This window comes from Arthrobacter rhizophilus, from assembly GCF_026241105.1.
In the GTDB taxonomy this organism is placed as follows: domain Bacteria; phylum Actinomycetota; class Actinomycetes; order Actinomycetales; family Micrococcaceae; genus Arthrobacter.
In genome coordinates this window covers 1-43,544 of sequence record NZ_JAPFFT010000029.1, presented here as the reverse complement: position 1 = coordinate 43,544, position 43,544 = coordinate 1, and the positions used below count along the sequence as shown (strand labels likewise).

Below are 43,544 nucleotides of genomic sequence, written 5' to 3'. Positions count from 1 at the left end.
GAGGAAGGCGAGGCTTTCGGCGATGCCCTCGAAGATGTCTCCCGCGTAGTCGTCGAACTCCACGACACCCACTTCCAAACCAGGGACCGCATTGATAGCTCCCCAGATGTCCATTTGCCCCTGGCCCGCGGGCAACTGGGCAAGAAGGTCCATATTCACTGGACCGTCTTTGATGTGAAGTGCCACAACTCTGGCGCCCAGCCGCTTCAGGAGTTCCACGGGATCCTGGCCTCCAACGGCAGCCCAGTAGGTGTCGACTTCCAGGACCAGTTCCGGATCCAGCAGGCCTTCGAAGTACTCCAGGGCGGTCTGGCCCTCGATGCTGGACTCCAGCTCCCAGGCGTGGTTGTGGTAGCCGACGCGGATGCCGTATTCGGCGCCCTTCTTCGCGGCGGCGTTGAGCTTTGCGGCGGTGGCCTGGATGTCCTCGGCGTTCTGCCAGTGCTCGGCAGGCAGGTACGGATCGATGACCGTACTGATTCCCAGTTCCTTCGCTGCGGCGAAGATCTCATCCTGGTCCTGGCTCAGCAGCGGCGCATGGCCGGACGGAGCAGAAACGCCGTAGTCGACAAAAGCACGGGCGAACTCATCAGCGCGGGCAACAAAGTCATAGGGCTCAATCCGGTTATAACCGATCTCTGCAAGGCGCCGGATCGTGCCGGGGAGATCGTCTTCGACAGCGCTGCGTACGGTGTAGAGCTGGACAGAATAGTTCATTGCGGCGAATTCCTTTGATTTGGAGGGCATGTGGATGCAGCTTGCGCGCTGGTGCTTGAGAGGAAGTCGGAGAGGAGATCGACATGACACAAGGGTTACTTATGAACGATGAGTAAAGCCTAAGGGAACCTTTTGGTTATTGGCAAGCAAAAGATGGCCGATCCTCGATGCATCTTAGATTTACGTGTACGAGCGTACGCATCGGTGTGGGAGTGAGGGCGACCCGTCTGGTATCGAGGCGAGGAGAATATGATCACTGCCAGCTTTCATTTGAAATCTGATCTAGCTATTCTATGAGGGAACATAAGTGATCGCTGAGCAAAGTCCGCATAGTGTGCTGCTCAACCGAACTATCTATTCCTAATTGAGAGGCAGGCTAAGACCATGGCCGTGCAGTCAAACGATGTGCTGATCTTCGATCTCTTCGGAGTGATCGCCAAAGATCAAAATCAAGAAGGTAGGGAGGCGCTATTGGCTACCGGAGCCGTCTCGGAGGAGGAGTTTTGGGCGGCGTACTGGAACCAGCGTCCGCCATATGATCGCGGAGAGGTCACCGGCACCCAGTACTGGACCGACGTTTCTGGCCAATTGGCTACGAGCTTCGATCCGGACCGGATTAGGCAACTCATAGAGCACGACATCGCCAGCTGGTCGCTCGTCGATGATCAGATGATCGCTCTGCTTGAGGACCTGTCCAGGACCCGACGTCTCGCGTTGCTCTCCGACATTCCCCAGGAGCTGGGAGAACACTTTCAGCGAAGGCACCGGTGGCTCAACCTGTTTGAAGTCCGAGGACTCTCTTATCAGATCGGATTTGCGAAACCTGAACGGGAAACGTTCGAGTGGTGTATCCGTGAGCTCGGGATTGAACCCCACCGAGCCCTCTTTATCGACGACAGAGAGGAAAACATCCGATCTGCCCAGGAAGCAGGACTCCGCGGCCACTTGTTTACATCGTGCGAAGCGCTCAGCCAGACATTGGAAGCGAATGGAACCCGATGGCGGCGATCTCTCCGATGACGGCTGGTCCCGTGGCGTCAGACGAGCTGAGGGGTCGGGCGGGTCATTCTTTAGTACAGTTGTACACATGGCGGCCGAGTATTTCCGAGACGACCCCCGGAGCAACCACGAACGGATGCTCGCGGGCGATCTCTACATCTCCGATGATCCGCAGATCGTCGCTAGACAGCAGCGCGCTATTCGCCTGGCCGGGGCATATGCCTCTGCCTACGCTCAGGACATAGATGCGGCCCAGTCGTTCATACATGAGCTCATCGGATTCCTGGCCGAAGGTGCCCATATAAGGCCACCAATATTCGTCGACTACGGATCTAACATCAGCATCGGTGAGGGCACCTTTATTAACTACAATCTCACTGCTCTTGACGTGGCCACGATTTCAATTGGAAGCCATTGCCAGATTGGCCCGAACGTCCAACTGCTGACGCCGACCCACCCCGTGGCGGCTCAACCCCGAAGAGACAAGTTGGAATCGGCCAAGCCGATAGTCATCGGAGACAACGTGTGGTTGGGCGGGGGAGTCATCGTGCTTCCCGGCGTAACGATTGGCGAAAACACCGTCGTCGGTGCTGGGGCAGTCGTCAGCCGCGACCTGCCTTCCAATGTCGTGGCCATGGGGATTCCGGCTAAAGTCATCAGGACCATTGAAAGCTGAGGAAAATGGCCAAACGGCGGGTTGATCCGGATCGGCGTGACCGAATCATTGAAGCGACATTGGATCTGATCGCCGCCGAAGGTGTGGCCGGCACTTCACATCGGAAAGTGGCCGCCCTTGCAGATGTCCCCTTGGGGTCCATGACCTATCACTTCGCAGGAATGGACGAACTTCTTCACGAAGCCTTCACGCGTTTTGCCACCCGTATTAGCGACCGGTTCGAGCGGCGCATGAACGAGGCCTCGACCATCGAAGCGGCCAAAGAGGCTGTCGTCGAGATGATCATGGAAGATACCTATGGCGATCGGGACGCTCTCGTTCTGACGTTGGAGCTCTACACGCTGGCGGCCCGTCAAGCGAAGTTCCGGCACCTCACTCACGATTGGATGATGCGCAGCCGCCGTGCCTTCGAAAAATACTTCGACCCGGATGTGGCCCGACAACTGGACGCGCTCGTCGAAGGACTTTCAATTCATCGGGCCTTTGAACCGCGCGACGACGACCGCGAGTTGGTTTCGAACGCTGTCGACAAGCTGCTAAGGGAAGCTCCGTCGCAGCCGGGAGCGCTATCGCCGGTGGAAGCTTCGATCACCTTTTCCGACGAAGTTCATGGGACGGCGTCCTTGCCTGCCCGTCCTTTGCGCAGATCTGGCGGTTAGTCGGCGCCGCCGCGTTGCAAGGCGAGGGCGAGCAGATCGTGGGACACACCTTCCAATGCCTTCTTCGCTTCAGCCGCTGGTAGTGAGTTGAGCTGCTTCCGCGCTCTCCGGCTGTCATGGAGGGCAACGGTTGAACAGCCACGCCGCGGGTCAGGCTGGCCCCCGGCTGGCGGGCAAAGGGGTCGTGGAACACCATCTCGTGAGGTCTGGCCGGAGGAACCGGTCCAGCCTCGTATCCACGATACGAAGTCTTCACGCCTGCTTCTTTCTTCCTCGTTATGGGAATCGATTTGGTTGAGGGTCAGGCTTGTTGCCTGCAGCCGCGGCGGGTAATTTCTAAGCTGCCGTTTGTAGATGGCTCCCACCTAGGGACTTGGTGATGGATCCCAGGGCCACGAGCCAGTGATAATTCTCGCCACCATGTCGGCCGCAAGCGGTTCTCCGTCCTTTGAGGCAACGCCTCTACGAAGAGCCAGGCCGTCCATGAGAATCTCCAGAATCTCTGCCGTTGCTGGATCGAAGTACCGTTCCAGGATTCTGGCGCTACCTTCCATCCAATTGTTCGCGATGTTGCGCAAAGCAGGTTCACGGATGACCAGGGCCTGAAGTTCGCGAGAAAGCGCCAGGTGTCGAGGGGGATCAGCGGTGGCGTCTTCGTGAATCATCGCCAAGATGACCTTGCCTGCGTCACGGTGATCTCGTGCCGATTGAAGCCGATCCTCCAGCCGGGAGAGGGACTGGCTCACAAAACGCTCGAACCCTGTTTCCAAGAGCTCATGCATGCCGCTGAAATGGTAGGTGATTGACCCGAGGGGAACATCGGCCTGGGCAGCGATCTTCCGGAAACTAGTGCCGGCCACACCGTTGTCAGAAATGACCGCGAGTACTGCGTCAATAATCCGATTCCGACGATCCGGATCAAAACGTCGGATTCGGAAGGTGCTGGCGACATCCGAACGGGCGGACCACTCCGGATCAGGGGGGAATCGGTCCGGCGGATCTTGCGCAACCATCAACTCTCCACCTTCCAAATGTGTACGCACGTACATTGTTTCCGATGCGTACGATCGTGCACTAGATTTCTTATGCGTACGATCGTACACTAAAGGAACAGAATGTGAGCAGGGCCACTTGAGGAGCCGTCCCTACTTGTGGAAAACGTCTATCGAGAGACTCTAACCAAACTTCATGCTTGAGTAAACTCGTAATCCGTGTACTCTTGCTTATAGGTGATGTGACTCTCACTCGTGACGTACTGCAAAAGTTCGTAGTCCAATGGCAGGTTCAGACTCACGCACCCGGCCCCAACAATGGCCAGAACCGAGAGGTAAATTCCAAAATGACTGTTGAGACTTCTTTGCAGATCGATGGTCCTGCAAAGTCCAGCTACGACGTCGTAATCGTCGGAAGCGGCATGGGCGGCGGTACGCTGGCCTACGCATTGAAGGACGCAGGCGTCAGCGTATTGCTCATCGAGCGCGGAGGGTTCGTTCCCCAGGAGAAACAGAACTGGGACCCGGACGCCGTGTTTGAACACGGCCGATACAAAAATGCTGAAAAGTGGTACTCCGACACGGGCGAAGCTTTCAGCCCCGGTACTTATTACTACGTCGGTGGCAATACCAAGTTCTATGGGTCCTCCTTGGTGAGGTTTCGACGCGAAGATTTTGTCGCGACCGAACACGAGGACGGTACTTCACCAGCCTGGCCGTTCACGTATGACGACATAGCCCCTTATTACTCGCGGGCCGAAAGGGTCTACAAGGTTCATGGTGACCAACACGATGATCCCACGTTGCCCCGCGACGAGCCCTTTCCTTACCCTGCGATCGGTCATGAACCTGAGGTGCAGGCTGTTGCGGATGGGCTGGCCAAACAGGGACTGACTCCGTCCAGCATTCCCTTGGGAATCGACTGGCGTCAGGGCGGTGCCTGTATCCGCTGCCGCACTTGCGACGGTTTTCCATGTCGCGTCCTGGCCAAAATGGATGCCGACGTAGCCTGTGTACGGCCTGCTCTTCAAACGGGCAATGTGGAACTGTTGACCGAGGCGTACGCCGAGAAGGTGCTCACCGACGAATCCGGCCAGACTGCCACTGGCGTACAGCTCGCCCACAACGGGAAGACCATCGTCGTCGAGGCCGGAAAAGTGGTCGTTTCTTGCGGCGCCGTCAACTCTGCGGCGCTATTGCTCCGGTCCGCCACAGACAAACACTCCAACGGCCTCGCCAACTCCTCCGGAATGGTTGGCAGGAACTACATGGTGCACAACAACAGCATCATGATCGCCTTGCACCCCAAGAGGAACAAAGTTGAGTTCCAAAAGACGCTCTACTTCAATGACTATTACCTCAAGGGCAACGCGGATTTTCCGTACCCGCTCGGTCACGTCCAGTTGATCGGCAAGCTCCAGGGCGCCATGCTCGTCGGGCAGAAGCCGCTCATCCCCAAATGGGCCTTGGAAATTGCTGCCGGCCACAGCATGGATTGGTGGCTCTTCACCGAAGATCTTCCCGATCCGGAAAACAGGGTCACCCTAAGGAACGACGAAGCTATCCGGATCAGTTGGAAGCCCAACAATGTTCGGGCACACCAGCACCTGGTCAAGGAGATGAAACGCATTCTCCACAAGATGGGCTATCCACTGATCTTCAGTGAAACCACCGAAATTGCTGTCAACTCCCACCAGGCCGGAACGATCCGGGCCGGAGATGACCCTCAGACGTCCGTCCTCGGCCCCAGCTGCCAGACCCATGATGTCAAGAACCTCTTCGTCGTCGACTCGTCATTCTTCCCCTCACTCCCAGTGATGAACCCGGCACTAACCATTGCCGCAAATGCCTTCCGTGTCGCTGAACATATCGTGCCCGGCGCAGCCCAGCGCCAGTCCGAGACACGCGCCCCAGAATTCCTACCGCTAACCCCCGTATTTACAGGAAGTAAGAACAAATGACTGATCAGCAACTGACCGGTGGACAGATGATTGTCGACTGCCTCATCCGAGAAGGTGTCGAACGCGTCTTCGCCGTCCCCGGACACGGCAACACCGCACTCTTGGACGCTTTCGTCGACCGCGCCGACGAGATCGAAGTAATCCCAGCCATGCACGAACAGGGCGCCGCCCACATGGCTGACGGGTACTACCGCGCTTCTGGCAAGATAGCCGCAGTCTGCACCTCGATCGGACCCGGGGCAACGAACACCTTGACCGGTTTGGTCACCGCCTTCGCGGACTCGCAGCCCTTCATCCTGATTACGGGCGCCGTCCACACCTACATGGAAAACCGCGGAGTACTCCAGGAAATTGACCGGCCGCACGGGAACAACTTCCCCCGCATGGCCGAACCAGTAGTCAAGCGTTGGTGGCAGCCCAGCCGCCTTGAGCAGATCCCGATGGTTATGGACCAAGCCTTCAACACGATGTACGAAGGGCGGCGCGGGCCGGTGCTGGTGGACGTGCCCCAGGACCTGCAGGCAGAATACGGCGACTACAAACGCGTACAAGGTTCCCGCCGCGCCCAGGCCCGCGCAACCGGTGACGTCAGGGCAATCGCCGCAGCCGTGGAACTCCTCAAGACTGCCAAGCGGCCGGTCATCCTTGCAGGCGGCGGCGTCATTGCCGCTGAAGCCAGCGAAGAACTCCGTGCCATCGCCGAGCGCCTCGGCGCGCCGGTGACCCACTCTTTCATGGGAAAGGGAGCCTTCCCGGCCGACCACGAACTGTACGCCTGGCCATGCGGCGACATGGGTTCCATATCCGGGAATGGCGTCACCCGGACAGCCGATGTCATCCTTGCCGTTGGCTGCCGATTCAGTGACCGCATCACGTCGTCCTACAAGGAAGGCGTCACCTTCAATATCCCGTCCATCACCAAACTCGTCCATATCGACATCGACGGATTTGAGATCGGCCGTAACTACCCTGTCGAGGTCGGAATCGTCGGCGACGCGAAGTCCTCGCTGGCCGCCATTCGAGACGCTCTGGGCGACGGACCTGACTACCACGGCACCGAGTACTTCGCCGAGCTTCAGGAACTCAAGGCACGCTGGGAAGAGCACCTGCGGCCCATGCGCGAAACCGACTACCTCCCCATGACAAATTCACGGGCAATGGTGGAAATCCGTAAGGCACTGCCCCGCGAAGGCATTCTGGTTACTGACTCGAGTAACCCCGCAAACCAGGCTTTCAACGAGTTTCCCATCTACGGACCGAAGACAAACATCGTGGCCGGTGGTATGTCGGGAATCGGCTTCGGCCTCCCCGCTGCCATCGGTGCGCAAATCGCAGTTCCAGGGACGCCCGTCTTGGCCATGGTCGGAGACGGCAGCTTCCTCCAGACAGGCACTGAGCTGTCCACCGCAGTCATGCTCGGCACACCTTTGGTCGTTGTCGTTCTGAACAACGGCGGGTGGGAAGCCATCAAGGATCTCCAGATCAGCCTGTTCGGCGCAGAACGCCGTCTCGTCACCAATTGGAGCACTCCTGACGGAAAGCCGTACTTCGCCAACATTGCCGAGTTCGCACGTTCCCTGGGCTGCACCGCAGAGCGCATTGAAGACCCCGCAAAGCTGACGGAGGCAATCGAACGTGCCTTCGCCACCGAGGGACCCGTCGTCATCGAGGCCATGAGCGCGACTGAGCTGCCGTGGACCGAGATGCACCCCACCGGTTGGTGGGACATCACCGTTCCGGCGTACCACGGCGACACCCGTGATGAATACGTCGCTCAGCGCGGGTTCTAACCAGGAGAAACATCATGGGTGACATCAAACTCGGACTCAACCTCGAATTTGCACGATACGAAAACGGCTCATTCGACTGGGCGATGGACCGCGCCGCAGAAATCGGTTACCGCTACGTCGAACCGATGGTCCACTGGGGCCGTGAGCTGCTCAGCGAAGCCGGCTATTTCCACAGCCGGTCAATGCTGGACGACCCGCTCAAGCTCAAGCAAGCAGCCGAGAGCCGGGGACTTCATCTTTCCTCCCTCTCAAGCCATGCCCCACTTGCCAAACCCGACATCGCCGTTGACTACCTCAAACAGTCCATCCGATACGCGGCCGAATGCGGGGCACCAATGATCATGGTCGACGACGGCCCCATGCCGCCGTGGACCACCGAAAAGGAGAACTTCACCCTGATGAAGTACACACTCCAGGAGGCAGCCCTCGTGGCCGAACCGCGCGGGATCGCCATTGCGATCGAAACCCACGGACCCTACACGGCCACGCCGGCCGGGTTGGACCGCCTCATGAAACTGATCGACTCGCCGGCCCTGACAATCAATCTAGACACGGGAAACAGCTACCTGAGCGGAAACGATCCCCATGCGTGGCTAGAAGACATCGTCTCCAACGTCACCCACATGCACGCCAAAGATATCTCAGTCGAAGACGCCAAGAAATACCGAGGCAAAGTCCGCGGGATGCTCGGCTGCGCCTGCGGAGAAGGGGTCATCGACTGGGAACGGATCGTGCGGACCCTCGCGGACGCTGACCACGATGTGGTCCTCTCGGTCGAATGCGGCTCACTGGATGCGGCGGTAAAAAGCCACAGCTACCTCAGCGAGCTGATCTCAAAAGTGCGCACCTAGCAGAAATCAGTTGCGCATCCGGGGCCGTCCGAATCCGGCGATGGTCGGCCCCGGAACCAGATGTCAACGCGAGGGCGGGAAACCACGGACAACGATGACCACTCCCGCCCCTGTCCACACCAGCAAATAAGGAGAAGCCATGAAGAATATACTCCCCCCCACCGCCATGTCTCGTCGCGGTTTCCTTGCCCTCACGGGGGCGGTTACCCTTACCGCTTCCGTTAGCGCCTGCGCCGTCGGCGGCGTAAACGCTTCGGCGAGCGGCGGTAGTACGGTCAAGTTCTGGGACATGCCGTGGGGCGACAAAAACTACGCCGATGCGGCCCAAAGCTTGGCGCAGGCGTACAAGCCCGGTGATGGCATGCCGGGCGTGTCGTACCAGCAGGTCAACTGGGACGGGTTTAACCAGACGTTCTCCTCTGCCATCGCCTCCAACACGGGACCGGCTGTTTCCACCGGTGGCGGCTTCCAGGCGTTCCAGTTCGCGAAGCAGGGTGCCATCGCCTATGCCGACAACCTCATCGATTCCTTCAAGAAGGACGGCACCTACGACGACTTTCTCCCGCACACACTGGATGCGATGAAGACCTCCGATGGTTACGTGGGCATCCCGTGGAACCTCGACGTCCAAGTGTTCTGGTACCGCAAGTCGATCCTGGACCAGATCGGAGCAACGCCGCCGCAGTCCTGGGATGATGTGTTGGACGTGGCAAAGAAGGCTTCTGCCAAGGGTTATCTCGGTTTCGGTATCAGCGGTGGCAGCGGCAACTACGGACCCATGGCCGTGCTGAGCCTGATGATCAACAATGGCGGTGGCCTCTTCAACTCCAATGGCGACCTCGACGTCGTCAATGACCGCAACGCGGAGGCAGTTGATTTCCTCACCGAGCTAGTCAAGCAGGGTGCCGTCGATCCGGGCTCCGTGAGCATGAAGGACGACGATCTCACCACTCTCTGGACGAACAAGAAGGTAGCCCTTGGATTCCAAAGCCCGGCATTCAACAACGTCGTCGGCGACGAGAAGGACGTCCTCGTGACGGACCCCCTCAAATCCCGCCGCGGCGAAGTCGGGGGGCTCTACTACGTGAACAACATCATGATGTACAAGAACACGCCGTCCCAGGCCGGGTCTGAAGCGTTCACCTCGTACTACATCAAGAACATGAAGACGCTCTGGCAGAAAGGCGTCATGCAGGGCCTGCCCGCCCTGAAGTCCATCACGGAGCTCCCGGAATTCAAAGCAAACGCACAGAACACGGCGGTCGTCGAGAAATGGCAGCCCATTTGCAAGACCACCGCGGCCCAATCGAGCGCCCTCACCGCCAAGCTCGCGACCATCGACGGTGGTCAGGCGATGACGGACTTCTGCCAGACCGTCCTCGCCGGAAAGACCCCGTCCAAGACCATCCTGACCAAGCTTGAGAGCGACATCAAGGCCGCCATCTCCTAGCGAAGCAATAGCGAAAGCCGTCATACATCATGAGCACCTCCGTTCGCCGCACTGAACTACCCTTGACGGTGAGGACGCCGACCCACGAACCGCGAAACCGCCGCCGAAGGAGCAGTCCCGGCCGCGCGCCTGCAACCAAGCTCTTTCTGATCTTGCCGTCAGTCGTCATACTCATCCTCACGAACGCGTACCCGATCGCCTACGCCGCCTTTCAGGCCCTGCATAACGGGAGCCTGATCTCACCAGGGGAATTTGTCGGCGTCGACAACTTCGCGAAAGTCCTGGCCGATCCTGCCTTCTGGCGGGCAGCGGGATTTACCGCTGTCTTCGCGGTCGCGGGCGTCTTTGGAAGCTGGATCATCGGGATCGCAATCGCTCTCCTGCTCCGCACCCGGATTCCAGCCAAAGGGCTACTGAAGACAATTCTCCTGCTTCCGTGGGTTGTGCCGATTGTCGTCTCGGCCATGTCCTGGAATTGGCTCATAGGAACGAGTTCCAGCCCTGTCCCGACGATCATCCACGCGTTGGGATTCGGGGACGCCATTTTCCTCTCCGATCCGCTTGGCGCCCAGATCACGGTCTGCCTCTTCGAGATCTGGGTCAATTTCCCGTTCATGATGCTCATGATGAGCGCGGCTCTGAGCTCCGTAGATGAAAGTATCTACGAAGCCGCCAAGATAGACGGCGCCAGCGCCCGGCAACAGTTCCGTTACATGACACTTCCTATCATCGCGAAACCCACGTACATCTCCTGGGTCTTGATGGCGATCTTCTGCGTCAACGACTTCCCGACCGTGTATCTCCTCACCCACGGCGGCCCGGTCGGCGCGACGAACACCCTGGTTGTTCTGGCCTACAAGACCGTATTCCAGAACTTCCAGACAGGCCCGGGCGTTGCCATCGCCTTCCTCATGACCCTTGCGTTGGCCATCGTGGCCGTGCTGCTCTTCCGACAGATCCGAAAGTCGACCTCACAATGACCACTTCTACACTCAGAACCAAGATCGCAACCCCCCGGCGGTCCGTCGAAGCAGGAAGCCGCGGGCAATGGCTGCGCTTTGCGATCCTTGTCGCACTAGCGGCATTCGCCCTCATCCCCATTGCGGGAACCGTTGGCCTCTCCCTCCGGGCGAACAATGGGACCGGCTCCCTAACCCTGGACAACTTCGCCAGAGTGCTGAGTAGCAGCGGCACGGTCGCCTGGCTCGTCAACAGTCTCCAGGTCGCATTGGCGACAGTCGTGGTGTCAGTAGCAGTCGCGGCACCGGCCGGCTATGTCCTATCGCGAGGGAGGGGCCGGCTTGTCGGAGGCTATTCCCTCCTGCTCTTCGTCGTACAGGCCTTGCCTGTGATCACGTCCGTGATTCCGTTGTTCATCCTCTTCTCCCACATCGGCCTGGCCGACAACCTTGTCGGGATCACGATTTTGTATGTCGCGAGTTCCATGTCTGTGGCAACCTGGATGATGGCCTCCTACATGGACGGGATCCCTGGGAGCCTCGAAGAGGCGGCATGGATTGATGGAGCATCGGTGTTCAAAGGGTTCCTTCACATCGTGCTCCGGAACTCACTGCCAGGTGTACTCTCGACCGCCATCTTTACCTTCCTGATGGCTTGGAACGACTATCTTGTCGCATCGATCTTCCTCCGCTCGGCAGGAACCTTCACGCTCCCGATCGGCGTCCAGACCTTCTTTCAACAGCATTCGACCGACTGGGGATCAGTTATGGCGGTTGCCGTCATCATGCTGCTGCCACCCACGATCATCTTCGCGACGCTGAACAAGTTCTTCAGCGTCGGAGGTGTCGCGGGATCATTGGCAGGTCAGTAGAAGTTCGCGGCACTATTTCGCGGACGCGGGACAGGTGACACACGGCCCGCGCCACGTTCCTACAAAGTTTGCCTATGTCCGACGGCGAAGTGGCCGGCATCCGGGAGATGCCGGCCACTTCTAATTCTGAAACCGATATCGGCGGGGGAGAAGTACGGACCTCGGCTCGACGGACTCTGTGGTCAGTGATTTTCGGTCAGAAACGCTTCGATGTCGTGCGCGCCGTCGAGTATTTCGGCGGTGCCATGGTCCGACGTCTGGTGGTCAATAAGGGCTGAATGTGCCAAACGGGCCATCTCTTTGGTCGGGGGGGAGAGAAGCTGGCCGTGTCTCTTGATGAGTGCCAGAGTGTCGAACATTGGCTCAGCCAAGGCGACGGCTTGCAGCCCGCGCGGGAAGACCTCGGACTCAAGGGAAGCCCTGCAGGCGATGGTGTCACCGAATCCGTCGGCAGCCAGTGACAGTGCGGCTGACAGATATTCGACTTCGATGCCTGCATTAAGCGATAAACCACGCAGCCGAGCCCGGGCAGAGAGCTGCTTTCGGGCCGGATCTGTCTGGGCGTAGTGAGCGTCGTAGAGGATCAGTGGAGCGCTGCAGATTGCGGCGATATCCGGGGGTGTCTGGACACGCTCCGGAACGGCACTGACGTAGACCACCTCATCCCGGGCCAGGGGGAGTACGTCCAGCCGGTCGTCATCAATCGGCAAAGTGACCAGGCCCGCTTCAAGATGTCCCGAAACGACGTCACTGACTGTTTCGGCACTATTCTGCCCCACGAGACGGATACGTACATTCGGGTGTTTCTCGCGAAAGCGCTTGGCCAGATCCTGACGGATGTAGAACTCTGCATTTCGCAGGAGCCCGAACGTTGCGGTACCACCGCCCAGGGACAGTAGCGCGTTCACTGCTTCGGTGCCTTGCTTGGCGGAGAAAATGGTCTGCTCCGCGTAAGGCAGCAGTTCCTCCCCGGCCGCCGTGAGCACGAGCGCCCGGCCACTGCGGTTGAACAGTGGCACGCCAAACTCTGATTCCAACCGGCGGATGAGGTCCGACACTGCCGGCTGGCTCATGCCCAATTCGACGGCGGCAGCCGTGAAAGTCAGTCCGCTGGCTGCTGCCACAAATGCTTCAAGTTGGGCCAAGGTCATAAGTCAATCCTATAGCTCATGGGTAGATGATGCTCTATCGCTCCTTGGCGGAGATGCCACCGCCGGCGATTGCCTGTGGATGAAGTAGCCGGCCCAGGAGTTCCGGGTCGAGGAGTTCCTTGTCCAACACGAGATCAACAACGGCTCTGCCAGTGCGCAGCGCTTCAGCGGCAATCTCGCCGGACATGTGATAGCCCAGATAGGGGCTTAGAGCCGTGACGATGCCAATGCTTCGAGCGACATGGTCTTGAAGTGTTTGTTCGTTGGCTGTGATTCCGTCGATGCAAGCGTCCGCGAGCGTGTTTGCCGCTATCCGGAGGTGGTTGATGCTTCGAAACAGGCTCGAGGCTATGATCGGCTCGAAGGCGTTCAGTTGCAGCTGTCCGGCTTCCGCTGCGAGGGATATCGTTACGTCGGCGCCGATGATCTCAAATGCCACTTGATTGACCAGTTCAGGGATGACCGGGTTCACTTTCCCGGGCATGATGCTGGAACCGGCTTGTCGAGCGGGAAGATTGATCTCGCCGAACCCGGCGCGAGGTCCGGAAGACAGGAGGCGAAGGTCGTTGCTGATCTTGGACAACTTCACGGCTGACCTCTTCACAGCGGCGGAAATCAGAACGAAGACGCCGCAGTCCTGAGTAGCTTCTACAAGGTCGGGGCTGGTTGTCAGGGGCAATCCTGTGACCGCCTCAAGGTGTTCTCGAACTATCGACGCGTAGCGGGGATGTGTGTTCAATCCGGTACCGATCGCCGTCGCCCCGAGGTTGATTTCGTGCAAATGCACTGCCGCCTCTGTCAGCCGTGCAACATCCTCGCTGATGGTGACGGCATAGCTTCTGAACTCCTGGCCCAATGTCATGGGTACCGCGTCCTGCAGTTGCGTTCGCCCCATCTTCACAATGTGGTCGAACTCCTGCGCCTTTCGTTCACATGCTGCCTGAAACTTCTCGAGTGCACCGACGAGGCCATGGCAGCCGTGGATAGTGGCAAGTTTCAGGGCGGTTGGGTAGACGTCGTTTGTAGACTGGCCCATGTTGACGTGTTCGTTGGGGCTGATGAGACCATATGAGCCTCTTGGTTCGTTAAGGTGCTCCAACGCGCGATTGGCGATGACCTCGTTGGCGTTCATGTTTGTTGAGGTTCCGGCGCCTCCCTGGATCAGGGGAACGGGAAACTGGTCGTGGAACTCGCCCGATCGCAAGTCCCGGCAAGCGGCAACGATGGCGGTGCCCACGTTCCGATCCAGCAATCCGAGTTCCATATTGGCTTTTGCTGCCGATTCCTTGACTGCCGCGATGGCACTGACGAGGCCGGGAGCGCTGCCTACCGTTTCCCCGCCCAGTTGGAAGTTCTCCACCGCCCTGAGCGTGTGGATTCCCCAATACGCCTCAGCGGGAACCTCGCGGACACCCAGCAAGTCTCGCTCCGCGCGCGTTCGCTGTTCCTGATCCATGATCCGTCACCTAACTCCGGGGGTGGCTGTTACTGGCCGCCACGAGTCCAGGGCCGAACATGCCAAGCCTGAAGCGGTCGCGCGTCCATATATAAGTTAACCTTTTGAAAAATAAACTAAGACTAGCATTTACTTTTACTCAATGCTAACATTTGGTACACAGAGGATAAGGAAAAGCTTGTCACTCTGTCCCAAACCAAAGTGTAATGCTATGGTTTTGTGGTTTCCAAGTAACGAGGAGCACACGCACTACCTGCGCTCTGGCTCCAGCAACGAAAGAGAAAACCATTGCGCACTTCCCTCAAGAATGCTGACGTCACCATCTCGGACCCCACCTCGTCTTCAGGCGTGAGGGAAACGGTCGAAACGGTCATCGCGGACGTTCGCGAACGCGGCGACGAAGCCGTTCGGTCCTACTCCGAGAAGTTTGACAAGTGGTCCCCCAAATCATTCCTCCTCTCCCAGGATGAGATTGATGCCGCCATCGCCCGACTCCCGGAGCAGACGGTTGAAGACATCAAGACTGTCCAGCGCAACGTCGAAAGGTTCGCCCGGCTGCAGCTTGATTCATTGACAGAGTTCGAAGCGGAAGTCGAGCCAGGCGTCATCCTCGGCCAGAAGAACATTCCGATCGACGCCGTAGGTGCCTACGTTCCGGGCGGTCGTTACCCGCTTCTGGCCTCAGCCCATATGACGATCGTGACCGCAAAGGTTGCCGGCGTCCGCAGGGTTGCCGCCGCCACTCCGGCGGCTGGGGGAGTAGTCCCCGACGCCTCGATTGCAGCCATGCACTTCGCAGGAGCAGACGAAATCTACTTGCTCGGCGGGGTGCAGGCTGTCGCCGCCCTGGCCGTCGGCACCGAGACCATCGCGCCTGTGGATTTTCTTGCCGGCCCCGGGAACGCCTACGTCGCGGAGGCCAAGCGGCAGCTGTTCGGTGAAGTTGGCATCGATCTCTTCGCGGGCCCCACCGAAGTTCTCATCGTCGCAGACGAGACGGCCGATCCGTTCTTGATCGCTGTTGACTTGCTCAGCCAGGCCGAACACGGTCCTGACTCTCCTGCGATCCTTGTCACGACTTCGCAAGCGGTCGGACAACAGGTGCTCGAAGAAATCGACCGTCAACTGCTTGGCTTGTCGACCCGTGCAGTCGCAGAAGTGGCTTGGCGCGACCACGGCCAGGTGATTCTGGTCGATGGCCTCACCGAGGCGTACGCCGTCGCCGACGAATTTGCCAGCGAGCATGTGCAGATCCTGACGGCCAACCCCCGCGAAGCACTGGACAGCATGATCAACTATGGAGCGCTGTTCCTGGGCGAAAATACGTGTGTCTCTTTCGGTGACAAGGTCATCGGCACCAACCATGTTCTACCGACGCGCCATGCCGCCCGGTACACCGGTGGACTGTGGGTTGGGAAATACATCAAGACCGTGACCTACCAGGAAATAACTTCGGTCGCCGCCAGTGCCGAACTTGGCGAACTACTGGGTAGAGCGGCCCGGGCGGAGAACTTCGAAGGCCATGCACGCTCCGGTGACATCAGGGCCGCGCGCCTTGCGGGAGAACGGCCGGCCTGGGCTTCCTAGCCCTATGGCGGTGGAGCGCGAACCGCACGCGCTCCACCGCCCGATTCGGGGAAGAGATGGTCTAGTGCGGACACTTTCGCCTAGGCTAACGGCCGCATCAAAGTCTGGAAGGGACGAGGACACCTGCAAATGAACACTCCGGAATCCATGAACCGTGAATCAGCCGAAGAACCGAGCGAGGACCAGGCCGCGACTGCAGCCTTGTCTGAGATTACCTACGATGAGCAGTTCTATCCTGCCCGCCCCCGTCAGCTTCGTCCCAAGGCCCGCCGTCGCCAAACACTGGATGAAGGCCGACCGCCGTTTGACCCGGACGCGCGGAACGCCGTCTATGTTGAGTGGCTGAGAAACCAATCCATGCTCGGCGACGCAGACGCCATGTCAAGGCAGCTGTCCGGCCAGGCGAGCATGTGGCAAAAGCCGTTCGCGCATCCAAGCCCCCGCTCAGCCCTGGACAGGGCGTCGGTATGGTTCACCGCGTATCCCCTGTCCTTCATTACAGCTCCCGGGCAATCGTTCCTAGGTGCACTGGCGCAACCCAGTCTTTGGGATGCGTTCCAGGAAATCGGCATACATGCCCTGCACACGGGTCCCGTGAAGCGCGCCGGGGGAATCACCGGCTGGGACTACACGGCCAGTGTGGACGGACACTTCGACCGAATCAGCATGGCCATCGATCCGTCCTTCGGGACCGAAGAAGAATTCCGAGCAATGTGTCAGGCCGCCACTGATCACGGCGCAACGATCGTTGACGATATCGTTCCCGGGCATACGGGCATGGGCTCGGACTTTCGCCTGGCAGAAATGAACTACAAAGACTATCCCGGGATTTACCACATGATCCATATCCCGGAGTCAGACTGGCATCTGCTCCCGGACGTCCCCGAAGGCAAAGACTCGGTCAACATCAGCATCGACGCCGAAAGGGCACTCCAAGAGGCCGGCTACATCATCGGCCAACTGCAGCGCGTGATCTTTTACGAACCCGACATCAAAGAAACGAACTGGAGCGCCACGCGGGCGGTTTCCGGCACGGACGGCACGATGCGCCGGTGGGTCTACTTGCACTATTTCAAAGCCGGACAGCCGTCCATCAACTGGTTGGACCCGACTTTTGCAGGCATGCGCCTTGTGATCGGCGACGCGCTCCACTCACTGGTGGATCTTGGAACGGGAGCCTTAAGGCTGGACGCGAACGGATTCCTCGGCGTAGAGAAGAGCGCGGAGGAACTTCCGGGCTGGTCAGAGGGGCACCCCTTGTCCCAGGCCGCGAACCAGCTCATCGCGAGCATGGTGCGAAAGGTCGGGGGCTTCACATTCCAGGAGCTCAACCTCACCATCGACGATATAAAGGAAACGTCCGTAAACGGACCCGATCTCTCCTACGACTTCGTGACCAGGCCTGCCTACCACCACGCACTTGTCACTGGAAATACAGAGTTCCTTCGCCTAACCCTCCGGCTGGCAATGGAGGCCGGCGTCGATCAGGCCTCCCTGGTCCACGGGCTGCAGAACCACGACGAACTGACCTATGAACTCGTCCATTTCACCACCCGGCATAAGGGCGAGACCTTCAACCTCTTCGGCCAGAACCTCACCGGCGCCGGCGTCGCTGAACGGATCCAGAATGATCTCCGGGACGGCCTGACGGGAGAATCCGCGCCGTACAACCTGCCGTTCACCACCAACGGCATCGCATGCACCACCGCAAGTGTCATCACGGCCGCACTGGGCATACGGGACCTCGAATCCATGACTGCCGAGCAGGTGTTTGAGGTCCGCGACGTGCACCTGCTCTTATCGATGTACAACGCGCTACAGCCCGGGGTTTTTGCGCTCTCAGGCTGGGACCTCTGCGGGGTTGTTTCCGTGGACGTCGACAAAGTGGCTCAACTAGTGTCCACGGGCGACACCAGATGGATCAACCGCGGTGCGCACGACTTGATGGGGGTCAACCCCGGCGCTGCCGAGTCGTCCTCCGGCCTGCCCAAGGGGAGGAGTTTGTATGGGACGCTTTCGGAGCAGATGAAGGACGAAGCGTCTTTTGCACGAAAGTTGTCCGCCGTTCTAACTAAACGGGAAGAGCTCCAGCTTGCAAAAGGCGAACTCATCGATGTCCCTGACGTTTCGCACCCAGGGATGCTCGTCATGGTTCAGCGGCTTCCCTCGGACGCCATGGCGGTCACTGTCCTGAACTTCAGCGGCGAAGACATTTCCGGAACGGTCAACTCGACACTTCTGACCCCCGGCGCCGAGATAACCGATGCCTTCACTGGAGAGACTCTCAATTCAGTGGACGACCTCCACAGTTTCTACTTCGATGTCCCCGCCTACGCGGGAAGCCTCCTTGTACTTCGAGAACCCGCACCAAAAGGCGGCGAAGAAGTTGAGTGAGAAAACCGGGCACTTCGGTAGCCGGTGCAAGGTGTGAAGGCGGGGTACAAGAAGGAAGAGGGCCACATGGGCACAAGCATTCTACGGCACCGCCGTCGTGATGCAGCGTCACCTCCGCACTGGCTTGAGACTGCCAGACTCTGGTGGTCACGCAGGGGCAACGGGAATCAGATCGGAGAGCCAGCCCATTGCCCTCCGTCAACGATGCTTCCCAGCGGCAGCCTGTTCAGCACCATCTATGCGGGACGCCGCACCCAATTTTCAGGCACCAAATCGGAATGAGCGGCAGGGGCTTGCCTGCGCAAGACCTCCACTCCGTCCCCCGACGCGCTGGGGGATGATACGGCGTGCAAAAGAAACATCCAGGGCACCTACCTTGGCCCCTAACGTTAGAAACCCTATGAATGATTACTGCGTCGCCGGCGTCGTACGCCCCGCGGCCAGCGGAAGCGATCTCCGACTCCGAGATGATTGGAGTCTGGCCAAGGGCCAAGTCGTGGAAGTGCGCCACTACAACATTCCAACCCGCACTGGATTGGTGGAAGACGTTACGGTGGACGGCTCCATTCTTTGGCTTGCTGCCGATGGTCCCGCCACCCGAACCCTGTTCGACAGGTCGGAAGGATATGAAATCTGGGGCGACTTGAGGCGGCTCTCAGGACGCGGCCCTCACCTGATCAAGCCTTTCACGGTACGAGCCGACCAATATCATCGGCCAGTTCGGAACGACGCCGTATCCCTGGACCGAGACAAGCCGTTCCTGCTGCTAGCAGGAACAAACCAACAATGGCTACGACTCCGATAGCGAACATGGTGGCAACGTCGGTGTAGGACGGACTGAACGTCGCCCAAAAAAGAACGGCCCCGAGAAGGCACGCCGCGGAACCCAACCAGAATGCTAAGGCGACTGCCACGCGTGAGGCCACGGACCACATCCGGACTTGGAAAGTGATTGTGCGCACCGGTCCACCCTTCATTGACTGGCCGAGCACAAGGACGGCCACTAGTCCAACCTATGATGTCTTTGTATCGTGTATCGATCCACAGGATTGCTGGCGTGTTACAGAGCGCGGAGACCGGACCGGCCGTTAAGGCAAATCGTTCCTTTGATGCAAGGGCTGCATTGATCTGCCTAACCTATTGGCTCCAGGTAGGGGTGGGAGGCCGCGAGGTCAAAGAGCGCGTTATGGACGGCTTTTGTTCGCGCCAGACGCTGAAGTTCGCGAGGAACCGCGAGCCAGTACTTCCTGCGGAGGTGAACCGTGTCGGCAAGAATCCGCACGAGGCGTCGATCGGATTCGCCGATGAACAACGGAAGAACTGCCACTCCAAGACCGGCAACCGTGGCCATCCACTGCCCCGTGATGTTGTTTGTCTGTATTGCGGGTCGGACTCCAGGCAGAGCCGTGTCCAGGAAGCGCAAGTCAGGGATGTCCAGAAGTGAATCCACGTAGCCGATGACCGAATGGTCTTGCAAGTCATCCACGGCTGCGATGGTCGCGCTGCTTTCCAGATACTGTGGGGCGGCATAGAGGCCCAGCGGATAGGTTGCCAGCGCCGTGGCCTCGACACCGCGAATGGTGGGTTCGGCCAATGAAATGCCAACGTCGAATTCCTTCGTGGCAAGGAGGTTCAAACGCGTCGCCGTGACGATCTCGATGGCAAGATCGGGATGTTTTCTTCTCAGGCCTCCAAGCCCGGGACTCAGGACGAAGGCTCCGAATCCATCCGGGGTCGCGATACGGACGGTTCCCGACAACCGGCCTGGCTCGGATCCCAGCTCTTCCGCGGCCGCCAAGAGCGACGATTCGACAGCCTCAGCATGAATAGCTAGCCGCTGACCTGCCTCGGTGAGCGTCCAGCCACCAGTCGATCGTACGAAAAGCCGGGAAGCCGTGGCTCGCTCAAGGTGGGAAATTCGCCGTCCCACGGTGGTGTGATCCACCCCGAGGCCTCGAGCAGCGGCTACCAGCTTCCCGGTCCGTGCAACCTCAAGAAAGAAACGTAGATCATCCGCAGAAATCACCCCCTTAGCCTATCGTGCAAATATGCACATCGGAGGGCATGTTTGGTCATTGATTCGGACTCGGAACGCATTGAGACTTGAACCGGATATTTACACGGAACCGCCTCGGATGCGTAGATGCACAGGCGGTCAGAAACAAAGGTGTTCCATGGTTGCAAACATCGCTCTTCCCCGAGTCATGAAGGTCGGAAGGGGTGCCGTAAATCAGGTGGGCACCCTGCTTGAGGAACTGGGCGCAACCCGGCCCCTCATCGTCACGGATTCGTTCATGCTGACTACAGGCAGCGTTGATTCCATCATGAACTCGATCCAGCGGAGCGGTTTTGAGGCTGCGGTCTTCTCAGGCGTCGTCCCCGATCCTACGACTGCTTCCCTGAGTGAGGGCGTCGCAGCCGTGCAGGACCATGAGGCTGACATCATCATTGGTCTTGGTGGTGGAAGCGCGATTGACACCGCAAAGGCCCTGGGACTGCTCAGTCGCCAAGGCGGCCAAATGCGGGATTTCAAGGCGCCCCGGAACAACAACGGACCTTCCGTTCGAGTCGTTGCAATTCCCACAACCGCGGGCAGTGGCTCGGAAGCTACTCAGTTCTCAATCATCAGCGACTCTGAGACCCACGAGAAGATGCTTTGCGCAGGGATCTCGTTCCTTCCAGTGGCGGCAGTCATTGACTATGAGCTCACGCTCTCAATGCCGCCGAGGCTGACCGCAGATACCGGGATCGACGCCTTGACCCACGCGATCGAGGCCTACGTCAGTCGGAAAGGCAACTCATTTTCGGATGCCTTTGCTTTGTCTGCCATTCGGGCTATCGGCCCAAACCTTAGGCTCGTCTACGCTGACGGATCAAACGCGAAAGCCAGGGAAGCGATGATGCTGGCTTCCACACAGGCAGGAATCGCCTTTTCCAACTCCAGCGTGGCCCTTGTTCATGGAATGAGTCGGCCGATTGGTGCCCACTTCCATGTTGCCCACGGTCTGGCCAACGCAATGTTGTTTCCGACTGTCACGGAATTCTCGGTCTCTGCTGCCGCGCCAAGATACGCAGACTGCGCCAGGGCGCTTGGAATTGTGAGTTCAAGCAGCTCGGACCAATATGCCACCGAATCTCTGGTGGCTGAATTGCACGCCCTCAACCGCGACCTCAAGGTCCCAACACCCGAAGCCTTCGGCATCGACCGCGCAGCCTGGGAGGAAAAGATACCGCTCATGGCCGAGCAGGCGCTCGCTTCCGGTTCCCCGGGCAACAATCCTCTCGTTCCGGACGCTGAGCAGATCCAAGCCATCTACAAGGAAATCTACGCGTAACTTCCTCCAAAACGACCGGACGAACGACTGTCTGCCGGGGCGAACACCCGGTACGGCCTCTCCTCATCTGAAGACTCTGAAAAGGATCCACCATGACCACCATCAAGCATTTCATCAACGGTGTTGAAACCGCCGGCTCCGGCGACCGCAGCCAGCCGGTCTACAACCCGGCCACCGGTGCCGTCTCGGCAACGCTGCGCCTGGCGAACCGCGCCGACCTGGACGCCACTGTTGCCGCGGCGAAGGCCGCGGCCGAAAAGTGGGGCGATTTCTCCCTGGCCAAGCGCACCGCGGTCCTGTTCAAGTTCCGCGAACTGGTCGCCTCCCACGTGGACGAACTCGCGGCCCTGATCACGGCCGAGCACGGCAAGGTCATCTCCGACGCGAAGGGCGAGATCGGCCGGGGCCTGGAAGTCATCGAATTCGCTTGCGGCATCCCGCAGCTGCTCAAGGGCGACTACTCGGACCAGGTCTCAACCGGCATCGACGTGTTCTCCTTCCGCGAGCCCCTCGGCGTCGTCGCCGGCATCACCCCGTTCAACTTCCCGGTCATGGTGCCCCTGTGGATGGCGCCGATGGCGATCGCCACGGGCAACGCGTTCATCCTCAAGCCCTCCGAACGGGACCCCTCCGCCTCCATGCTCCTCGCGAAGCTCTGGAAACAGGCCGGCCTGCCCGACGGCGTGTTCCAGGTCCTGCACGGTGACAAGGAAACCGTCGACGGCCTCCTCACCCACCCGGACGTGGACGGCATCTCCTTCGTCGGCTCCACCCCGATCGCGAAGTACGTCCACGAAACCGCGACGGCCCACGGCAAGCGGGTCCAGGCCCTCGGCGGGGCGAAGAACCACGCGATCATCATGCCCGACGCCGACCTCGACAACGCCGCCGACCACCTGGCCGCCGCCGCCTTCGGTTCCGCCGGCGAGCGGTGCATGGCCATCTCGGTCGCGGTCGCCGTCGGCGATGCCGCCGACCTGCTGGTCAAGAAAGTCGAAGAACGCGCCCTCGCCGTGAAGGTCAAGAACGGCACCGAGCCCGACGCCGAAATGGGCCCGGTCATCACCCCGGCCTCCAAGGAACGCATCGTACGGATCGTCACCGAAGCCCAAGCCGCCGGCGCGGCGATGGTCGTGGACGGCCGCGACCTCGTGGTTCCCGGCCACGAAGAAGGCTTCTGGGTCGGCCCCACCGTGATCGACCACGTCAAGACCGAAATGACCGCCTACACCGAGGAAATCTTCGGACCCGTCCTCGTCGTCGTCCGGGTGGAAGACTTGGACGAAGGCATCAAGCTCATCAACTCCAACCCCTACGGCAACGGCACCGCCATCTTCACCTCCTCCGGAGCGAACGCCCGCAAGTTCCAGCGCTCCGTCACCGTGGGCATGGTTGGCATCAACGTCCCCTTGCCGGTACCGGTGGCTTACCACTCCTTCGGCGGATGGAAGGCCTCGCTCTTCGGGGACAAGCACATCTACGGACCCGAAGGCGTCTCCTTCTACACCCGCGGCAAGGTCATCACCTCCCGCTGGCCCGAACCCACCCATGCCTCCGGCGCCTCCTACAACTTCCCCTCCAACTAGTCCCCACTACCTGTCGATGGTTGTCGCTTGGGACGGCCATCGGCAGGCTTCGGCATCTGACCGATCCGGATCCGTCTTGTCAGAGTTCCTGAGGAGCAAGCCTGTGTTTCGCTATTTTTCTTGTCTTATGTTGGCCACTGCTGTCGTCGGGGCCGTTCTGAGCATCATCGCCTCAGGGACACTCTTGCTAGCCCTCGGCCTGATGATGCTCATGATCGGTGCCGGGGGACTATCGGCAGCCTGGATGTCCTACGCGGCAGAAGTTCGACCGGCAATCCCGGCCCTTGGGCACGAAAAGCAGGCAGGATAATGACCAAACGACTGATTTGGGGGCTTGTGGGTGCCAGTGACATAGCTGCCACTCGAATGATCCCCGCAATTCGCCGTGTCGGCGATGTGGTGGCCAGCGTCGTCAGCGGGGACACCAATCATGCCAAGACATACGCGGAACGCAACCGCATCGGAATGAATCATGAGAGCCTTGACGCGCTCCTGGCGGATGCTTCCATCGATGCCGTCTACATTTCCAGCCGAAACCAGCATCACAGCCGACAAACAATCGCCGCGGCCAGCGCGGGCAAGCATGTCCTTTGTGAGAAACCCGTCGCAACGACGCTCGAAGAGGCACAGGCCATGGTGGAGGCCTGTCGTGCCCACAACGTGGTGCTGGCGGTCAACCACCATCTCCCGGCTGCAGGAACCCATCAGACTATTCGTGCGCTCGTCGTTTCAGGCGGCATTGGGCGACCGTTGAGCGTTAATGTCCGGCATTCGACTCTCCTCCCCGAACGCCTTCGCGGGTGGCGGCTTGAAAAGTCCCCGGGCGCCGGCGTCGTCATGGATTTGTCCTGTCACAACGCGTCAGTCGTCAATCCGCTACTGGGCACTCGCCCGCTCGACGTGGCTGCCCTCACCTTGTCGCAAAGTGATTGGTCTTCGGGTGTGGACGACGCTTCCAGCGCGTCCATCCGATACGACCCTGACATTTTGGTCGACTTCCAAGACTCATTCACGTTGCCTTTCACACCGTCTTTCATCCAGATCAACGGTGACCAAGGCAGCATCCTTGGGCATGACGTCATGACTCCCGAGCCGAAAGGCTCGATCGTACTCACGGATCACGCCGGCACGAGAGAGATTCCAGTTACCGACCGTCGCCACACGTACGACATCACGCTCGAACGCTTCCGATCAGCAGTGCGCGAGGGGGCTCAGCCAGTTGTCGACGGCGTGGACGCCGCAAACGCGTTGTCTGTCAGCCTCTCGATCCTGGAAGCCGGCAGAACGGGCGAGAAGCAACTGATTGAATTCACCGCCCGATAGTTAGAGACCGTGCCCGCTGAGACTGGACATCCACGCCAGTCCGACGGCAGCGATGACGGCAAACACAGCCGGCACGATGAACACGAGAGGGAGTCCGATAGTGGCTACTCCGAGCCCACCGGCGAGCCCGCCCATCGCCGAGCTTAGGGCGGTGGAGCTCATGAAGATCGCCGAACCTGTGGCCACCGCTGCCGTGTTCGATCAGGGCCTGGCCGCCGGCGAGGAGGAAGCCATCAGCTGCCAGGACGGCAAGCGCGATCTTGGCTGCTACGCGCTGAGTGTCGTCCATGATGGGTGCTCCTTCGCTTCGCAGGTCGCGGGGAGCTGGGGGAAGGCGGCTTCCCAGAGCTGCCGGCACCGTGCCGGAAGGATCATGGTCGGCCACAGGGCCGTCAGCCGTGCCGGTGGACGATGCGGCAGATTTCCTCGATGGATCCGGAATTCTGCAGGGTGAGTTGGTACAGCACCGAGCAGCTGCCGTCGTCATCCACGGTGTAGCTTCTTTCCGGTCCCCAGTCCAAGTGCAGGGGGAGCTCCACGGTTCCGGCGGCTGGGCCGTGCAGGTCGTTAAACGCGTGCGGGACCAGGTACACGAGGGAATCGGCGATGGTGTGCGGGTGAGCGACCGGGGCTGTGACGTACTCGTGGAGCCGGGTACGGATGAGTTCGGACACGGACGTTCCTTCCCGCACGGCTTTGCGGTGGGCTTCGTTCCACAGTTCGTTGCTGACCCGGATCGTGTGCCGTGGCGTGCCTGCCGACATGGTGCGCTCCTGCCTCTAAGCGTGTTCTGGATTCACGATCAAGTCTACGCGGTGTCATGACACCTTGGAATGGATGACGCCACTAACGCGGAACTTGGGTTCTGCAGGTCCGTATCCCTGCCCGGGCCTTCGCCCACTACGACGCCGGCTGGAAATTTGAGCCGGGAACGTACCAGATCCTGGAGGGCCGGCACTCCGCCGACGACTTCCAGGTCCTGGAGGTCGCGGTCCGCTAGTAACCCACCCGCGGTGTGGCATGATCACATCGCAGACTGGCCGGCCGCGTACACGTGCCGGCCAGGACCGGGTGCCCCGAGGTGTGGTCGGCCAGGCCTGGGTTGTGCCTTCCGGGGGGCGAGGTCCAGCCAGTCACCCAGTAGAAGGCGAGCTCGAGTTCGTCGGAGGGCAGGACGTCCTTGTGTGACTTGTACTCGATGGGCCAGAACACGCCGTTCCGCGGATCGATGCCAACGGTCATGCCGTAGATCTTGAGTTCCTCGTTGAAGAAGAGGGGCGGATGCAGGAGGACCGTGCCTTGGGCGAGCAGCTCGTCGAGCTGTTCGACGGATGTCCGGCTGGACGCGTTGGTCGCTGATGGAAGGTCGGGTTCGCTGTAAACGCAGCATGAGGCGGTCTTCCCGATAGGATCGAGAAGACCGCCTCAATACCAGTGTAAGGAGAAGCGCGTGTCTGCGCCCGCTGAGCATCATTGGCCAGCCTCTCGTAGGTTTGGTGTAGACGTGGCCCCAGCTGGGTTGGCCTTCGTTCAGGACCTCTTAAATACGACGTCGAAGGCTCGCGACTATGCCGTCGATCTCCTGGGCGAGATCAGCACCAGTCAGCGGTGGCTGGATGACTCGCTCAACCAGCTGCGGTCGGTTGACTCCCTCGCGCCGCCAAAGAACGTGATCGTGAGAGACGCCGAACGAGAACAGCTTAGGGTTCTGCGCTCCGAATTCAGGATGGCGTTGTCGGCCGCCTCGGATCCTGGCTCGGTTCACCACGCCATCATGAGTTCAGCGACAGCAGTAAGTGTCGAGTCCGGGCAAGTCCGGCTGCACGCCACTGGGGGCGGTCTGGACCTCCTTCGGTCATATCTGCTGGTGCAATTGGTCAAGGCGTCGTACGAGGGAACTCTTCGGCGCCTTAAGCTTTGCGCCAACCCGGAATGCGACATCGCATTCTTCGACCGTTCGAAAAACTGCAGCCGGCTTTGGCACGAGGTGGCTAGCTGCGGAAACGCTGCGAACACGCGGGCATACCGTCAGCGACTCAAGGAACGGGACGCCAAAACGGCCCGGAGCGCCTGATCAGCAGCTACATCCAACTGCCCTAAGGCATTTCCGCGTCAGGGAAGCAACGGGAGGTAAACCGGTGTCATCACGTCTCCCGACTCACCTACTGAGCGCATTCAGAATTGACTCTACTCATTATGCTCAAGAATGGAATCTGTCGCGACTTCGGCAAGAACCGGAATCGGGATCAGCGATACCCAAATGGCAGCCCTGCCCATCACCCGCCATGAATTCCACGGGGACTGGAACTACACTCGCCACTCCAACCCGCCAAACACCATAACCGCGTGTTATTTACTGGCAGGCCCTGAGAAATCCAGGACGAACCATTGAGGCTGGCGTCAGAGCGCCCACCCCCGAAGTGATCATCGGGTCACCGAGGGCCGGACGGTGATGACCAGTCCGCGAAGCGCGCGAATAGCACTCCGCGATTCGGGCGTGCTCGTGCCGCACACAGAGACATAGAGAGTCATCGCCTGCGTTGCGGCCGGACTGGGGTCGTCTGTGTCCCGCGGTTGCCGAGGACGGGCGAGGCGGTCGCCGCGCCGCCGCCGGCCAGGCACTGAGCAGGAGGTCTCCTTGGGGTTTCATCGCTCCCTCCTCCAGGTGGTGACGCTAGGCGAGGGGTGGACCAGCGGCCGGCATGGTGTTTCCAATTCATCCTCGGCCAGACCCGGGACCTCCCGTATGTGGTCCATTCGTGCCATCGCCGCTGACGACAGCAAGGACGGCCAGGCCGCCGCCGCAACTTGGCGGTCGGCAATTCCCTGAGTCGCATGGCGTAATCCCGAGCGCCGCCTCCACGCAAAAATACGCCCGGCTGGGATACCCCAGCCGGGCGTTTCGCGGTCAACTAATGCCTAGCCGGCCACCAGCGATGTCGCAACGGTACCCACCGAGGAGAACTCGTCTTCACCGTGCAGGTGCTCCAAGAACCAGGAGGTTGCGGCTTGACTGGTTTGCTCGAAGTGGTCTGAGTATGTGTCGAAGTGACCACCATTATGGACGAGAACCTGCTTCGGGTGATGCGCGGACTCGAATGCTGCCAGTTGAACCTCCGGGAAGGTGCAGGTATCTGTGCGGCCCACGATCATCAGCAAGGGTTTCGGTGACAGGTGGGGAATCCACCCGGCTGGTTCGAACTCCAACAAGTGGGCTACGGATCGTAGTGTCACCTCGTTTCTCCATGACGGCGTGTCCTGGAGAACGAAGTCGATGAATTCCTGGTCAACGACAGGGGGAAGGGCGCAGAGCGTGTTCGGGTCGGTGGAGAAGACCGGGATCATTTCGGGTTCTTCTCCAGCGACACGGCCGCGGCGGTCAGCCGCGAGGCGCCGTTCGAGTTCGGCTCTCTGCTCAACGCTGAACATCTGCCGGCTGTTGAGGTGCCCACTTACCTGAGGAATCTGGGCAACGACACATCGTACCCGGGGGTCATTCGCGCCGATGACCATAGCAAGTCCCCCTGCAAAACTAGATCCCCAGAGGCCAAATCCAGTATGACCATCGACCTCGGGCAGTTCTGCGGCGTGCGTAATCACGTCTCGCCAGTCCGCCATTTGAACATACGGGTCAACCTCAAGGCGAGGCTGGCCCTCTGATGTGCCGAAGCCTCGGTGGTCGTACACGATGACGGTGAAGCCGGATGCCGCGAAGGCGGCCGCATAATGGTCGATATGCTCTTTTACCCCGCCGAATCCATGAGCCATGACGATGCAGGGGGCGGCCAAGTTCGGTTTGGCATGTAGGTAACCGCGAAGAACAGTTCCGTCCTCCGTCTTGAATTCAATATCTCTTCTCACAGATGTTCACTCTTTCTCACAAGTGTTTCCTGATCTAACTCGTCGGCAAATGGTGGGTCAGTTTGCAGTCCGTTGGTCCAGAAATCCAAGGGTCGCCAGGAGGTGACGATTAGCCTGCTCTCGCAATGAGACGCTGGTCGCGTCAGCTGACACCTTGGACAACGGGCTGGTCAGAGTAGGGGACGGGACGGTTCTCCTTGCGCCAGAGCTCTTCAAACTCCGACCATCCAGGCGGGGGGACGAGGCCCTGGACACGCCAAAGGTCCTCCGGAGTTTCGTCGACGTGGATTTCCCAGTCGTACCCGCGCTCTTTCACGAATGGCACCAGGATCTCTTCAACCTGGTTGTGAAAGTATGTCCGGATCTGTTCGGTCGTGAAGGTTCCAGCGGGAAAGTTCTTCACGATCGTGTTCTCGTTCATCTGGCGAGCGATGTGGTCAACGCGGATGCGTATGAAATTGTTCGCAGCCTCGCCTCCAACGTAGATGCTGTTCGCAGGCATGTTGTGGAAGACGACCACGGCATAGAACTTGGGTAGGTTGACGTTGTCGTAAATCGAGGTAATTCCCTTAGTCAACGCCTCCTTGTCCTCATTCGTAAAAGCGTCCTCGGGTGTGAAAATCTCCCAGAATGGCATTCCAGGCCCCTCCTTCTCCGTTGTAGGTGTTGCATGGTCGACCAAGTTCCCGCCGCGGGCTTTGCCGCACTGCGAGAGTGATCTTCATCACCATATCGCCGGCCGTGACCGCGGCACTGGGACAGGTGCGTCAATGTGATGTACAACTGCGCCTCGTTAACTGGCCCGACTCCTGGTCCTGCTCCTACCATGCCTCGGGAAGAAGAAGAGCCCCCTCTACTTTGACTGCAGCCAGCCGTGGAAATCGAGACGAACCATGGCGCAGATATGCGACTAGGGGGCGTTTTTTTCCTATAGGGACTCGTTATTCATCCGTAGCGTGGCAACGGTGGCGCCTCGTCCGGAGCCGCCAACCAACCCACGCTGGAGGTTACGACATGAGCAACGAAACCCCTTCCCCGAAGTTAAGCCGGCCGATCAATGCGACGGTCTACGTCGGTCGTTGGCCCGATATCCCGGCACGCGAATTTCCCGGCATCCCAACGGGTAAGTTCTCGCCGTGCACGGCCACTCTTCTCACCGGCCCCACGGAGGCAGTCCTGATTGATGCGCTATACCTTAAAGACGACGTCCGGGAACTTGGTGACCTGATCGAGCGAACGGGCAAGAAGCTCACGACGATCTACCTCACCCATGCGCACGCCGACCACTATTTGGGCTTTGGGCCGCTCTTGGAGCGCTTCCCCGAAGCCAGGGCTGTAGCGCTCCCGCACGTGGTCGAGGGCATCAAAGACACCATGGAGGAGCAGCGGGAGCAGTGGGGTCTGCTTTTCGGTGATGCTTGCGTGTCAGCGGGGCCCGTTCCCGATCCCCTTGACGGTCACACACTGCACGTCGACGGTTACCCCGTAGAGATCATTGAGGTGAAGCAGGCCGATATCCACCCAACCTCCATTGTCCACGTGCCGGCCATCGGCGTAGTTGTGGCAGGGGACTCAATTTACAATGAAATCCATCCAATGCTCGGGCTCTCCACCCCGGCAGAGTGGCAGGACTGGCTGGAAACCGTGGACCTTGTGGAAAGCCTCAACCCCCGGATGGTCGTCAGTGGTCACAGGAGGCCGGACGGTGATGACTATGCCGTCGACGACATGATCTCCACTACCCGGGCCTACATCAAGGATTTCGCTGCCGCATATCAGGACGCCAAGGATGCCGAAGAACTCGTCCGCGTTATGGTGGCCAAGTATCCACGCCACGGAAACCTCTGGACACTTCAGTTCTCCGCCCAGAGCGCGATAACACTCCGCGATTCCGGCGAGCTCCTGGCAAATGCAGGGACGTAGATGACGTCGAGCCATCGTTGCGGCCAGACGTCGAGACAGGACGCACGCATGCCTGGCCGGCATCCGCTCATCACTTCGCGATTTCCGTAGTGATGTCATCGCGGCTCTCGACGACACCTGCTTTCCGGATGCAGCGCAACAACGGTGTGGCTGGGCGGTAAAGCGTCCGGCTCCCCGGCCTGCCCAAAACAGACCCTTTCTTAACATACCCGTTCGGGCTATGGTTATGTCTAACCGGGTGGCGGTCGGAGGGCTGAACCCTTGGGTCCGAGATTATGCTGCATGCGGTGGAAACGTCCGGACCTGCACGTCACGGACAGAGTGTGGGGTCGAAGAGGATCGTGGAGAGAGCCATTTTGCCAGACCAGCGAGACACCTTCAGTGTCAACTCGAATAGCGGCAGGGGCGTTAGTGCATATAGTCACCGCGTCCCGATCGCCGACCGGCGCGCGATCCAGGAGCTTGATGCTCAATGGAGAATCGAAGCTAATGAGCGCATCGCGCGCATGGAGCTAAAGCGGATCGGAGCAAGCGACCGTACGGGGAACTTCCTGAAGCGGGACCTCGGGGACATCTTGATCACCGACTGGGATTCTCCTCCGGTCGAGGGGATGCGCAGCGCCAAGAACGGGCGGGGGGGTGAGGAAGCATTGATGCTCTTCACGGCCTCCGCCGGAAAACAAGTCCTGGAGACGGCATATGGAAGCGCGGTCCTCCAGCCCGGGACCGTGCTTCTGGCCAGTACCAGCGGGCCGTGCAAGTTTGTCATCCCACACTTCGTGCGGAAGAAGAGCGTCAGAATGCCTTTATCCGCCCTCGTCCCGTTCCTGGCCATAACAAGTTTGCCCGACTCCTTGATACTCCGCACGGGAGACAGCCCCCTGGTCCAGCTCCTACAAGATCTATTGCGCGGGATCGACCGTGAATACACCCGGATGTCACCGTCGGCGCTGGAAGGTGCCCGCAACGCGATGCTTGCTCTTATTGCCGGGCTGGTCCTCGGTAACAAGGCCGACATCGGCGGCAGCGACTTCCTGCCAATGCTTCGGCCGCGTCTGGAGCAATGGATTAGTGAGCATCTTCAATCCAGTGCCCTCCGGGTAGAGGACATTGCCGCCGCACATAACGTCTCCCCGCGCACTGTACAGCGCGCCTTCGCTTCAACCGGAGACACCGTCCGGTCGGTTGTTCGAACCCACCGGCTTGCGGCGGTCAGGCGCGACTTGATCACATCCCAACAACCGGTCGCCGCAATCGCACACCGGTGGGGTTTCTTCGACGCCAGTCACCTAAGCCGCACCTTCAAGCAAGAGTTCACAATGACTCCGGGAGAGTTTCGTGAGAGTTATAAGACAACAGCCCCGGCAACGCCGGACCGTGCGCCCATTGGCGGCGGCGTTCGGGCACCAGGCGCGGGAGTCAACGAAGCGGCACGGTCAACAGGCTTGATGTCCCAAGCCTCAGATGCCGCTTAGGCACCGTTCTTCAGAGCCACTGCAGCGACGAGCCGCATATAGCAGAAGGTTTTTCTTCTTCGAGAACCAGTGTCCAGTCCTCGACCCTTCTTGGGACATGTCGTCGGTCGTCCCGTTGCTCACGAGTACGCCATGACTGACACCTCTGGTCGCTTGACAGCCTCTACCAGGTCTATTCAGAAGGCCGTTGTCCGGAGCACGTCCACACGCGGACCCTGGGTTCGAGTGAGTCACATGTGCTGCCGCTGGAAGGGCTGGACAAAGGAACGAAGCTGCCTGCCTTCGCGGGAGGATTGTCGCGTACGGATAGCCCGGTTGGTAAGGCACTAACGAAAGTCTTATAGAAGGAAGAAGACACTAATGACGGAGTCGAACAGCAAATCCGACCAGAGCGCCTTCGCGGAGGGTATGGGTATACGGCGTAGGGTGATGGGCGACAATTTCGTCGATAATTCCCTGGGTCTCACTGCCGGTACCGACTCAGAGGCTTTGCAGACGTTTGTCACTGAGCATGTTTGGGGGGCTGTATGGGCTCGCCCAAACTTGGATCCTCGGAGCCGAAGCCTGCTCACGCTTGGAATGCTGGTGGCAATGCGCGCACATGATGAGCTGTCGGGGCACGTTCGTGGAGCACTGAGCAACGGCCTTAACCGAGCCGAGATCGTGGAGGCAGTTATTCATGCCGCGGGCTATTGCGGGGCCCCCGCAGCCCTTTCGGCAATGCGACGCGTCCAGCAAGTTTTCGACAGTCTTAACGAGGAACCCATGGTCGGCGCTTAGTGCACATGTGCTGCCAACCGCGCGCGGAGCCGCTGGAACTCCACGAAGTCCGGCGCCGGCGTGGCCTTGACGAGAGGAGATACGCTTTGCGGCGGCACTCACTCGACGGAGTGCCGCCGCAGGGCGTTCCCGTTTTCGACCGGCAGTTCTACAAGTGTCATGCCAAAGTTCCTTGCTCCGACTCTGTCGAAGGGGTTGGGTCTCGGATAGGAGCCCGGTGTTTGTGTGAGTTTCCTGTCCGAGAATGGATACAGGAGGAATTCACGAATCATGGCACGCAGGACACGCCCTATTGATGTCCAACGAGGACCCTTCGGAACCGCCGGCCTCCGCCCCCGCGCCGGATGCCCTTTCCTCCCCGAGGACCTCCCTGAACATCAGCGAGTCGGACGACGCTGCCGCTGGCCCGGACCTCCGGACCAGGCCCTCGACGCTCGGAGCGAAGGTTCTGGCCGGGCGGCTGCCGATGCGCGCCGGGTGCTTCGCGAGCTGGAGTGGCCGGGCTGCTAAGCAGGCAGCCGTCCGTGACGGCATGTCGCAGCGATCACAGGGGATCCGCTTCACTTTCTCAGTCTTGCTTGGATGATTTCACGTCTGATCGGCGCGTTGTCGCAGGTCAGACGAGGATCCGGGCTCAGGACCCACCGGGCCTGGTCAGGTTCGGGTCTCCTGCGTCTGCGTAGGTCAGCAATGGCTTCTCTCGTTTGATGAGAGATTTTCGCCGTACAGTTCAGGCTGTGGAGATGCTGCCGGGCCGATCCCAGACTTCCTGACGGACCAGGACGTCGGGCCGCTGCGCGCGGAGGACCCCGGGTTCGAGGTGATGCTGGATCGATGGCGGGTGAGTGGGGGCTTCCGCGAAGGCCACCGCGCCGTCAACAGGCAGCGGACGGTCCTTGGTCGCACCCGACCCGCGGCCGCCTGACACGAACTACCGCGGCGCGAACTCCGGGTAGAGCACCAGGATGGGCTGCGACAGGGCGGCCTTCACCTGGCGGCTGGTCTCGTCGGCGAGAACCTCGAGTTCGCCCGCCTCAAGGCCGTCGTAGATTGCGGCGACGATGTCGGCGGGATTCTCCTTGATGACATCGAGAGCGGCTGTCATGGGCGTGTCGGCGTAGCCGAGGTGCGCCCCTAGGACGTGCGTACCCTGCGCCTGCAGCTCGAGCCGGAGCGAATTGGTCAGCGACCAGAACGCTGCCTTCGTCGCCGCGTATGCCCCGCCGCGACCGAGCCAGCTGAGAGCCGAGTGCACATCGACGAGCGCACCGCCTCCGTTCACGGCGAGCACGGGCGCGAACACCTGCGCGACCTCGAGGGCACCGAACACATTGGTGTCGAACAGCCGACGGACATCGTCGAGCGGGCTGTCGAGGAGGGGTCCGGCTCCGCCGATCCCGGCATTGTTGACGACGATCATCGTGTCGCCCGCGTGAACGGCCGCTTCGCGGATGGAGGTCGCCGATGTCACGTCGAGGACGAGAGGCACGACCCGCTGGTCGTCCCAGTCGCGTGGGGAGCGGGCGGTCGCGTACACGCGTCGGGCGCCGCGGGCGAGGGCTTGGGTCACGAACTGGATGCCCAGCCCGCCGTTGGCGCCGGTGACGAGCACCACCGCGTTGTCGAGCGAGGTCACGGATTTTCCCTTCGAGGGTTGCTTAGGCGAGAGGGACCGAGCGGAGGGGCGCGTTGTGTGCACGTTGGCTACGAGCGCCGCTGCGACCGCGAGGGCGACGAGGACCGCGGCTGCCAATTCCATGGCGATGAGTAGGCCGGCGCTCGTCGCGACCGCGCCGAGCACGAGCGCGACGGCCGCCTGAACGAGGTAGCCGACGGTGAACGCGGCCGAGATCACCGCGGCTCGGTGATGCGGCTGGGCCGTGCTGGTGATGATCCCGAGGCCGCCCGCGTACATCAGGCTGTAGCCGCCGCCGGTGAGCACCGAAGCGACGACGAACATCGGCATCGACTGCGCGATGCCCGCGGCCACGAGGGAAGCCATCCCGAGCAGGATCGCGGCCGGCGCGATGCCGAGCGCCACGCGGGGCAGGATCCGCCGGGCTGCGATCGCGACTACGCCGATGCAGATCGCCGAGATCGCGAGTATGGTTCCGTTCAGCAGCGCATTTGACGAGTCCAGCAGGTCGGCCGCGACCTGGGCGCCGAGGGCGAGGAACACGGAGCCGACCGCATACGCGGCAGACACCCCCAGCGCCCCGGCGACGAATGCTCGTCGCAGTCCCGCCGGCACGCGCGGCAGTCGTGGACGCCATGCCGGGGCGTGCCGGTCGCGTACGCGTGGGAGGAACACGGCCGCGGCACCGATGGCCAGGATCACGACGAACAGCACCCAGAACGTGAGATGCAAGGGCTGTGGCGCATACTGCACGAGCGCGCCGCCCACGATCGTTGCGAGGGCGAGTCCCGCCGCGGTGGCCGCGGTCATGGTCGAACTCGCCCGCGGCGCACGCTCAGGTCCCCCGAGTTCGACCATGGCCGCCGCGGCGGGACTCAGCGACATTCCGACGCCCACGCCCATGAGTGCGCGGCCTATGAGCACCTCCGGCAGCCCGGCCGCGATGCCGAAGGTGAGCGTGCCCAGCGCGAGTGCTCCGAGGCCGAGCAGGATCGCAAAACGTCGGCCGCGGCTGTCGGAGAGGTTCCCGAAGATCAGCAGCGTCGGAATCAGCACGATCGGATAGATCGCGAAGATGAGCGTGCTGGTGGCGGCGCTGAGGCCCCACGAGTGCTCATAGAGCGGGTACACAATCGTCGGTGCGGCGGCCGACCACAGCGCGATGCCGGCGACAGAGGCGGCGGTCCAGAACGAAGCGCGCGGGGAGAGGGTAGGCACAATACGACACTACTACACCTTGGATAGGAAATACCTATTCAGATAGGCTGGATGCCATGAAGAAGCTCTCGCCGGTCAATCAGCAGTGCGGGATCGCCCGTTCCCTCGAGGTGCTGGGCGAGAAGTGGACTCTGCTTGTCGTGCGTGACGTGCGCTTGGGATTCACGCGCTTCAGTGACATCCGGGAACGACTCGGGGTGGCGCCCGACGTGCTGGCCGACCGGCTCGCGAAGCTTGTCGACCTGGGCGTGCTCGAGCGCCGCGCCTACCGCGACCAGGGCACTCGGACGCGCGACGAGTACAAGCTGACCCCCTCCGGCGAGGAGCTGGTACCGGTGCTGGCGGCGTTACGAGGGTGGGGCGATCGGCACCTTCCGAATGGTCTGCCGCCGGGATAACGCTACCTCGCAGCGGACGCCCGCGAGCCCCTGCACCTCGTCCGTGGGTTCGGACGGGCGCGGTTGAGGCCGCCTTTGATTGCGGCTGGGCCTCTGTCCTGTACGCTGTGACCGCAGAGCAGCGGAACGGTACAAAGAGGGAACGTTTTGACTCGACCCGCTTACGTAACCCAGTGCTACGGCGTCGACGGGACCGCTTACCTCGTCAGCTGCGCCGACAACACCAAAGACCGCGTTTTGCCCGGGCTCGAGGACGCAGTGAGTTCTAAGGGATCAAGTTCACTCCATCTGCTCTTGCTCGACTGTGCAGTGCAAAACGGCTTCGAAGTCCATGCTGCGAATCGCCGGTGGATGATCATTCGTCGGGATGGGTGTCAATTTCGAGGGTGGTGGCTGCGTCGGGGGCGTCGCCGACGACGATGAGGTAGTTGTCCCTGCCGGCGGCGAGGGGGGATGGAGTGTTCGCCGTATTTTCGTAGGCGAGGTTGACGGCGTCGTCGGCGTTGGTGATGTTGAGTTTGCGGAGGAGTCGGACGATGTCGAGGGTGTCTTTGTCTCGTTCGGCGGCGATTTTCAAGGCCAGGAGGGTTTCGATGTCGGCGGCGTGGATTGTGAGGCCGTCGAGGTGTTCGAGGTCGATCCAGGTGGCGTGTCCGGGATGAACGCTGAGGCGTTGGCGTTGAGCCAGTCGGGGGAGAGGTCGTAGTCTGCTGCCATCTCGGTGACGACGGCGTTGACCGTGGCTGGGTCGGTGTAGTTGGCGTCGATGTCGGCGGTGGGGCGGTTGCCGATTCCTTGCAGGATGAGGGCGGCGCCGCCGACGAGTTTGATGTCACCGTGGACGCCGAGGGCGGAGGCAACTTTTTTGGGCGTCGGGATATCCGGCCGGCACGACCGAACAAGATGAAATCGCTCTCGCTCTCACCGTGAATCGATGGCGCGGACGTGCTGTCCCCATTCATACACCGACTTAGTAGGTCCGGGCACGGTAAACAGGAAGTGCCGGTTCCAGATGGGCGACGTCGGCCTGCTCGCTTTGGCCTTGGTGTGTCCCGCGACGGCGGTCATGGGCACCGAAGCCTATCCCCGGCTGGCCATGAAGGCGACGGCGCTGCTCGATTCCGTGGCCAGGTCTCGCCCGCTCATCGACGGCAACAAACGCACCGCCTGGACACTCGTGGTCCTGCTGCTCTGGATCAACGGTTACAGGCACGACTTCGAGCTGAAGAGGGCATCGATCTGGTTGTCGGCGTGGCCGCCGGCCGCATCGATTTGCAGCGCAGCGCCATCCTGATCGAGAAACACCTGATTCGACGGTTGATGCTGCGAGGGGGTCCCAAAGCTGACGGCTCGGGGTTCTTTGACGTGCGGTTGGCGGGGGAGTCTGCAGGGGGCGAGATTTGGGGTGTGTACAACATACACACTTTGGGCGTCGGACTGGGCCGTACATCGGCCGGACTGGCTCGTACTGCCCATGTTTTCTGGAGTTCCCTGTGTTTCCGGGGCCTGGAATGCGGTTCGAGTCCCACCTCGGGCACGTGTTTCCGCAGGTCAGGGGGCCTTTGGCCCTCTGACTGTGCACAAATCAGCTTTTGTGTGCCCCTTCGGGCCATTTTGTGGTGGCGGCCGTTGGTGTGGTCGGATGCCTCTTTCCTTGGGGTGGGGTGCGTCTGTGTTCTTCCTTCTTCATGGTTTGATGAGGACGGAGCTACATGACTTGGTTGGGCTGGAAGATCGGGCTGGGTTCGCATAGCTGTTCATTCTGTTGTGGCTTGCTTTTCTGTCGGTCATCTTTTTTGCCTTGGGGAGCCGGTCCTATGGGCGGCTGTGCATTCGCCGCACACGTCAGCGGTTACGAGTTTTGATGTCTCCGAACGTTTTGACGACTCTTCCCATCCCTACGGAGGCTTCCACTTGTCATGGGTTCGGACTCTGGAATCCGGGAACAAGCAAGAGTAGCGTCGATTGAAGTATGGCGCGATGCACAGGAGTACGACCTAATGGGCCGGGGCACGCGGGTGTTGTCGCCTTGAAGGAGCCGGGATGGCTGGGTGGAATGCTGACACGGCGGCCGGTCCCTTGGGGCCCGGGTCGATTACTTTGGTCGAGGGATCGTCATTCTGCATCTCCTTGCCGAATGGGGACATATATCCCGAACACCCACATGGTCTTTTCTTCGAGGACACCCGCATCCTGTCCCGCTGGAGCCTGACCATTAACGGCCAGCCGCTGGAGCCGCTGGCGGCTGAGACGAAAGAGCCGTACCGCGCTCTGTTTGCGGGTCGCGTTCCCCGCTCGGACGGCTATGCGGACAGCCCGCTTATCGTGGAGCGGTTGCGCGAAGTGGGGGCTGGCATCCAGGAGCAGATCACAGTTCGCAATTACTCCCTGGAACCGGCTGAGTGCGTGGTGTCCCTAAGTGTTGGGTCCGATTTTGCGGACCTCTTTGAAGTGAAGGAGGCAAGGATCCAGCGGCGCTGGGACGAAACCCGCCGAGCGGACGGTGACTCGCTGACAATCTGCGGAGCCTGGCAGGATGTCCGGAAGGGCATGGTTGTCAGGGCCCCTGGAGCAGAAATCGGGCCGGAGTCCCTTACGTACCGGGTGTCCGTTGGGGCGCATGGCCACTGGAGCACTGTCCTCACGGTGGTGCCCAGCGTAGAGGGAGCCAGCCCGGAGGCGTTCGTGCATGCAGACGGGGACGACTTGTCTCCCCGGGACAGACGCCGGCACGAATGGGTGGCCAAGATTCCTGTGCTACATATGGGAAATCGATCTATCGAACGCACGCTCCGGCGAAGTTACGACGATCTTGGTGCCCTTCGCATCGAGGACCCGAACCATCCGGATCGGGTTGTGGTGGCAGCTGGCGCACCCTGGTTCATGACCCTGTTTGGTCGGGATTCGCTTTGGGCGTCGCTTATGGCGCTGCCGGTGGACCCCTCCCTGGCGTTGGGTACGCTGCAGACTCTGGCGGACCTCCAGGGCAGCGTTGTGGATCCGATGAGCGAGGAGGAGCCGGGTAAGATCCTGCATGAAGTCAGGCTTGACGTCTCCAGTGGCTTGGCGCTGGGCGGAAAGTCGGTCTACTACGGCAGCGTCGACGCTACCCCGCTGTTCGTGGACGTGCTCGGGGCAGTTAGCCGGTGGGGATTCGCCACGGATACGATCGCTGCCCTGCTGCCTCACGCTGACCGCGCGCTGGAATGGATCCGTGATTACGGAGACAGGGATGGCGACGGTTTCGTCGAGTATGAGCGCCTTAACGATCAAGGGCTGATCAACCAGGGCTGGAAGGACTCCTGGGACGGCATCAATTTTGCTGATGGACGTCTGGCTGAGCCGCCTATTGCGCTCTGCGAGGTGCAGGCCTATGTATACCACGCGTACATAGCACGCGCATGGATGGCGCACGACGCCGGTGACGTTGCCTTAGCGGCCGAGCTCGCCGATCGCGCGGCGCAGATGAAGAAGCGTTTCAACGATCAGTTCTGGATGCCTGACCACGGGTATTACGCCGTCGCCCTCGACGGCAAAAAGAGGCAGGTCGACGCGTGCGCGTCCAACATGGGCCATTGCCTATGGCTGGGCCTGGTGGATGAGGAAAAGGCCCCGCAGGTGGTCGAACGGCTGATGTCTCCGGAAATGTTCAGTGGCTGGGGTGTGCGCACATTGGCAAGCGACATGGGCGCCTACAACCCCGCCAGCTACCACAACGGCTCGGTCTGGCCACACGATAATGCAATCATCACGGCGGGCTTGGTGCGCTATGGCTTCGTGGCCGAGGCGCAGCGCATCTCTGCTGCTCTGCTGGAGGCGGCCGAGTATTCGGGCGGCCGGCTACCGGAATTGTTTTGCGGCTTCAGCAGGGAGCAATTTGCAGAGCCCGTGCCCTATCCGACGGCATGCTCTCCGCAGGCCTGGGCAGCGACGACGCCGATCCTGCTGGTCACGAGCCTGATGCGGTATGACACCCATGTTTCCCGCGGCGGTCTATGGATGGATCCCGTACTTCCGGAGTCCTACGGTGATCTGCACATCACCAACGCGCCTCTGGCCGGCGGCCGGATCACCATCGATATTACCGGCTCGGTACCAGCCGTCCAGGGGTTGCCGGAAGGGATCGTATTCCATCGTGGTCATCGGCCGTGGATGGCGGAATTGGTCAAGCAAGCTGACCTACGCCGAAAGGCCTAGCTGTGGGGAGGCTCAGACAACAAGGCGACGACACCACACCACGGATGCGGTCGCAGCCCTGATGCCCCAGACGTTAACTCTTGCGGCCCGGGTCACGGCGGTTCCTGTGACAGGCCGTCGGTTGGTGGTTAGCTGACGAGGGACACCAAGACGTCGGTTCACCGGGTCGGTGCTGGGGCTGGCAGAGATGCTCAGGGCGGAGACCGTGATAGTTCGAGGTTGCCGAGACTTGATTCAATTTGGTGCATTCGGACATGAGGTTGGAGGCGCAGCGGCTGAAGTGATCGTCGCCAAGCGGCGGTCTTTCTTGGCGCTTCACTCGCTAAATGATGTAACTGCTCGGAAGTCATTCGCCACGTTGTTTTCAAGATCAAGCCATTCGTCCAACCCGACGGCCCGGAAGATATCACGAGGCGCCATTCCAAATGATGTCATCGGGAGAGCGCTTCCCTCTGCCACAACGGCAGCGAATGCCTTGCGAATGCCGTCTATTACCGGATACAACGAGACAGCGGGATCCACGATGAGTCCAAATCCGATGTCTTTCAGGTCACGGAAGGGCAGAGAGGGAGTCGTGCTGCCGCTGGCCACGTTGTACATTTTGTGGCCCGGCAAGCCGCCGATCTGTTCGATGTCGGCCATGTCTCTCGGGGCGTCTACAAACGTCAGATGGGCTCCGAGGTCATGAGCCATTCGCGACCTTTCCATCGCTTCGTCAATGCCACCGATGGAAAGCGAGTCAGTTCGCGCAATGAGAAGCATATTGAACTCACTGCATATTTCGAGGGCTACTTTGAGTTTTCGCGCAAATTGCCGGCGATCGATGACCGACTTCTGGGCAAGGTGGCCGCAGCGCTTTGGAAACACTTGATCCTCGATCATGATCGCCGCCGCTCCGAGCTGCCCAATAGCTGCAACCGTCCGTGCGGTGTTGAGTTCATTGCCAAACCCGTTGTCGCCATCGACAATGACCGGAAGCCCTGATCTTGCCACGATATTCGTGGCTGCGTTTGTCACCTCCTGCAGGGACAACAAGCCCAGGTCCGGGAGTCCAGCCACGCTCGCTGCAAGGCCCGCGCCTGACACGAAGAGCGCCTGAGCCCCGGCGCCTTCAAGAACTGCGGCGGACAGGCAGTCAAAGCAACCCGGTGCGAATACGAGATCATCATCCAACATCTCGGCGAGCGTGTCGCTTTTTCGTCGTGACGCCCGATCGGCGGCATACTGACCATTGCGTCGAACCGCGGTGAGGGCTGAGCCCCAGAAAACATCTTCAGTCATTTGAATTCACCCTCCCAAGGAACTTCTTTGCCGTTTCAGTCGAAACCACATCGGCATACTTCAGGTCAAGATCTCGTAGCGAATTGGCGTGCGTTTCGGGCTCCCGGTCGCCGACCGCCTCCCGTGGAACAAATACTCGAAAACCATTTTGGAACAGGTCTACTGCTGAGGCGCGAACACATCCGCTAGTTGATGTTCCTGTCAGAATCACGCTGTCGACTCCCAACCGCAGGAGATCGTCGGCCAGGGTCGTGCCGAAACATGCTGATGCAGACTTTTTGACGATGAGGGGTTCGTCGTCTTGGTGGCCCAGACGGTCATCTAGTTCGACATTGTCTGATCCGATCACGAGAGTCGATATTTTCGGTGCCTTCAGCGCCCAAAGTCCAATATCGAGGCCGTCAGGGCGGTAGCCCACGACTGTGAAAATAACAGGAGCACCAGCCGCCCTAGCCGCGTCGACAATCTCACGCGTGCTTCCGACTACATTGTCCAGATCGCAACCTAGGGGCCTTGTTGGATCGGTGAACGCTTTTTGAAGATCGACTATCACGACGGCGAAAGAGTTACCCGGACCCATGGGCCGGCCGAAGTTTTCTATATGTGCCAGCTCAGAATCACCCATGAACGCCTCCGTGGATTGAACTTTGTCCTGCGTCTTGACCAGCGGTCATCGGGACCACCAGCGAGAACAACGCTACGGGGGTGTGCTCCACTGAGGGAAACTATAGATTCCGAGAATTCACTCGTGGGAGATGTCAATGCGGGCAAGCATTGATTTAAGAGGTCCGGTCTTCCTCGTCTAGCCAATTGTTCATTTGAGAAACGTCCTTAGCCACCTCGATGAACAGCCTCTGAGCCCGGGTCGTTGCTCCCTGGCGGCGCAGAAGTTCAACTGATATCTCCAGTCGGGGTTCGAGCGGACGCCAAACGAACCCTGCCGGAACAGGATCGTAGTGTGTCTTCATCGCTGTCTGGAATGCCTGTCCACTGGCCAACATGGAAAGTGCGCGCTTGTCACCGAGGAAACCATCTGGGGTGAATGTTTCGAAAATGTAGACCAGATCGTCCGTTGGCCCACGGCCGAAAGCGGCGAGAACTTTATCCGCGTAGCCGGGAGAGTGTCCCCGGGGCCACATGAGAATCGTGGACTCGGCAAGTTGATCAGCATGGATGACCTCGCTCTGAGCGGCAGGATGCTTGTCTCCTACGATTACACCGAGTGGCTCATTGCGGAGCACTACGGTCTCCACGGTCGGCGGTAAGATCGGGCTCCGTACCACCACCAGATCAAACTGTCCGTGGAGCAGACCGGATAATGCGTGGTCGGCGAGTGCGACCACTGCGGTCACCGTGACTTCGGGCGCCGCCAAATGAAGCTCGTTGAGGATGAGTGGAAGGCTCTCGATTCCGAATGAGTGCGAATATCCGATATGAAGATGAAGCGCGTCCCCGCGACCCACGCGCCGCACAGCTTCAGCGGCTTCATCAATGCTGGCCAGAATCTTTGCGGCTCGCTCGGCAAAGACCTCGCCGGCTTCCGTAAGTTCGACACGCCGAGTGCTTCGATCGAAAAGGCGGGCACCCACTTCGTTTTCAAGCTGACGGATTTGGCTGCTCAAGGCCTGCTGAGCGAGAAAAAGCCCGTTCGCCGCACGCGTGAAGTTCAGTTCCTCTGCTACCGCGACGAAAGCCTTTATGTGGCGGATCTCCACAGCTTCTCCTTGTCCGAAAGCGGTCCTGCAACATAGCCCAACAGTATCTGGAACCCTTCTCACATATTAGACCAAACCGACACTTGAAGGTCCGCGGACTGAGACTCAGTGCGGGTAGTCCGGCACCCTAACCTGATGTAGGAACCCGAGGTGCGCGTTCCTCGAGTTTCAGATGCTGGACCTATCTGGGCCGTTTCTCCAGCGCATCTGGTGTTTCACGGCAAGAAGAAGTCGTGGGGGCCCCCCCCCCCGGGGGGCGCCCCCCCGCCGGGAGGGCCGAGAACAAGGGGGTTTGGGGGGGG

The 43,544-nt window shown here is 60.4% G+C and carries 38 protein-coding genes; 24 read left to right on the top strand and 14 right to left on the bottom strand.

Annotated features, from left to right (window positions below; genetic code table 11):
* On the bottom strand, positions 1–717 hold a 717-nt coding region (locus OOZ51_RS18815; protein WP_265981291.1), incomplete at its 3' end, for a sugar phosphate isomerase/epimerase family protein.
* Between the two features lie 384 nt (positions 718–1,101).
* On the opposite strand from OOZ51_RS18815, the gene OOZ51_RS18810 reads away from it, so the two are divergent.
* From OOZ51_RS18810 to OOZ51_RS18800, 3 genes are all read left to right on the top strand, one after another.
* Entirely contained in the window at positions 1,102–1,737 is a 636-nt protein-coding gene (locus tag OOZ51_RS18810; RefSeq protein WP_265981290.1) for an HAD-IA family hydrolase, read from the top strand.
* Between the two features lie 67 nt (positions 1,738–1,804).
* Positions 1,805–2,392, top strand: a complete 588-nt coding sequence (locus OOZ51_RS18805; protein ID WP_265981294.1) for a sugar O-acetyltransferase — start codon at positions 1,805–1,807, stop codon at positions 2,390–2,392.
* Between the two features lie 5 nt (positions 2,393–2,397).
* Positions 2,398–3,051 carry a TetR/AcrR family transcriptional regulator gene (locus tag OOZ51_RS18800; protein ID WP_265981289.1) on the top strand — a complete coding sequence of 218 codons (654 nt, stop codon included), beginning with the start codon at positions 2,398–2,400 and terminating at the stop codon, positions 3,049–3,051.
* Between the two features lie 365 nt (positions 3,052–3,416).
* On the opposite strand, the gene OOZ51_RS18795 is transcribed toward OOZ51_RS18800, so the two are convergent.
* The gene (locus OOZ51_RS18795; protein WP_265981288.1) at positions 3,417–4,064 is read right to left on the bottom strand and encodes a TetR/AcrR family transcriptional regulator; all 648 of its coding nucleotides are present in this window, start codon (positions 4,062–4,064) and stop codon (positions 3,417–3,419) included.
* 326 nt (positions 4,065–4,390) lie between these two features.
* On the opposite strand from OOZ51_RS18795, the gene OOZ51_RS18790 reads away from it, so the two are divergent.
* The 6 genes from OOZ51_RS18790 to OOZ51_RS18765 all read left to right on the top strand — a co-directional run bounded on the left by OOZ51_RS18790 (position 4,391) and on the right by OOZ51_RS18765 (position 11,926).
* On the top strand, positions 4,391–6,004 hold the full coding sequence (locus OOZ51_RS18790) for a GMC family oxidoreductase (RefSeq protein ID WP_265981287.1): 1,614 nt from the start codon (positions 4,391–4,393) through the stop codon (positions 6,002–6,004).
* Positions 6,001–7,794: a thiamine pyrophosphate-binding protein gene (locus tag OOZ51_RS18785; RefSeq protein WP_265981286.1), complete on the top strand. Its 1,794-nt coding sequence runs from the start codon at positions 6,001–6,003 to the stop codon at positions 7,792–7,794. Before OOZ51_RS18790 ends, OOZ51_RS18785 begins: the two co-directional genes overlap by 4 nt.
* Before the next feature lie 14 nt (positions 7,795–7,808).
* Positions 7,809–8,645, top strand: a complete 837-nt coding sequence (locus tag OOZ51_RS18780) for a sugar phosphate isomerase/epimerase family protein (protein WP_265981285.1) — start codon at positions 7,809–7,811, stop codon at positions 8,643–8,645.
* Between the two features lie 139 nt (positions 8,646–8,784).
* Complete coding sequence (locus tag OOZ51_RS18775; protein WP_265981284.1) at positions 8,785–10,095, top strand: ABC transporter substrate-binding protein; 1,311 nt, start codon at positions 8,785–8,787, stop codon at positions 10,093–10,095.
* Positions 10,096–10,124: 29 nt separating this feature from the next.
* Positions 10,125–11,075 (top strand): carbohydrate ABC transporter permease, encoded by a 951-nt coding sequence (locus OOZ51_RS18770; protein WP_234753627.1) that lies wholly within the window; start codon positions 10,125–10,127, stop codon positions 11,073–11,075.
* Positions 11,072–11,926 (top strand): carbohydrate ABC transporter permease, encoded by an 855-nt coding sequence (locus OOZ51_RS18765; RefSeq protein WP_265981283.1) that lies wholly within the window; start codon positions 11,072–11,074, stop codon positions 11,924–11,926. Before OOZ51_RS18770 ends, OOZ51_RS18765 begins: the two co-directional genes overlap by 4 nt.
* Before the next feature lie 182 nt (positions 11,927–12,108).
* Here OOZ51_RS18765 and OOZ51_RS18760 read toward each other — a convergent pair whose 3' ends face one another.
* Entirely contained in the window at positions 12,109–13,077 is a 969-nt protein-coding gene (locus tag OOZ51_RS18760) for a LysR family transcriptional regulator (RefSeq protein ID WP_265981282.1), read from the bottom strand.
* Positions 13,078–13,111: 34 nt separating this feature from the next.
* Positions 13,112–14,533, bottom strand: a complete 1,422-nt coding sequence (locus OOZ51_RS18755; RefSeq protein WP_265981281.1) for an aspartate ammonia-lyase — start codon at positions 14,531–14,533, stop codon at positions 13,112–13,114.
* A 288-nt stretch (positions 14,534–14,821) separates the two neighbouring features.
* Here OOZ51_RS18755 and hisD point away from each other — a divergent pair, with 288 nt between their 5' ends.
* Positions 14,822–16,120 (top strand): histidinol dehydrogenase, encoded by a 1,299-nt coding sequence (hisD, locus tag OOZ51_RS18750; RefSeq protein ID WP_265981280.1) that lies wholly within the window; start codon positions 14,822–14,824, stop codon positions 16,118–16,120.
* Positions 16,121–16,249: 129 nt separating this feature from the next.
* Positions 16,250–18,514 (top strand): maltose alpha-D-glucosyltransferase, encoded by a 2,265-nt coding sequence (gene treS, locus OOZ51_RS18745; RefSeq protein ID WP_416346412.1) that lies wholly within the window; start codon positions 16,250–16,252, stop codon positions 18,512–18,514.
* 1,132 nt (positions 18,515–19,646) lie between these two features.
* On the opposite strand, the gene OOZ51_RS18740 is transcribed toward treS, so the two are convergent.
* Complete coding sequence (locus tag OOZ51_RS18740) at positions 19,647–20,540, bottom strand: LysR family transcriptional regulator (RefSeq protein WP_265981279.1); 894 nt, start codon at positions 20,538–20,540, stop codon at positions 19,647–19,649.
* A gap of 148 nt (positions 20,541–20,688) precedes the next feature.
* Between OOZ51_RS18740 and OOZ51_RS18735 the strand changes: the two genes are divergently transcribed.
* The 4 genes from OOZ51_RS18735 to OOZ51_RS18720 all read left to right on the top strand — a co-directional run bounded on the left by OOZ51_RS18735 (position 20,689) and on the right by OOZ51_RS18720 (position 24,758).
* Complete coding sequence (locus OOZ51_RS18735; RefSeq protein WP_265981278.1) at positions 20,689–21,849, top strand: iron-containing alcohol dehydrogenase; 1,161 nt, start codon at positions 20,689–20,691, stop codon at positions 21,847–21,849.
* Positions 21,850–21,941: 92 nt separating this feature from the next.
* On the top strand, positions 21,942–23,435 hold the full coding sequence (locus OOZ51_RS18730; protein WP_265981277.1) for a CoA-acylating methylmalonate-semialdehyde dehydrogenase: 1,494 nt from the start codon (positions 21,942–21,944) through the stop codon (positions 23,433–23,435).
* Positions 23,436–23,538: 103 nt separating this feature from the next.
* Entirely contained in the window at positions 23,539–23,745 is a 207-nt protein-coding gene (locus OOZ51_RS18725; RefSeq protein WP_265981276.1) for a hypothetical protein, read from the top strand.
* The gene (locus tag OOZ51_RS18720) at positions 23,745–24,758 is read left to right on the top strand and encodes a Gfo/Idh/MocA family protein (protein ID WP_265981275.1); all 1,014 of its coding nucleotides are present in this window, start codon (positions 23,745–23,747) and stop codon (positions 24,756–24,758) included. Before OOZ51_RS18725 ends, OOZ51_RS18720 begins: the two co-directional genes overlap by 1 nt.
* Here OOZ51_RS18720 and OOZ51_RS18715 read toward each other — a convergent pair whose 3' ends face one another.
* From OOZ51_RS18715 to OOZ51_RS18705, 3 genes are all read right to left on the bottom strand, one after another.
* Entirely contained in the window at positions 24,759–24,920 is a 162-nt protein-coding gene (locus OOZ51_RS18715) for a hypothetical protein (protein WP_265981274.1), read from the bottom strand.
* A 230-nt stretch (positions 24,921–25,150) separates the two neighbouring features.
* Entirely contained in the window at positions 25,151–25,522 is a 372-nt protein-coding gene (locus OOZ51_RS18710; RefSeq protein WP_265981273.1) for a hypothetical protein, read from the bottom strand.
* A gap of 232 nt (positions 25,523–25,754) precedes the next feature.
* Entirely contained in the window at positions 25,755–26,000 is a 246-nt protein-coding gene (locus tag OOZ51_RS18705; protein WP_265981272.1) for a hypothetical protein, read from the bottom strand.
* Positions 26,001–26,262: 262 nt separating this feature from the next.
* On the opposite strand from OOZ51_RS18705, the gene OOZ51_RS18700 reads away from it, so the two are divergent.
* Entirely contained in the window at positions 26,263–26,832 is a 570-nt protein-coding gene (locus tag OOZ51_RS18700) for a CGNR zinc finger domain-containing protein (RefSeq protein ID WP_265981271.1), read from the top strand.
* An 845-nt stretch (positions 26,833–27,677) separates the two neighbouring features.
* Here OOZ51_RS18700 and OOZ51_RS18695 read toward each other — a convergent pair.
* Together OOZ51_RS18695 and OOZ51_RS18690 are read right to left on the bottom strand one after the other, a co-directional pair.
* Complete coding sequence (locus OOZ51_RS18695) at positions 27,678–28,619, bottom strand: alpha/beta hydrolase (protein WP_265981270.1); 942 nt, start codon at positions 28,617–28,619, stop codon at positions 27,678–27,680.
* A gap of 142 nt (positions 28,620–28,761) precedes the next feature.
* Positions 28,762–29,256: a tautomerase family protein gene (locus OOZ51_RS18690; RefSeq protein ID WP_265981269.1), complete on the bottom strand. Its 495-nt coding sequence runs from the start codon at positions 29,254–29,256 to the stop codon at positions 28,762–28,764.
* A 377-nt stretch (positions 29,257–29,633) separates the two neighbouring features.
* Here OOZ51_RS18690 and OOZ51_RS18685 point away from each other — a divergent pair, with 377 nt between their 5' ends.
* From OOZ51_RS18685 to OOZ51_RS18675, 4 genes are all read left to right on the top strand, one after another.
* Positions 29,634–30,542 (top strand): MBL fold metallo-hydrolase, encoded by a 909-nt coding sequence (locus OOZ51_RS18685; RefSeq protein ID WP_265981268.1) that lies wholly within the window; start codon positions 29,634–29,636, stop codon positions 30,540–30,542.
* A gap of 506 nt (positions 30,543–31,048) precedes the next feature.
* Positions 31,049–32,017, top strand: coding sequence for a helix-turn-helix domain-containing protein (locus tag OOZ51_RS18680; protein ID WP_265981267.1), 969 nt, complete (start codon positions 31,049–31,051; stop codon positions 32,015–32,017).
* 360 nt (positions 32,018–32,377) lie between these two features.
* Positions 32,378–32,797 carry a carboxymuconolactone decarboxylase family protein gene (locus OOZ51_RS22560; RefSeq protein ID WP_416346411.1) on the top strand — a complete coding sequence of 140 codons (420 nt, stop codon included), beginning with the start codon at positions 32,378–32,380 and terminating at the stop codon, positions 32,795–32,797.
* Positions 32,798–33,092: 295 nt separating this feature from the next.
* Positions 33,093–33,383, top strand: a complete 291-nt coding sequence (locus OOZ51_RS18675; RefSeq protein ID WP_265981266.1) for a hypothetical protein — start codon at positions 33,093–33,095, stop codon at positions 33,381–33,383.
* Positions 33,384–33,728: 345 nt separating this feature from the next.
* Here the strand turns inward: OOZ51_RS18675 and OOZ51_RS22425 are convergent, their stop codons facing one another.
* A complete protein-coding gene (locus OOZ51_RS22425; RefSeq protein ID WP_323054790.1) occupies positions 33,729–35,651 on the bottom strand; it encodes an SDR family oxidoreductase in 1,923 nt (640 codons plus the stop codon).
* 56 nt (positions 35,652–35,707) lie between these two features.
* On the opposite strand from OOZ51_RS22425, the gene OOZ51_RS18660 reads away from it, so the two are divergent.
* The 4 genes from OOZ51_RS18660 (at position 35,708) to OOZ51_RS18645 (ending at position 40,246) form a co-directional block, all read left to right on the top strand.
* A complete protein-coding gene (locus OOZ51_RS18660; protein ID WP_265981265.1) occupies positions 35,708–36,049 on the top strand; it encodes a winged helix-turn-helix transcriptional regulator in 342 nt (113 codons plus the stop codon).
* A 367-nt stretch (positions 36,050–36,416) separates the two neighbouring features.
* Positions 36,417–36,755 (top strand): hypothetical protein, encoded by a 339-nt coding sequence (locus OOZ51_RS18655; RefSeq protein WP_265981264.1) that lies wholly within the window; start codon positions 36,417–36,419, stop codon positions 36,753–36,755.
* 306 nt (positions 36,756–37,061) lie between these two features.
* Positions 37,062–37,343 (top strand): type II toxin-antitoxin system death-on-curing family toxin, encoded by a 282-nt coding sequence (locus tag OOZ51_RS18650; RefSeq protein WP_265981263.1) that lies wholly within the window; start codon positions 37,062–37,064, stop codon positions 37,341–37,343.
* A gap of 749 nt (positions 37,344–38,092) precedes the next feature.
* Positions 38,093–40,246: an amylo-alpha-1,6-glucosidase gene (locus tag OOZ51_RS18645; RefSeq protein ID WP_265981262.1), complete on the top strand. Its 2,154-nt coding sequence runs from the start codon at positions 38,093–38,095 to the stop codon at positions 40,244–40,246.
* A 315-nt stretch (positions 40,247–40,561) separates the two neighbouring features.
* On the opposite strand, the gene OOZ51_RS18640 is transcribed toward OOZ51_RS18645, so the two are convergent.
* From OOZ51_RS18640 to OOZ51_RS18630, 3 genes are all read right to left on the bottom strand, one after another.
* A complete protein-coding gene (locus OOZ51_RS18640; protein ID WP_265981261.1) occupies positions 40,562–41,527 on the bottom strand; it encodes an isocitrate lyase/PEP mutase family protein in 966 nt (321 codons plus the stop codon).
* Entirely contained in the window at positions 41,520–42,152 is a 633-nt protein-coding gene (locus OOZ51_RS18635; RefSeq protein WP_265981260.1) for an isochorismatase family protein, read from the bottom strand. Before OOZ51_RS18635 ends, OOZ51_RS18640 begins: the two co-directional genes overlap by 8 nt.
* 154 nt (positions 42,153–42,306) lie before the next feature.
* The gene (locus OOZ51_RS18630; protein WP_416346410.1) at positions 42,307–43,242 is read right to left on the bottom strand and encodes a LysR family transcriptional regulator; all 936 of its coding nucleotides are present in this window, start codon (positions 43,240–43,242) and stop codon (positions 42,307–42,309) included.
* Between the last annotated feature and the right edge of the window lie 302 nt (positions 43,243–43,544).

Bases quoted from the DNA above. Each gene is read 5' to 3' on its own strand.
- OOZ51_RS18685 (WP_265981268.1), top strand. From the start codon at position 29,634: ATGAGCAACGAAACCCCTTCCCCGAAGTTAAGCCGGCCGATCAATGCG.
- OOZ51_RS18680 (WP_265981267.1), top strand. From the start codon at position 31,049: ATGGAGCTAAAGCGGATCGGAGCAAGCGACCGTACGGGGAACTTCCTG.
- OOZ51_RS18755 (WP_265981281.1), bottom strand. From the start codon at position 14,533: ATGGATCAGGAACAGCGAACGCGCGCGGAGCGAGACTTGCTGGGTGTC.
- OOZ51_RS18785 (WP_265981286.1), top strand. From the start codon at position 6,001: ATGACTGATCAGCAACTGACCGGTGGACAGATGATTGTCGACTGCCTC.
- OOZ51_RS22560 (WP_416346411.1), top strand. From the start codon at position 32,378: ATGACGGAGTCGAACAGCAAATCCGACCAGAGCGCCTTCGCGGAGGGT.
- OOZ51_RS18730 (WP_265981277.1), top strand. From the start codon at position 21,942: ATGACCACCATCAAGCATTTCATCAACGGTGTTGAAACCGCCGGCTCC.
- OOZ51_RS18645 (WP_265981262.1), top strand. From the start codon at position 38,093: ATGGCTGGGTGGAATGCTGACACGGCGGCCGGTCCCTTGGGGCCCGGG.
- OOZ51_RS18690 (WP_265981269.1), bottom strand. From the start codon at position 29,256: ATGCCATTCTGGGAGATTTTCACACCCGAGGACGCTTTTACGAATGAG.
- OOZ51_RS18805 (WP_265981294.1), top strand. From the start codon at position 1,805: ATGGCGGCCGAGTATTTCCGAGACGACCCCCGGAGCAACCACGAACGG.
- OOZ51_RS18760 (WP_265981282.1), bottom strand. From the start codon at position 13,077: ATGACCTTGGCCCAACTTGAAGCATTTGTGGCAGCAGCCAGCGGACTG.
- OOZ51_RS18780 (WP_265981285.1), top strand. From the start codon at position 7,809: ATGGGTGACATCAAACTCGGACTCAACCTCGAATTTGCACGATACGAA.
- OOZ51_RS18705 (WP_265981272.1), bottom strand. From the start codon at position 26,000: ATGACCGTTGGCATCGATCCGCGGAACGGCGTGTTCTGGCCCATCGAG.
- OOZ51_RS18775 (WP_265981284.1), top strand. From the start codon at position 8,785: ATGAAGAATATACTCCCCCCCACCGCCATGTCTCGTCGCGGTTTCCTT.
- OOZ51_RS18655 (WP_265981264.1), top strand. From the start codon at position 36,417: ATGGGTGTCAATTTCGAGGGTGGTGGCTGCGTCGGGGGCGTCGCCGAC.
- OOZ51_RS18795 (WP_265981288.1), bottom strand. From the start codon at position 4,064: ATGGTTGCGCAAGATCCGCCGGACCGATTCCCCCCTGATCCGGAGTGG.
- OOZ51_RS18715 (WP_265981274.1), bottom strand. From the start codon at position 24,920: ATGAGCTCCACCGCCCTAAGCTCGGCGATGGGCGGGCTCGCCGGTGGG.
- OOZ51_RS18810 (WP_265981290.1), top strand. From the start codon at position 1,102: ATGGCCGTGCAGTCAAACGATGTGCTGATCTTCGATCTCTTCGGAGTG.
- OOZ51_RS18770 (WP_234753627.1), top strand. From the start codon at position 10,125: ATGAGCACCTCCGTTCGCCGCACTGAACTACCCTTGACGGTGAGGACG.
- OOZ51_RS18640 (WP_265981261.1), bottom strand. From the start codon at position 41,527: ATGACTGAAGATGTTTTCTGGGGCTCAGCCCTCACCGCGGTTCGACGC.
- OOZ51_RS18650 (WP_265981263.1), top strand. From the start codon at position 37,062: ATGGGCGACGTCGGCCTGCTCGCTTTGGCCTTGGTGTGTCCCGCGACG.
- OOZ51_RS18765 (WP_265981283.1), top strand. From the start codon at position 11,072: ATGACCACTTCTACACTCAGAACCAAGATCGCAACCCCCCGGCGGTCC.
- OOZ51_RS18660 (WP_265981265.1), top strand. From the start codon at position 35,708: ATGAAGAAGCTCTCGCCGGTCAATCAGCAGTGCGGGATCGCCCGTTCC.
- OOZ51_RS18710 (WP_265981273.1), bottom strand. From the start codon at position 25,522: ATGTCGGCAGGCACGCCACGGCACACGATCCGGGTCAGCAACGAACTG.
- treS (WP_416346412.1), top strand. From the start codon at position 16,250: ATGAACACTCCGGAATCCATGAACCGTGAATCAGCCGAAGAACCGAGC.
- OOZ51_RS18635 (WP_265981260.1), bottom strand. From the start codon at position 42,152: ATGGGTGATTCTGAGCTGGCACATATAGAAAACTTCGGCCGGCCCATG.
- OOZ51_RS18675 (WP_265981266.1), top strand. From the start codon at position 33,093: ATGTCCAACGAGGACCCTTCGGAACCGCCGGCCTCCGCCCCCGCGCCG.
- OOZ51_RS18790 (WP_265981287.1), top strand. From the start codon at position 4,391: ATGACTGTTGAGACTTCTTTGCAGATCGATGGTCCTGCAAAGTCCAGC.
- OOZ51_RS18800 (WP_265981289.1), top strand. From the start codon at position 2,398: ATGGCCAAACGGCGGGTTGATCCGGATCGGCGTGACCGAATCATTGAA.
- OOZ51_RS18735 (WP_265981278.1), top strand. From the start codon at position 20,689: ATGGTTGCAAACATCGCTCTTCCCCGAGTCATGAAGGTCGGAAGGGGT.
- OOZ51_RS18720 (WP_265981275.1), top strand. From the start codon at position 23,745: ATGACCAAACGACTGATTTGGGGGCTTGTGGGTGCCAGTGACATAGCT.